Consider the following 57,000-nt stretch of genomic DNA (forward strand, 5'->3'; position numbering starts at 1 on the left):
GGCCTTGAACTCCTGCACCTGGCCGCCGGACTCCTGGAACGAGGCGTACTCGTTGTGCGGGGCGAAGAAGCCGATGGTGTTGTAGCCCCAGTAGTTCGACAGGCCCTTGTCGGTGAGGCCACCCTCCTGGACGAACTGGTGCACCGGCATCAGCTCGACGGCCGTCACCCCGAGCTTCTTCAGGTACTCGATCATCACCGGGTGCGCGAGGCCGGAGTACGTGCCCCGGACGTCCTCGGGAATGCGCGGGTGGTTGATCGTCATGCCCTTGACGTGGGCCTCGTAGATGACCGTCTGGTGGAACGGGATCCGCAGCGGCGTGTCGTTGGCCCAGTCGAAGTGCGGGCTGATGACGACCGACCGGGCGGTGTACGGCGCCGAGTCGGCGTCGTTGTACGAGTCCGGGTCGTCGAACCGGTGCGAGAACAGCGCCTCGTTCCACTCGAACCGGCCGTCGATGGCCTTGGCGTACGGGTCGAGGAGAAGCTTGTTCGGGTTGCAGCGCAGCCCCGCCGCCGGGTCGTACGGCCCGTGCACCCGGTACCCGTAGCGCTGGCCGGGCCCGATCCGCGGCAGGTAGCCGTGCCACACGAGCGCCTCGCGCTCGGGCAGGTCGATCCTGGTCTCCGTACCCGCCGCGTCGAACAGGCACAGCTCCACCCGCTCGGCGACCTCCGAGAACAGCGCGAAGTTCGTGCCGCCCCCGTCGTACGTCGCACCCAGCGGATACGCCGACCCCGGCCACACCCTCACAGCAGACCCCCTGATGCCTTCGTTCGCGGTGACTCCGGCTTCCGTCGCTTCCCGATCTCCAGCGGCGCCAAACACGCGGGTGATTTTGCCCTCTCGACACCCTTCCCGTGGGTGAACCTGCCGCTACTACCCGTCCGGTTGCCGGCGGCCCGGCTCACGGTTGACGGTGGCGCCGCGGGGTAGCGGGCGGGGCCGCTGCCATGACGGGGGAAGGGGCGTGTCCGGCGATGGGAGCCGATTACATGGGCGTGGTGGAGACCGCGGGGCTGCTGCGGCAGGTGACGGCCGGCATCGTCACCAGCACCCGAGCTGACCCGCGAACGGCGCTGGCCGTGGTGGTGCCGGCTCGCCGTCAGCGGCAGGCGCCCGAGGTGCTGCGCGAGGCCGCGGACGCCGTCGGTTCGGACCTGTCCGTGGTCGCCGCGAAGCTCGTGTCCACGGTGGCCGCCCGCGCGAACCGGCCCCGTTGAGGCCGGAGTGAGGTGTGAGAATGGCGGATCGGGGTAGCACGCGCGCATGCGGACGGGTGTACTCGACATCGGCTCGAACGCGGCGAACCTGCGCGTCGTCGACGCGGGCACCGGGGCGGCGCCGGTGCCCGTCTTCCGCCAGAAGGCGCCCACCGGGCTCGCCGACGCGATCGGCGCCGACGGTACGGTCAGCGCGTCCGGGATCCGGCGGCTCGTCGGCGCCGTCGAGGCGACCGTCGCCGCGGCGCGCGCCCAGCGCGTCGACGAACTGATCCCGTACGTGACCTCGGCCGTGCGCGACGCCACGAACCGCGACGAGATCCTGGGGGTGCTGCGCGCCCGGACCGGCCTCGAGGTCGGCTTCCTCAGCGGCGAGGAGGAGGCCCGGCTGACCTACTTCGCCGTGCACCGGTGGTACGGCTGGTCGACCGGTCCGCTGTCGCTGCTCGACATCGGCGGCGGGTCGATGGAGATCGCGCGGGGCCGCGACGAGGACCCGACGCTCGCGGTGTCGCTGCCCCTGGGCGCCGGCCGGCTGACCCGGAGCCACCTGCCCGAGCACCCCGCCCGCCGGCGCCACGTCAAGCGCCTGCGCGCACACGTGCGCGCCGTGCTCGCCCCGATGCGGCGGACGGCCTCCCCCGGCACCGTGGTGGCGACGTCGAAGACGTTCAAGCAGCTGTCCCGCTTCGCGGGCCGCCCGGGTACCACGCCGGGCACCCGGCTGCTGCACCGCCACGACCTGCACGCCTGGATCCCCCGCCTGGCGGCGATGACCCCCGACGAGCGGGCCAAGCTTCCGGGCGTGCGCGCGGCCCGGGCCAGGCACCTGCTCGCGGGCGCCGTGGTCGCGGAGACCGCGATGAAGACGTTCCGGGTCGACGTGGTCGAGGTCTGCCCGTGGGCCCTGCGCGAAGGCATCCTCCTGCGCCGGCTGGAGCCGCTACCGCTACCGGACACGCTGCGCACCATGCGGCTCGACGGCCCGCCGGCGGCCGGCGTCAGCGACCTCGACGACTACCGGAGGCGGTCGCGCACGTACCGGTGAGGTCGCGCACGCACAGGTGAGGTCGCGCACGCCCACTCGACAGCGACCGACGCGCCCGTCGAGGCCCACCTGGCGGGCCGCTGCGTCGAGGAGCGCGGATGACCAGACTCCACATCGACTGGACCGCCTGCGACGGCCGCGGCCTGTGCACCGAACTGCGGCCCGAGCTCCTCACCGAGGACGACCTCGGCTACCCGCTGGCCGCCGGACCACGGCCGGAGGTCGCGCCGCTCGCGGTCGCGCCGTGGTCGAGGTCTGCGCCGATCTTGCACTTGTGGCCGCCTCTATTTGCCGAAATGTCATGCTTTGAGGGAGGCCACAACTGCAAGATCGGCGGCGATGGGCGACGTCGTGAGCGCCGTGGAGGCACGTTCGGACGCTCTGTCTCGCGGGGGGTCCGGGTGTCTGTTGATCGCGACCCGGGACACTAGGGCGCGACGCGGACCTGGTCGCGGCCGGAGCGCTTCGCCTCGTACAGGGCGCCGTCGGCGCGCGCGACCAGTTCGTCCACTGTGGACGGAGGGGCCGGTACCGTCGACGCGGCGCCGACGCTGACCGTGACGTGCCCAGCTCCGCTCTCCACGTGCGGGATGCCCAACGTCGACACCGCGGCGCGGAACCGTTCGCCGACCCGGTGCAGCACCTCCACGCCGGCGCCGGGCAGGATCACCGCGAACTCCTCGCCGCCGTACCGGCACACCAGGTCGGTGCCGCGCACGCAGTCGGCCAGGGCGGCGGCCACCCGGCGCAGGCAGTCGTCGCCGGCGACGTGTCCGTAGTGGTCGTTGTAGCGCTTGAACGAGTCGACGTCGAGCAGCAGCACCCCGAGCGGGCCTCCCCGGGACAGGGCCCGCTCCCACTCCGACGCGAGCACCTGGTCGAAGCGGCGCCGGTTGGCGAGCTGGGTCAGCTCGTCGGTGCGGCTCATCTGTTCCAGCTGCCGGTTCGCCGCGGCCAGCGCGACGGTCCGCTCGTTGACCCGCGCCTCCAGCGACGCGTACAGCAGCGCGTTGGTCAGCGACACGGCCAGCTGGCCGGCGATCAGCTGTACCGCGTCCATCCGCTGGCTGGTGAACATGTGCCGGCTGCGGTCGTTGACCAGCATGAGCACCGCCCGCATGGTCCCCTGGTGCCTGATCGCGACCGCGAGCAGCGAGCAGTGCCCTCGTGCGGCGACGTACGGGTCGGCGGCGAACCGGTCGTCGTGGGCGGCGTCGGGGCTGACGAGCGTGGTGCCGGTGCGCGACACGAACCTGAACGCGGTCACCGGCACCTCGCCGCGCGCCCCGGCCTCCTCGACCGGGATGCGGTCGCCGCTGTCGGAGGTGAGCACGAACCAGCCGTCGCGGTCGTCGTCGTGCAGCACGAGGAGCACGTCGGTGGCGCCGGTCAGCGCGGTCAGCTGGTCGACGATCGTGGCGCGTAGGCGGCTGAGGCTGGTCTGCGAGCTCAGCGCCTGCGAGGCGCGCAGGATCGCGAGCGTGTCGATGCGGTCGGCGTCCTCCCGCGCGGTCTCCGCGCGGCGCGTCTGCGTCACGGGACGCCCGACCGGCCGACCGAGCCCGGTGGCGCCCCACGACGCGTAGGTGTGCGCGGCGTCGGCGGCGGCGAGCCGGGCCGACCGGTGCCAGCCACGCGCGGTGTAGAACGCCGCCGCCCGGTCGGCGACGAGGGCCCGGTGCCAGGGCCGGTCGCGCAGGTCCGCCTCGTCGCGGGCGGCGTCGAACGCGGCGGCCGCGGCACCGACGTCGCCGGCCGCGGCGGCACGTTCGGCGTCGATGAGCAGCAGCAGGTGCCGCAGGTTCACCGGCGTGTCCGCCACCCGGGCGGCGATCCAGGTGCGCAGGCTCTCGCAGTCGGCCGAGCCGGCGAGGGCCAGGGCCCGCAGCACCCGCGCGACCGCCGTCGGGTATCCGGGCAGGAACGCGACCAGCTCCATCGCGCGGGCGGTGTGCCGGTCGAGCAGGTCCCGGTCGTCGAACACGGCCGCGGCCACCGACCGCAGCACGTGGTAGGTCGCCGCGGCGATCGGGCTCGCGGCCACGGCCTCCAGGTACCGCTCCTCGGAGAAGGAGTCGTCGTCGAAGCTTCCCGGCGCGGCCGTCTCCCCGCGCAGGCACCGGGCCAGCTGGCGGTGGCCGAGCGCCACCTCGACGCTGTGCTCGTTCGCGGTGCGTTCGGCGAACGCCAGCACCGTGGCGATCTCGTCGACGTAGGTCTCCAGCGACTGTCCACAGTCGAGCTGCGCCGCCAGCCGCACCAGGCCGGTGTGCGCGGCCATCTGGAGGTCGCCGGCCTGGGTCAGCCCGGTGTGCGCGAGCCGCGCGTGGCTGATCGCGTTCTCCAGCGGCTCCGCCCACGGCATCAGGTGCAGCGAGAACCGGTGCCGCAGCACCGACGTCTCCGGCTCCCACCCGCGGTCCTCCGCGACCGCGAGCACGTGCCGCCCGATGAGGTAGCCGATCCGGTGGTCGCCGGTGACCCCGGCGACCACGAGCCCGGCGCAGCCGAGGTTCGCGGCGAGGTCGGGCGCCGGGCCGTACCGCACCCACAGCCGCCGGCTCTCCAGCACCACCCAGGCGAGGAGCCAGCGCGAGCCGACCATGAACGCCGCGGCGAGCATCCGGTCGAACAGCCGCCCGGTGGCGCGGCACCACGGGTCGGTCACCTCGGGCCGGGCGAGGTCGGCGGCCAGGTCGAGGTCGGCGGCCCACAGGGACAGCTCCGGCAGCCGGCCGGGCACCTCGGCGGCGAACTCCGGTCCGGGCACGTCGTGGCCGAGGCGGGTCAGCAGGTCGACCGCGAGGTCCACGGCGTCGCCGTGGCGGTTGCGCTGGCCGAGGCTGCTGATCTGCACGCACGCCGCGTCGACGAGGTGCAGCGGGTCGGCCGCGCGGCCGGCGAGGTCGGCGAACACGTCGTCGGCCGCCTCGAGCCGGCCGAGGCCGTACAGCGTGCGGTGCAGGTCCACCGACAGTGCCCGCCAGTCGGCGTCGGCGCCGGCGCAGGTGCCGTGCGTCGGCGTCCGCCACAGCTGCGCCGCCGCGGTCAGGAACCGTTCGGCCGCGGCGAGGTTGCCGCGCCGCCGGGCGGCGACGGCCGCCGTGATGTGGACCGCGACCACGGGTCGCCATTCGTCGTCACCGAGGGGGTGACCGGCGGCGGCGAGGTACTGGCACGCGGCCGCCTCGGTGAGCCCGCCGGCGTCCGCGTCGGTCGCGGCCGCGCGCGGGTCACGCGCCGTCCCGTCGGTCGGGGCGTCGGTGACGGCCGTCCGCAGGCGCCGGGCGGCGCGCAGGTGCAGCGGCGGTCTCCGGGACGCGGAAACGCCCTCCACGAGCGCCAGCCGCACCCGTTCGTCCGGGAAGCGCACGGTCTCGGGCCGTCCGGCCGGGTCCGGTTCGAGGGTGACGAGCCCGTCCTCGATGGCCGGCCACAGCCGGTCGCGCACGGTGGCCGCCGGCAGGGCCGCGGCGATGGCGAGCGCGTCGAGGCGGCACTCCACGTTGATCATCGCGGCGATCCGCAGGAGCCGTCGGCACCGCCATGAAACCGCGGCCAGCCGCGACGCCACCTGCGCGGTGTCGTGGGTGCGGGCCGTCCGGCGGATGAACGCCTCGTCCCACCGCCAGCCGGACCCGCCGAGCACCAGCCCGCCCTCCCGCCGCAACGCGTTGACGAGGTCGACGGTGGCCTGCGGGTTGCCGTCGGTGCGGGCGGCGACGGTGCGCGCGAACGGCTCCACGACGTCACCCGGCAGCCGCAGCATCTCGGCGAGCATCGCGGTGAGGTCGGCCGCGGGCAGCACGCCCACCGGAACCGAGGGCGCGGTCACCCCGGAGCGCTCCCACCGGGCCAGTGCCGCCTCCAGCTCGGTCGGCACCTCGGCCGGCCGGTACGCGCCGACCACGAGCAGGCCACGCGGACCGGGGTCCGACAGCAGCGCGTCGAGCGCGCCGAGCGTCACCGGACCGGCCCGGTGCAGGTCGTCGAGCACCACCACGATCGGCCGCTCCGGGGTGACGGCGGCGCTCAGCGCGTCACGCACCGCCCGGCACAGCCGCACCGGGTCGGCGCCGCCGGTCGGTTCCGGTCCGGCGCCGGCCGGCTCGTCGAGCAGCACCGCGAAGTCGGGGACGGCGGCGGCCAGCAGCAGCGCGTTGGCGCCGAGTGCCCGCCTGATCCGGTCGCGGGCGGCCAGCAGCACCGGTTCCGGCTCGGCCAGCAGGTGCCGCGCCACGTCGGAGAGGGCGACGACGACCGCCGGTGCCGTGCTCCCGGCGCCGGCGCACGACGCGCTGACGTACCAGCCGTGCCGTTCGGCGACGTCGGGCCGCAGCTCGTCGGTCAACGCCGTCTTGCCGGCGCCGGCGGCACCGACCACGAACACGCCGTGGAACGTCCCCTCGACCGCCGCGGTCACGGCGGCCCGCAGCGCGGCCAGCTCGCCGGTGCGGCCGACCGGGCGAGACGGCGCCCGCAGCCGCTGCGGGAAGTCCCACTCCCCCAGCCGCAGCGGCCGGTCCGGTGCCGCGAGCACCGCGGCGAGGTCGCGCACGAGCCCGTCGGCGCTCTGGTAGCGGCGGGCCGGCTCCTTCTCCAGCAGCCGGGCGACGATGTCCGACAGCCCCACCGGCACCGTCGGGCACACCTCCACCAGCGGCGTCGGCACGGTGACGATGACGTCGTGCAACCGGGTCAGCTCGTCGCCCGTGTCGACCGGTGGGCGTCCGCTGACGAGCTGGTACAGCACGGCGCCCAGCGCGTACAGGTCCACCCGCTCGTCGACCGGCAGCCCGGTGCGCCCGGTCTGCTCCGGCGCGAGGTAGAACGGCGTGCCGACCACGTCGTCGGGGCCGGCGGGCCCGGCCGCCGGGCGGCCCTCGGTGATCGGCACGGCCTGGTCGAAGTCGATGAGCACCGGCGTGCGGACCCCGTCGGCCGCCGCGAGCAGGATGTTGGCCGGGCTGAGGTCGCGGTGCACGACGCTTCGGTGGTGAACGCCGGCCAGCGTGGTGGCCAGGGCCAGGCCGATGCGGGTCACCTCGACGGGGTCGAACGGTTCGGAGAGCATGGCCTCGTCGAGCCGCACGCCGTCGACGTCACGCAGCACGACGGCGCCGGGCATGGTGACCCCGGCGAGCTCGGCGACCCCGGGAACCCCCGCCAGCCGCTCCAGCACCGCGCGTTCGGCGTGCGCCCGCACCGACGCGCCCGGCCCGAGCGGCTCCTTGCAGATCACGCTGACGTCGGAGCCGGCCGGCCAGATCCGCCGGACCCGGGTGCGGTCGCTGCTGTAGAGCAGCTGGGCCCGGGGCACCGCCGGGAGCTCCACGGCGCCCTCTACCAGCATGCCGGCGATCCCTACGCTCCGGTGACGTTCCTCACCCGACCAGTCGACCGTCCCGCCGCGCTCCTGAGGAGATCTGTCGGATCGGCGACGCGGGGCGCCGAACGGCCCGTCCCCGGGGCTCCAGACCCACAGCGGACCGACCTCTGGAGCACCCGATGAGCCAACAGCCACCTCCCTGGCCCGAACCCTGGGCCGTGCACGCCTCGGTCGAGGCCGACCGGATCGGGCACCGCCTCGACGCGGCCGCGCCCGAGCCGTCGTCCTCCGCCGACCGGGCGGCCCGCGCCGCGGTCGAGTACCACCTCGACCGGGCCCGCGAGGCGTCCCGGTGCACGCGCAGGCCGAAGCGGCGCTCGTGGCGCGACAAGTGGCGGGGCACGTCGGTCGAGGCCGCGTTCATGCACCTCCACGCCGCCAAGGTGTTCCTCGTCGATCTGCTGCCGGCCGCCGAGGTGGAGGCGCTGCTGCCCGACGTCACCGCCCGCGTCGCCGCGACGCTCGACCGCAACGACCCGCGCCGGGTGGAGGCCGAGGCGCTGCTGCGCACGGCGCGGGGCCAGGCCCGGCGCGCGGTCGTCAAGCAGCTCATGGAGACCTCCTACGACGCGGCCGACGAGGAGTACGTGCGCCTGCGCGACTTCCGCAACATCATCCTGGTGACGGCGGCGGCCATCGCGGTGTTCACCGCCGTCCTCGTCGGCACGGTGTTCCTCTGGCCGGACGCCATCCCGTTCTGCTTCGAGCCCGGCGTCACCACCGCCGCGACCGACCTGCGGCCGGTGCAGCAGGTGCACACCGTGTGCCCGAGCGGCGGCGGGCAGCGGCCCTCGTCCGGCGACATCCTCATCATCGCCGGCCTCGGCGCGGTCGGCGGCGTGCTCGGCGCGCTCGTGGCGGTCCGCCGGCTGCGCGGCTCGTCCACGCCCTACTGCGTCGCGAAGTCGTTGGCCGTGCTGAAGGTTCCGTCGGGCGCGCTGAGCGCGGTCATCGGGATGCTGCTGCTGTCGGGCGGGTTCGTCCCGGGCCTGTCCGAACTGGACAACCAGCCGCAGATCCTGGCCTACGCGCTCCTGTTCGGCATCGCGCAGCACCTGGTGACCCGGGCCGCCGACGACCGCGCCCAGCAACTGCTCAACCACCTGCCCAGCAAGGATCCCCGGTCGGAGACGGCCCAGCCGTCGGTGACCCCGCTGGCCACGACGGACCGTGCTGAACGGGTCCGGTGGCGGCGGCGGGGCTGGAAGCTGGTCGGCTAGCTGCCGGCCGGCTCGACGATCCACTGTGGACAGTCCGGCGCGGTCAGGCCACCGCGGCGGTCAGCCTCACCGGGAGCGACTCGTACCCGCGCAGGATGCGCGTTCCCCGCCGGCGCGGCTCGCCGGCCGGGGCCAGGTCCGGGTAGCGGGTGAAGAGCGCCCGCAGCGCGACCTCGCCCTCCAGCCGGGCCAGGGCCGCGCCCAGGCAGTAGTGCACGCCGCCGGAGAACGCCAGGTGCTCGCGCGCGTTGGCGCGGGTCACGTCGAAGCGGTCCGGGTCGTCGAAGACTGCCGGGTCGCGGTTGGCGCCGCCGATCAGCACCGACATCACCTGGTACGGCCGGATGCGCCGGCCGGCGATCTCGGTCTCCGTGCGGCAGATCCGGCCGGTGTTCTGCACCGGCGAGTCGTACCGCAGCACCTCCTCGACCGCGTTGCGCCACCGGGCCGGATCGTCATCGAGGGACGCGCGTTGGTCCGGGTGCGCCATCAGCAGCGCGCTCCCGGTCCCGATGAGGTTGACCGTGGTCTCGAACCCGGCGGCGAGCAACAGTCCGGCGGTGGCGACCAGCTCGTCGTCGGTGAGCCGGGCCTGCCCGTCCTCGACGTGCACCAGGCGGCTCAGGAGGTCGTCGCCCGGCGACGCGCGCAGCCGCCGCAGGTGCCCGCGCATCCACTCGTTGCCGCGCCGGATGGCGACCTCGGTGGCCGCGTACCGGCGCAACGGCAGGCCGATGTCGAGGGTGGGCGCGGCGGCGGCGCCCCAGCGCAGGAACTGCTCGCGCATCGCGACCGGCACACCGAGGATCTCGGCGATCACCGTGACCGGCACCAGGCCCGCGTATCCGGCGACGAGGTCCACGTCGGCGCTGCCCGCCATGCGGTCCAGCAGGTCGTCGCACACCTCGGCGACGCGCGGCCGCAGCGCCTCGATGGCCCGCGGCGTGAAGACCTTCGACACCAGGCGGCGGTAGCGGGTGTGCTCCGGCGGGTCGACGACGAGCATCGACGGCGGGTCGACCGGTCCGATCGGCCGGCGCCACTGCCCGATCCGGCGCAGCACGGACACCGGCGCGGGAACCGGCCGGGAGTGCAGGCCCACGCCGAACGCGTCGCTGCGCAGCACCGCGGTCGCGACGTCGTGCCGCGCGGTGCTGAGCGCGAAGCCGCCGGTCACGATCGCGCCGCGGTCGCGGACGCTCCGGTAGTAGGCGTAGTGGTCGGCCCGGCGCGCGGGGTCGAGCAGGTAGGCGGCCTGCTCGTCACCGCGCCGGGCCGCCGCCCGGATCCCGATCCGCACCAGGCCGTGCCTGTTCAACCACCGCACCGTCGTGCCGGGTCCGATCATCGGTCGCGCTCCGTCCCGGTACCGCTTAGTACCACCGGGACCAGTCTCGCCGGGCCGGTCACGCCGGTCAATCGCCGGCCTTGACATCCGGGGGCTAACGGTTAGAGGCTATGGCTAACGGTTAGGGAGGACCCCATGCGGCAGGAAGTGCTGCTGGCGATGCTGGCCAAGGAGCCGACGCACGGCTACCAGCTGCGGGCGCGGCTGCGCGACGCGCTGGGCCCGCTGGGCGACGCGATGAACGACGGGCAGGTGTACGTCACGCTGACGCGGCTGGAGAAGGCCGGCCTGCTGGCGGCCGAGAAGACCGCCGAGAGCAAGGTCTACACGCTCACGGCCGCCGGCCACCAGCGGGTCGCCGCGTGGGTCGCCGAGGTGGAGTGGCCCCGGCCCGACCTGGCCGAGTTCCACCTCAAGCTCGTCGCGGCCGCGGCGGCCGGCCTGGCCGACCCGCTGACGATCGTCGACACCCAGCGCCGCGAGCTGCTGCGCCGGCTGCGTGACGCGCAGCGCGCCGCCCTGGCCGAGCCACCCCGGTCGGCGGCGGCGCTGCTGCTCGAGGGCATCGTGCTGCGGCTGCAGGCCGACCTGCGCTGGCTGGAGGCCTGCGAGCGCACCTGGAGCAGCCGGTGACCGCCGTTGTCCGGACCCGCGGGCTGCGCAGGACCCACGGCTCTGGCGACAGCCTGGTCCGCGCGGTCGACGACGTCGACCTCGAGGTCGCCGCCGGCGAGACGGTCGCCGTGATGGGACCGAGCGGTTGCGGCAAGTCCACGCTGCTGCACCTGCTCGGTGGGCTCGACCGCCCCACCGACGGCGAGGTGTGGCTCGGCGGCCGGCGCGTCGACACCCTCTCCGAGCGGGCGCTGGCCCGGATGCGCCGCACCGAGGTCGGCTTCGTGTTCCAGTCCTTCCACCTCATGGAGGAGCTGACCGCCGTGGAGAACGTCGAGCTGTCGGCGCTGCTGGCCGGTCGCTCGCCGCGCGCCGCGCGCCGTCGCGCCGAGGAGCTGCTGGACCGGGTGGGGCTGGCCGACCGCGCGCGGTTCCTGCCGTCGGCGCTGTCGGGTGGTCAACGGCAGCGGGTCGCGGTCGCCCGGGCGCTGAGCAACGAGCCCGCCGTCGTGCTCGCCGACGAGCCGACCGGCAACCTCGACAGCGCCGCGACCCTCGACGTCCTGCGGCTCTTCGAGGAGCTGCACCGGCAGGGGCAGACGCTGGTGATCGTCACCCACGACGCGCGGATCGCCGCCACCGCCGACCGGCTCGTCTCGATGCGCGACGGCGCGTTCGTCGACGAGACCCGGCTGACCGGCGGCACCACGGGACAGCTCGGCGCCCTCGTCGGCTGGGACGACTGATGGGCCGGCTCCTGCTCGTCGGCCGGCTCGCGGTGCGCGACCTCGGCCGGCGGCGCACCGAGACCGTGCTCCTGCTGCTCGCGATCCTCGCGGCCACCACGACGCTCACGCTCGGGCTCGTGCTGCGTGACGCGGCCAGCGACCCCTACGAGAGCACCCGCGTGGCGACCGACGGTCCCGACGTGGTCGCCACCGGACGCCAGCCCGACGACCTCGCGGCCCTGGCCGACGAGCCCGGCGTGACCGACCACAGTGGACCGTTCCCGGTGGCCGCGGTGGAGCTGGCCGCCGGTGGACGCACCTCCGACGCGCAGGCCGTGGGCCGCGACGCCACCGCGTCGGTCGACCGGCCCCGCGTCGTCGACGGCACCTGGGTCGGCGACGGCGGCGTCGTGCTCGAGGCGGCGTTCGCGGCCGCGTTCGACGTGGGCGTTGGCGGCACGGTGACCCTAGACGGCCGCCCCTTCACGGTGGTCGGCACCGCCGTCACCGCCGCGATGCCGCCGTACCCGAAGTCGTCGTGCGTCTTCCCGTGCGTGAACGGCGAGCCCGGCGCCGGCGTGCCCGCCGGTGTGCTGGAGAACCCCGGCCTGGTCTGGCTCACCCGCGGCGACGCGCTCGACCTCGCCGGCGACCGGCCCGCCTACGTGCTGAACCTCAGGCTGGCCGACCCCTCGGCCGCACCGGCGTTCGCCGCCGCGCACGGCCCCCTGACGCAGCCCTGGCAGGCGATCCGCGACGACGCCACCGACCTGGCCCGCGACTCCCAGATCCTGCTGCTGATCGGTGCCTGGCTCCTCGGTCTGCTCGCGGTCGCGAGCCTCTCGGTGCTCGTCGGCGGCCGGATGGCCGACAGGACCCGCCGCGTCGGGCTGCTGAAGGCGGTGGGCGCCACACCCGGCCTGGTGGCGGTCGTGCTGCTGACCGGGTACGTCCTGGTGGCCCTCGTCGCGGCCGCGGGTGGCCTGGTTCTGGGCGCCCTGACCGCTCCCCTGCTCACCGGTCCCACCGCGGGGCTCGTCGGCAGCGCCGGCACCCCGTCGCTCACCGCGTCGACGGTCGGGCCGGTGACCGCCGTCGCCGTGGGGGTGGCGGTGCTCGCGGCGGCCGTTCCGGCGCTGCGCGCGGCCCGCTCCAGCACCGTCGCCGCCCTGGCCGACGCGGCCCGTCCACCCCGCCGCGCCGGCTGGCTGATCGCGGTGTCGCGCCGGCTGCCGGTCCCGCTGCTGTTGGCGCTGCGGGTCGCCGCGCGCCGTCCCCGCCGGACGGTCCTGGCCGTGCTCAGCGTCGCGGTGACCGTGAGCGGCGTCGTCGTGGTGCTGGCGCTGAACGCGTTCCTCGACGGCACCGGCGCCTACGGCACCGACCAGGTGGCCGCGCTGCGCCGGGTGCTCGCCGTCTGGATGGCTGTGCTGCTGTGCCTGGCCGCCGTCAACGCCGTCGTCATCGCCTGGGCCACGGTCCTCGACAACCGCCACCCCTCGGCGCTGGCCCGTGCCCTGGGCGCCACCCCCCGCGACGTCACCACCGCGCTGGCTACCGCCCAGATCCTGCCGGCCCTCGTCGGCGCGCTGCTGGGCGTCTTCCCCGGCGGGGTCGCCCTGTACGCCGCGATCAACACCATCACCGGCGCCGACAGCGGCCGCGCCCCGCTCCCACCGCCGTGGCAGCTGCTCGCCGTGGTCCTCGCCACGGTGGTGACGGTGGCGGCGCTGACCGCGGTCCCCGCCCGCCTCGGCAGCCGCCAGCCGGTGACCCGCTCCCTCTGACGCCCTCAGGCGTCCCGCCTCGTGAGCAGCACGGCGGCGAGCACCAGGGCGCCCACCGCCCACAGGCACAGGACCCCCAGCCCCTTCCAGGGGCCGATGGGTAGCTCGTCGAGCCCGCGCGTCGCCTGCACCGCCAGGCCGGCGTTCATCGGGCCCAGCTGCTTGAGGTGCTTCTCCAGGTCCGCGTCCCGGACGGCGGTCGCGAGGATCGGCACCACGTAGAGCAGCGCCAGCACCGCGCCGATCGCGGTCGCCGAGTTCCGGGTGACGGTCGCCAGGCCCAGGCTCAGCAGCGCGACCAGCACCAGGTACAGCACCGAGCCCACGGCCGCGCGCAGCACCGCGCCCGAGCCCAGGTCGGGTGGGTCGTCCAGGTAGGCGCGGCCGGCCCACAACGACAACAGCGTCGAGGGGACCGCGGCAGCGCCCACGATCGCCGCCAGCACCACGGCCTTGGCGGCGAGCACGTGCGTACGGCGGGGTACGGCGGCGAGGGTCAGCCGCATCGTCCCGCTGCTGTACTCGGTGCCGACCGCGAGCACGCCGAGGACCGCGACGACCGCCTGCCCCACCGCCACCCCGGTGAGGCTGACCTTCGCCGGGTCGAACGCGCACGTGCCGTCCGCGCAACGGGTCGCCACCGCGGCGAGCAGGCTGACGCCCGCCGTCGTCACCACCACCGCGAGGGCCAGCCAGACCGTGCCGGGAGACGTGCGCAGCTTGGTCCACTCGCAGTTGACCGCGTTCACGCGTCGGCCCCGCGCAGGCGCGACCACGCCAGCCCCAGCGTGAGCGCCGCCCAGCCGGCCAGAACCGCGAAGCCGCCCCACGGCGGCAGCGGGAAGTAGCCGCTCGCCACGACGTAGAGGTTGTCGACCTGGGCGTACTCGTGGGCGCTCTGCTGCACCGCGAACGCGGCCGCCGGGGTCACCCGCAGCAGCCAGTCGGCGGCCGCGTCGGGCAGGACGGTCACCGCGAGCAGGTACGGCAGCACGACGGTCACCACGGCCGCGGTCACCGCGACGGCGCCGCGCCGCACGAGCGCGCCGAGCCCCACCCCGAGGACGGCGGCGACCGCGAGCAGCGCGCCGGTGCCGAACACCAGCCGCAGCACCGTGCCGGTCGGCGTCGCGTTCACGTACGCGCCGTTGCCCTCCAGCACCGTCCGACCGGCGGTGACCACGACCGCGGCGGCCAGCACCCCCACGACGAACGACACCGCGCCGACCACCGTCGCCTTCGCGGCCAGGATCCGCCCGCGCGACGGGTTCGCCGCGAGCGTCGTTCGGATCAGGCCGGCCCGGTACTCGGCGGTCACCGACATCGTCGCGACCACGAGCACGAAGACGAGCCCGAGGAACGTGCCGACGAGCGTCTGGGTCAGGCTGGTGCCGAGGCCGGAGGCGCCGGCCACGGCGGGGGCGATGTCACCGGACCCCGTGAGCGTCACCGCGTCGCCGGCGCGCTCGACGGTCGGCGGTGGCGGTGCGGCGGGACCCCCGTCACGCGACCCGATGCCCTCGCCCGTCCACCCGGTGCCGGTCCAGGCGCCGTCGGTGGTGATGCTGTCGAACGTGGCGGTGGCCTCGCTCGGGCTGCCCGAGGCGCCGGCGGGTCCGATGCCGTCACGGGTGGTCTCCGAGAACTGCGGCGAGGCGACGAACAGCCCGGCCTCCACTGTGGACGGTAGGTCCGGCAGCCGCACGGTGGCGACCGTCGTCCACCGGACGCCGTCGGCCGACGCGGCTCCGGTGACGGTGTCACCGGCGCGGGTCAGCCGCAGCCAGCGGGTGTCCGCCGGTCCGGCCGTGTCGTGGATGAAGTCGTGCTGCACGCGGACCCCGTGCGCGCCGGTCAGCAGCACCGCCGCGTACGTCGAGCCCTGCCGGGTGCCGTCCTTGACGATCAGGCCGGCCTTGGCCCAGCCGACCAGCTCCCGGCGGGGCTCACCCTCGGGCGTCGGGATCTGACCGGTGAACGACGCGACCCGCGCCGTGATCGAGCCGTCGCCGGCCAGCGGGCGGTGGGCGAACGTGAACCGGTCGGTGACCTCGCCGCCGTCCGGTCCGGTCGGCAGGGCGCAACTGTCGTCGCAGGTCCCGCCCGGGCCGGACGCCAGGCCGAGGCCCACCACCGCGACGAACGCCAGTGCCAGTGCGACGACCCAGCCGCGCACGGTGCGCAGCTTCGTCCACTCCGAACGCAGAAGCCTCGTCACCGCGGTACCCCCTGGTACTCGACGGCGTCCCGCGTCAGCTCGAGGTAGGCCTCCTCGAGGGTGGCCCGGTGCGCCGACACCTCCGAGAACGGCACGCCCGCCCGGTTGAGCGCGTTCACCACCCTCTCGGCGGGAAGGCCGGCCACCAGCAGCGTGTCGTTTCCGGTCACCGTGACGTGCGCACCCGCGTCCCGCAGCGCCGGCGCGGCCTCCGCCACGGCCCTGCCCTCGGCGGTGCGGACCGTCACGCGACCACCCGCCACCGACGCCAGGAGGTCGGCCACCGCCGCGTCGGCGATCACCCGGCCCCGCCCGACGACCACGACGTGGTCGGCGATGCCCTGCAGCTCACCCATGAGGTGGCTGGAGACCAGCACCGCCCGCCCGGAGGCGGCCAGCGACCGCAGGAACCCGCGCATCCAGATGATGCCCTCGGGGTCCATGCCGTTGAACGGCTCGTCGAGCATCACGACGGACGGGTCGCCCAGCATCGCGGCGGCGATGCCCAGCCGCTGGCGCATGCCCAGCGAGAACCCGCCCGCCCGCGTGCGGGCCACCGACGCGAGGCCGACGAGGTCGAGCACCTCGTCGGTGCGCCGGGCCGGCAGCCCCTGCGAGTGGGCCAGCCACAGCAGGTGGTTGCGCGCCGTGCGCGACGGCTGGAGCGCGCCGGCGTCGAGCAGCGAGCCGACCGTACACAGTGGACGGTCCAGCGTCCGGTAGGGCCGGTTCCCGATCAGCGCGGTGCCGGCGTCGGCCCGGTCGAGCCCGAGGACCACCCGCATGGTGGTCGACTTGCCGGCCCCGTTCGGGCCCACGAACCCGGTGACCCGCCCGGGCGGCACCGTGAACGACATCCCGTCCAGGGCGAGGGTCGACCCGAACCGCTTGCGCAGCCCGTCGACGATGATGCTGTCAGTCATGACCGACGGTCTACGCGCCGGCCGGTGTCGGGCCCGTGTCGCCGGCCGACACCCCGTTGGCACCTTCCGTTTGGCATGGTGGACCCTGTGCGCGTACTGATCGTCGAGGACTTCGGGATCCTGGCCCGGACCATCGCCACCGGGCTGCGGCGCGAGGGCATGGCCGTCGACGTCGTCGGCGACGGCGCCGACGCCCTGGAACGGCTCGCGGTCAACCGGTACGACGTGGTGGTGCTCGACCGCGACCTGCCCGGCGTGCACGGCGACGACGTGTGCCGGCGCATCGTCACCGACCACCCGGCCTCGCGGGTGCTGATGCTCACCGCGGCCGGCACGGTGGCCGACCGCGTCGGCGGGCTCGACCTCGGCGCCGACGACTACCTGCCCAAGCCGTTCGACTTCGCCGAGCTCGTGGCCCGCATCCGGGCGCTGGCGCGGCGCCCGACCACGTCGCTGCCGCCGGTACTCACCCGCGGCGACCTGACCCTCGACCCGGCGCACCGGGTGGCGACCCGGGCCGGCCGGCGGCTCGACCTCAGCCCGAAGGAGTTCGCCGTGCTCGAATGCCTGCTCGCCGCCGGTGGCCGGCCGGTGTCGGCGGAGGACCTGCTGGAGAAGGTGTGGGACGAGGCGGCCGACCCGTTCACCACCGCCGTGAAGACCACCGTCCGGCGGCTGCGGACCAAGCTCGGTGACCCGCCGGTGGTGCACACCGTGCGCGAGGCGGGATACCGGGTCCCATGACGCTGCGGACCCGGCTGACGCTGCTGTACGCGGTGCCGTTCCTGGCCTCCGGTGCGGTGCTGGTGGCGATCCCGTTGCTCCAGACCAGCTCCACGCGGCCGGTCGGCACGGGCGGACCGCCGGAGGGAACCGTCGACGGTCCCGTGCTGGACCGCATGGTGGGCGCCGCCGTCATCGGGCTGGCCGCGATGGTGGTCGTGTCGGTGGTCGCCGGTTGGCTCGTGGCCGGCCGCTTCCTCCGTCCACTATGGACCATCACCGCGACGGCCCGCGACATCTCGGCGAGCAACCTGCACCGGCGCCTCGGACTGGAACGAGCCGGCCGCAGGGACGAGTTCACCCTCCTCGCCGCCACCCTCGACGACCTGTTCGCCCGGCTGGAGGCCGCGTTCGAGTCGCAGCGGCGGTTCGTCGCCAACGCCGCACACGAGCTGCGGACCCCGCTCACCGCCGAACGGACGCTGCTGCAGGTCGCGCTCGCCGACCCCGACGCCACCGTCGACTCGCTGCGCGCGGCCTGCGGCGAGGTACTGACGCTCGGCCGCGCCCAGGAGCGCCTGATCGACGCGCTGCTGACGCTGGCGACCAGCGAACGCGGCCTGGAGCACCGGGAGCCGGTGGACCTGGCGGCGATCGCCGGCGAGGTCGCGCGCTCCCGCGCCGCCACCGCCCTCGGGCCGGCCGATACCACCGGCGACCCCCGGCTGGTGGAGATCCTGGTGTCCAACCTCGTCGACAACGCGGTGCGGTACAACGTTCCCGGTGGTCGCGTCGACGTGACGACCTCGGCCGCCGACGGGCAGGCGCTGCTGCGCGTGTCGAACACCGGGCCGGTCGTGCCGCCCGGGGAGGTGGAGCGGCTGTTCGAACCGTTCCAGCGGCTGGGCGGGGAGCGGCTGGCCGGCGGGCACGGCCTGGGGCTGGCGATCGTCCGGGCGGTCGCGACCGCGCACGGGGCGACCGTCACCGCCGACCCCCGCCCGGACGGCGGCCTCACCGTCGAGGTGCGCTTCCCGCGCTGACCTATCCTGTGGTGGTGTCCGGCCCGGGAGTGCCCGCCCAGAGCAACCAGGCGTCGGCGGGCGGGTCCGTCTACGCCGTCCAGGGCGGGGACCTGTATGTCGGCGTCGCGCCGCCGGCACCGCAGAGGCCGTGGATGGCACCGCCGCTCGACCGGGAGGCCGTCGACCGTCCGGCGCTCATCGAGCGGCTGGTCGCGGCGTTGGGTACCGGTGACACCGTCGTCGGGCTGGTCGGCACCGGCGGCTTCGGCAAGACCACGCTCGCCAAGCAGGTCTGCGGCCATCCCGGCACCGCCGCGTCGTTCACCGGCGGGCTGCTCTGGACCACCGTCGGCGAGGCCGCCACCGGTCCCGACGTCGCCACGCGGCTGAACGACCTGTGCGCGCAGCTGACCGGCGTGCGGCCCGGCCTGTCCGACCCGGAGCAGGCCGGGTTCCGCTTCGCCCGGGTGCTCGACGCGCACCCCGGCCCGGTGCTGCTCGTCGTCGACGACGTGTGGACCGAGGAGCAGCTGTCGCCGTTCCTGCTGGGCGGCTCGCGCTGCCGGCGACTCGTCACCACCCGGAACCAGGGTCTGATCCCGGCAGCGGCGACCACCGTGCGGGTCGACCGCATGCGGCCCGACGAGGCGCGGGCGCTGCTGACCCGCGGCGTCGCCGACCTCGGCACCGCCACGGTCGACGAGCTGCTCCGGCGCACCGGCGGTTGGCCCGTCCTCCTGGACCTCACCAACCGGGCCCTGCACCGCGCCGCGCGCAACGCCGCCCGGGCCGGACGGACCGCCGACGACGCCGGCCGGCGCATCGCCGGTCAGCTCGCCGTGGCCGGACCCGGCGCGCTCGACCCGACCGACGCGCGCCAGCGCCGGCGGGCCGTGGCCGCCACCGTCGAGGTGAGCCTCGACCTGCTGCCGGCCACCGCCCGCGACCGGTACGTCGAGCTGGCCGTGTTCGCCGAGGACACCGACATCCCGGTGGCGACGCTCGGTCTGCTCTGGGAGCCGACCGGCGGCCTCGACGACATCGCGGTCGAGCGGCTGTGCGAGGAGCTGTTCGACCTGTCGCTCGTGCTCGGCTACCGCGACGAGCCGCCCGCGGTGCGCCTGCACGACGTGCTCCGGGACTACCTGCGCCACCTCGCGGGGTCCGAGAGGCTCGCCGCCCTCACCGGCGCGCTGCTCGATCGCGCCGGCGCGCTGCTCACCGGTCCCGGCTCCTGGTGGACGCTGCCCCCGACGCAGGGCTACCTGCGCGACCACCTCGCGTTCCACCTCGCCGAGGCCGGCCGTGACGGGGAGCTGGCCGCGCTGGTGACCGACCTGCGGTGGATCGTCGCGCGGCTGGCCACGGGCGGCCCGGCCGGGATCGAGGCGGACCTCGCGCGGGTCGACACGCCGGCCGCGGCGGCGCTGGGCCGCGGCATCGCCCGCGCCGCGCACCTGCTCGCGCCGCTCGACCCGCCGGAGGCGCTCGGCGCCGTCCTGGTGAGCCGGCTGGAGGACGCGCCGTTGGACCGCTCGCATCTGGGCAGGCCCTACCTGGCCAACCGGTGGCCGCTGCCCGACCAGCCGCACCCGGCGCTGCGGCGCGCCGTCGGCGGCCACACCGCGGCGGTGACGGCGGTCGCGGTGGCGCCGGACGGGTCGTGGGTGGTGACGTGCGCCGACGACGGCAGCGTGCGGATGTTCGACCCGGTCAGCGGCCTGCCGCGGGGCCAGCTCGTCGGGCACACCGACCGGGTGTCGGCGGTCGCGGTCGGCGCCGACCGGCTCGCCACCGGGAGCGACGACGGCACGGTCCGCGTGTGGTCGCCGTCGTCGGGCCGCGTCCGCGCCGTCCTGACCGGACACACCGACGCGGTGACCGGCGTGGCGCTGGCACCGGACGGGGCCTGGCTCGCCAGCGTCGCCCGCGACCGCACCGGCCGGGTCTGGGACACCGCGACCGGCGCGGCGGTGCGGGTGATCGAGCTGGTGAACACCGCCGACGCGGTGGCGGTCGACCCGGCGGGCCGGTTCGTGGTGACCGCCGGGATCGACCGCGCGGTGCGGCTCTGGGACGTGGCGACCGGCGCCATCGCGCGGATCCTGTCCGGGCACGACGCGACCGTGAACGCGGTGGCCGTCTCGCGGGACGGCGCGTCGGTCGCGTCCGCGAGCGACGACGGCACCGCCCGGGTCTGGGACGCGGCGACCGGCGAACCGCGGGCCGTGCTGCGCGGCCACGGCAGCGGTGTCGACGCGGTCGCGTTCACCGTCGACGGCCGGGTCGTCACCGGCAGCGGCGACCGGACCGTGCGGATCTGGGACCTCGACGGCGGGCACCGGACCCTGTCCGGTCACACCAGTGCGGTGACGGCGGTGGCGGCCGGCCCGGACGGCACGTGGCTGGTGACCGGCAGCGCCGACCGCACGGTGCGGATCTGGGACACCGGCGCCGCGGCGGCGACGAGCACACCGGCGGGCGCGCAGGCCGTGGCGGTCGGGCCCGACGGCTCGTGGGTGGCGTTGGGCTTCGGCCAGCGCGTGGTCCTGTGGGACGCCACCACCCGCGAGACGCTGCGGACGCTCGCCGGGCACTCGCTCGGCGTCAGCGCGATCGCGGTCGCGCCCGACGGCGCATGGCTCGCCACCGCGAGCGGCGACCGCACGGCCCGCCTCTGGGACGTCCACAGTGGACGGATCCGGGCGGTGCTGGAGGGCCATACGGACTGGGTCTCGGCGGTCGTCGTCGCGCCGTCCTGGATCGCCACGGGCAGCGACGACGCGACGGTGCGGCGGTGGGCCACCGACGGCCGGCCGCTGGAGGTCCTCGGTGGACATTCGAGCGCGGTGACCGGCCTGGCGGCCGGACCCGGCGGGGCGTGGCTCGCGTCGTCCAGCCGGGACGGAACCGTGCGGATCTGGGACCTCGACGGCGGCCACCGGGTCCTCGCCGGCCACACCGACTTCGTCTGGACCGTGACCGCCTCACCCGACGGAACCTGGCTGGCCAGTGGCGGCGCCACCCGCGACCGGACGGTGCGCATCTGGGACACCGCGACCGGCGAACCACGCGCGGTCCTCACCGGCCACGCCTCCGGCGTGACCCACGTGGCGGCGTCCCCCGACGGCCGCTGGCTGGCCAGCACCGGCGACGACGGCACGGTGCGCATCTGGGACCCGGCCTCCGGCCGCCCGGCCACCGCCATGCGCGTGGACGGCGCGGTCCACCGCTGCGCCTGGCTCCCGACGGGCGACGGCGTGTGCGCGATCGGCGCCGGTGGCACGTACCTGTTCGGTCTCACCCGAGAGGAGTGGCCAGGTCAACCGACGATGGTCACCTCGGTACGGCGGTAGGCCGTGCCACAGGCCATGACGAGGCGCCCGGGTCCGGGCAGCAGCCTGCACACACGTCCGATCGGGCCCACCCCGGCGGGTATCCCTAGCCGCCGGGTGCCGACAGCGCCGGTGGCGAGGTCGACGGCGGCCAGGTCGGCCTCGCGGGCGCCGAGACCGGGCTGCACCAGAACGTAGGCGGTCCGGCCCACGACCAGGTGCGCCAGGACGTACGCGTCCCGACGGTCGCTGAGGGGGGCCGTGGCCCAGCGCACCTCCCCCGTCGGCTGGTCGACCCCGATCACCCGGGCGCTGCCGATGTTCGGCGGCCAGGCCTGCGCCGACACGCCGTCACCGACCATCGGCGGCGTGCACCCGACGACCGGATCGGTGTACCGGAGGCGTGGCGCGCCGGAGACCGCGTCCAGGACGGCCGTCTCGCAGGTCGCCGCTCCCTTGACGAACCTGTGCAGGTGGACGTCGCGACCGGTGACCCGCACGGACACCATGGTCGATCCGTCCGGCCCCCGCTCCGTCCACCGGGCCTTTCCGCCGTCGGCGGAAAGGCCCACGACCTGCCAGCCCGACGTGCGGTCGGGTTGCTCGCAGCGGTACGCCACCACGACGGTGTCCGCCGCGGTGGTGGAGTCCTCGTACCGGCATCCCGCCGCCGGTGGGTCGGGGACCTGCCAGCGGACGTCGCCCGTCCGGGCGTCGATCGCGAAACCGCTCCCGGACGTGCCGGGGTCGCCGTTGAACAGCACGATCACCGGGCCGACGGCCGCGGCGCGCAGCGGAAGGGACGAGACGTCGACCGGTCTGTCGCTCGGCAGGACGCGCGACCACCGCCGGACACCCGTGGCCACGTCGAACGCGACCGCCGTCGGGCGGTCGGAGGTCGGCCGGACGACCACGACCGAGCGGCGGTCGCCGCTGACCAGGACGTGCGAGAACCTCTTGTCGGGGTCGCGGAAGTGCCACCGCGGCCGTCCGGTCGACGCGTCGCGGACCTCCACCCCGCCGGCGATGTCGACGACCAGGTAGCGGCCGGCGTCGTACACCGGACCGGCCGCGGTGAACGAGGCGGGCGGCCGGTCGAGGTCGCCGGGCGGCCCGGCGGCGGGGCCGTCGAGCGGGCGGGCGGTCGTGCGGTCGGCGGTGGTCGACGCCACCGCGAGAGCCGCCAGCGTCACGACGACCGTGGCGACCGCGATGCCCACGCCGGTCCGATCGTGGCTCCGTGCGGGCATCGCCGGCGGCGCCGCCGGTTCGGTGTCCGGACCGTCCTCCACGGTCGCCACCAACGCCCATCCGTACGCCAGCGCGACGCCGACGACGACCATCAGCACCGCCGCGCCGGTCACCGAGTCGGCGGCCACCGGCAGTCCGGCGGCCTGCGTCACCACGGCGGCGGCCAGGACCCCCACGGCGGTGGCACCCGCTCCGACGGCGGCAGCGACCCAGCGGATCCTCCGGCGGGGATGCAGGTGCACGGCCTGTCTCCAGAGCAGGGCGGCGACGGCCACCACGAACACGGTCGTCACCATCACCGGCCGGCTCCAGCGGCGTCCGCCCCATTCGACCGCCGGCGGCCACAGCACCGCCAGCACCGTCACCGCGAGGAGAACCCGTCCGGTCCAGCGCACGACACCGACCGGCACCTGCCGGGGCCAGGTGATGGTCATCGGAGGCATCCGTTCGGCTGGTTGACCCCGAACGGCGCCAGGAACACCTCGGTGCGCGCGACGTCGGCACCGGCCGGCACCGAGCGGATCCGGTCGGGCTCCACGCTGAACCGGCCCTGCCCGGGCGCGACGTCCAGACACCGGGTCGCGTCGGTCGCGGCGGCGCCGCCGACGATCCGGCCCGCGCCGTCGCGCCACAGCACGGCGACGCCCACCGGAATGCGCTCCTCGAAGCCGGAGGACGCGTTGAACGACACGGAGAACCGGCTTCCGGCGATCGCCCGCACCTCGCCTGCGGCCAGCGGGCCGAGCCGGATCACGCGTAGCCGACCCGGATCCCGTTGCAGGGGCTGGTCGACCGGCACCCAGGTCGGCGGCTCGACAGTCACCGTGAGCGCGGCGACGCCGCGACCGTCGAGCCATTCCTCGACGCCGATTCCGAACCGCTGGCCGGGGAAGACCGCGTACACGGTGTGCCGGGCGACGTCCTCCCTGCCGAACCGTTGCCGTACCGTGCCGCCGGCCGCGTCGACGGCCCGGACGGTCACCGCCACTGCGTACGCGATCCGTTCCCGGCTGGTGTTCTCCAGCAGCAGGCCGTAGGTGACGTGGTCGACGCGCGGGTCGGGGTCCAGCGTGAAGCCCTGCTCGACGACCCGGAGCACACCGCCGTCGGGCGCCTGCGCCGCCGTGACGGGAGCCACGCCCGACCACGACGGCACCGGTGCGCCCGTCGCGCCCGGCACCGGTCCGCTGTCGGGCACGGTGGCCGCCACGACGGCTGTCGCCCCGACGACGAGGACGGCCAGCCCCACGCCCGTCACCGCGACCGCATCGTCGACGGCACGGCGCACGAAAGTCCAGATCACAGCCACGGCCCCCCGATTCCGTTCCCGCCATCCTATTCACGCCGGTCGAGCCCTGAGGCGCCGCCGCGATGGGACCGCTGGCCGTACGGCCGGGAGCAGCTACTCCTGTGGTGACGGAGGCCGGTCGGTGACGTGCAGGTCGCCGCCCTGGACGGCGAAGACCGTGCCGTGGTCGCGGGCGACGTTGGTCTGCACCCACTGCCGCTGCCCCGCCGGCAGCTGCCCGGTCACGTCGGCGACCAGCGCCCGCAGCTCGTCGGCGAGTTCCGGGTGCTCCTCGACCAGGTCGGCCAGCCGCGTCTGCCAGACCGCCGAGTGGCGCTGCCGCACCGCGTCGCGCTCGTCGGGGGCGGCCTCGACGATCTCGGCCTCGACCACGTCGAGGCGCCGCTCGGCCAGCTCCTGGCGCCCGGTCTCGCCGCGGCCGAACAGCCGGGCGAAGCCGGCGCGGGCGCTCTGCCAGGCATCGGTGGCCGCCGCACCGACGAGCGCCGCGGCGCCGGTCGCGGCCAGGGTCGCCAACCACTCCACGGCGACCATGCTAGCCGCGCCGGCATGCGGAACAACGGGCGATGTCAGGCGGGCCGCGCGTCGAGGGTGCGGCGCACGACGTCGAACTCCTCGAACTGGCCGGTCACCGCCAGGGCCCGGAGCACGCAGGAGTCCAGGCGCGACAACGCGTCCAGCGGGCTGGTCAGCTCGTGCGGCGCCGTTCCGCGCAGCGTCGCGGCCACCGTGACCGTCGTACCGAGCCAGACGCTGACGTCCAGGTCCTCCAGCGACGCCGCCAGACGCCGGGCGATCTCGGCGTCCAGCGACGCCCGCGCCGCCTCCGGGTACAGCGCGCCACCGGCGACGTACCCGATGGAGACGGAGACGCGGTACCGCATGGCACCCAGTGTGCTACGCGCGGAGGTGCCGGTCGAGGAAGCGCAGCCCGCTCGTCACCTCGGCGACCGGCACCTCCCCGTGCCCGCCGACGTTGGCGTGCAGGGTCTTGTCCGTCGACCCGAGGGCGTCGAACAGGGCCAGGCTCTCCTCGCGGGGCACGAGCTCGTCGTGCCACTGCACGAGGAACCGCACCGGCACCGTGACGCCGGCGGCGGCCCCGCCACCGGAGTGCAGCGGTGCCAGTCCCAGCACGGCCGCACGCACGCGCGGCTCGGCGGCGACGAACGGCACGCCGAGCCCGCAGCCCATCGACACACCCCAGTACCCCACCGGCACCGGTCCGAGGTGGGCGTGCAGCGCGTCGAGCACCGCGCGCCACTCGGGGACGGACCGCCGCGACGCGAGCCCGTGCAGCTCGGCGACCAGTGCCGACCGCGACTCCCCCGCCGCGACGCGGGCCGGGATCGACTCCGCGAGCCGGCTGAGCTCCGGGTCCTTCGGGCGGTCGCCGTGGTTCGGCGCGTCGACGACGGCCACCGCGAACCCGGCTTCGGTGAACCGCCGCACGCGGGCGGCCATGCCCGGCGCGGTCCGGTGCTGACCGCCGCCGTGGCCCACGAGCACCAGCGGCCCGGTGCCGCCAGCCGGGGTCCACAGAGCACCGGGGACGTCGTCGACGGTGAAGAGCACGCCGTTGTCCGGCAATGAAGAGGTGATGCGCATGTCCTGCCTCCGGATGATGTCCGGGGCCCCTCGGACCGCGCTCTCAGGTCGTACGCGGGAGGGAGCCCCCACTGCTGTCAGCGTTGATCGGACTCACCTCCCTCGGTCGCGCGGCCACCCTAACAGATCGTCAGCGGAACGCGGCCTGACCCGTCACCGTCTGGCCGATGATCAGCTGGTGCACCTCCGACGTGCCCTCGTACGTCAGCACCGACTCCAGGTTCGAGGCGTGCCGCAGCACCGGGTAGTCGAGCGTGATGCCGGCCGCGCCGAGGATGGTGCGGCACTCGCGGGCGATCGCGATCGCCTCCCGGGTGCTGTTGAGCTTGCCCAGGCTGATCTGGCGGTGGTCGAGCGTGCCGGCGTCCTTCAGCTGCGCGATGCGCAGCGCGAGCAGCATCCCCTTGCCCAGTTCGAGGGTCATGTCGGCGAGCTTGAGCTGGGTGGCCTGGTACGCCGACAGCGGCTTGTCGAAGATCAGCCGGCTGTTGGCGTAGTCGATCGTGGTCGTCAGGCAGTCGTAGGCGGCGCCGAGCGCCCCGAAGACGATGCCGAAGCGCGCCTCGTTCAGGCACGACAGCGGCCCGGAGAGACCCTTCGCGCGGGGCAGCATCGCGTCCGCCGGAAGGCGGACGCCGTCGAGGACCAGCTCCGAGGTGACGGACGCGCGCAGCGACAGCTTGCGCGGGATCTCCGGCGCGGTGAAGCCGGGGGTGCCGGCCGGCACCACGAAGCCGCGCACGCCCTCGTCGGTCTGCGCCCACACGACCGCGACGTCGGCAATCGAGCCGTTGGTGATCCACATCTTGGTGCCGTCGAGGATCCAGTCGTCGCCGTCGCGGCGGGCGCGGGTGCGCATGCCGCCCGGGTCGGAGCCGAAGTCGGGCTCGGTGAGGCCGAAGCAGCCGATCGTGGCGCCCGCGGCCATGCCGGGCAGCCACTGCTGCTTCTGCTCGTCCGACCCCCACTTCCAGATCGCGTACATGGCCAGCGACCCCTGCACCGACACCAGCGACCGCAGCCCGGAGTCGCCGGCCTCCAGCTCGAAGCAGGCCAGCCCGTACGCCAGCGCCGACGTGCCGGCGCAGCCGTAGCCCTCGAGGTGCATGCCGAGCACCCCCAGCTCGCCGAGCTCGCGGGCGAGCTCCCGGGCCGGCAGCCGGCCCTCCTCGTACCAGAGCGCCACGTGCGGGCGCACCCGCTTGTCGACGAACGTCCGCACGGCGTCGCGCAGGGCGAGGGAGTCCTCGTCGACCAGCGCGTCGACGCCGAAGTACTCAAGGGGGGACAGGGTCACGACCGGAATCCTTTCAGATGCTCGATCACGCCGGTGGCGACGGCGACGGCCATCGCGTCGAGCGCGTCGTGGGTCATCGCCGCCATGTGCGGCGTCGCGAGGACCCGGGGATGGTGCAGGAGCGGGTCGTCGGCCGGCGGCGGCTCGGGCGCGAACACGTCGACCGCGTAGCCGCGCAGCCGTCCGGTGTCGAGCGCGTCGAGTACGGCGGCCGCGTCGACCACCCCGGCCCGCGCGGTGTTCACCAGCAGGGCGCCGGGCCGCATGCGGGCCAGGGCGGCGGGACCGATGAGGCCGGTGGTCGCCGGCGTCTGCGGCACGTGCAGGCTCACCACGTCAGAATCCCGCAAGACCTCGTCGAGGGAAACCTGGCGGACGTGAGAAGGCGGTGTCACGGCGGCGACGTCGTACGCGAGCACGGTCATGCCCAGCGCGACCGCGCGCCGCGCGACCCCTCGTCCGATCGCGCCGAGCCCGACGAGGCCCAGCGTGCGCCCCGCGAGCATGGTGCCGGTGAGCCCGGCGCCGACCACCGACGACGGCAGCGACCGGCCGGGTGGGAACGCGCCGCCCGACAGCGCGGCCAGCGCCGGCGGCAGGCTCCGCGCGAGGGACAGCGCCGCGAGGACCACGAACTCGGCCACCGACTCGGCGTTGGCGCCCGGCGTGCTGACCACCGGGATGCCCAGACGCTCGGCGGCGGCCAGGTCGATGCCGTCGAGGCCGGCGCCGTGCCGGCCGACCACGCGCAGCCGGGGAGCCGCCGCCAGCATGGCGGCGGTCACGGGTGAGGAGCGCACCACGAGCGCGTCGGCGTCCGTCAGCGGCCCGGCCGCGAGCGCCGCGGGGTCGGTCGCGTTGGCGACCCGCACGTCGCCGGCCGCGCGCAGCAGCGCCATCCCCGCCTCGGCGATGGGCTCGGTGAGGAGGATCCGCATTACCAGCCCGTGTAACAGGTGACCAGCACCGTGTAGAAGTCGCGGGCGTAGCCGCCCTGCTCCCGGGGGCCGTGGTTGGACTCGCCGGTGCCGCCGAACGGCAGGTGCAGCTCGGTGCCGGCGGTCGGCAGGTTCACCGAGACGATGCCCGCGCGGGCGTCGCGCTTGAACCGCTCCGCGGCCGACAGCGACGTCGTCACGATCCCGGCCGACAGCCCGTACCTCGTGTCGTTGGCGACCGCCAGCGCCTCGTCGTAGTCGTCGACCTCGATGACCGCCGACACCGGCCCGAAGATCTCCTCCCGCGCGATCCGCATGTCGTTGCGGGCACCGGTGAACAGCGCCGGGCGCATGAACTGTCCACTGTGGTCGCCGCCGGTCACCAGCGACGCGCCCTCGGCCTTCCCCACCGCCACGTACCCGAGGTTCTGGTCGAGCTGGGCCGCGCTCACCACCGGTCCCAGCTGCGAGGCCGGGTCGAGCGGATCGCCGACGCGCAACGCGGCCGCACGCTGCGCGAGCGCCGCGACGAACCGGTCGTGGATGCCGCGCTGCACGACGAGCCGGCTCGACGCCGTGCACCGCTGGCCGGTGCTGAAGAAGCTGCCGTCGAGCGCGCACCGCACCGCGACGTCGAGGTCGGCGTCGTCGAGCACGACGAGCGGGTTCTTGCCGCCCATCTCCAGCTGGAACCGCTTGTTGCCGTGGGCGATGCACCGCTGCGCCACGTGCATGCCGGTGCCGGTGCCACCGGTGAACGACACACCGTCCACATCGGACGACGTGAGCAGCTCCTCGCCGACCACGCGCCCCGAGCCGATCACGAGGTTGAAGACCCCGGGCGGGAAGCCGGCGTCGGCGATGATCCGGGCGAGCTCGCCGGCCGACGCGGTCACCAGCTCGGCGGGCTTGAGCACCACGGTGTTGCCGTACGCGAGCGCCGGCGCGACCTTCCATGCGGGGATCGCGAGCGGGTAGTTCCACGGCGTGATGACGCCGACCACGCCGAGCGGCCGCCGGCGCACCTCGGCGTGCACGTCCGGGCGCGTCGACGCGTACACCTCGCCCTGCGGCTGCAGCAGCTGGTGCGCGTAGTAACGGAACGTCTGCCCGGCGCGGGTCACCTCGCCGCGCGCCTCCGCCAGCAGCTTGCCCTCCTCGCGGGCGAGCAGCTCGGCCAGTTCGTCCACTCTGGACAGGATCGTCGTGCCGACCCGGTCGAGCAGCTCCATGCGGGCGGCCACGGGGTGACGCGCCCAGCCCGGCTGTGCGGCCCGGGCCGCCGCTACAGCGGCCTTCGCGGTGGACGCGTCGGCGGTGGCGTACTCCGAGACGACGTCGTCGGGCCGGGCGGGATTGAGGTTCTGACGGCGCTCCCCGTCGACCCACTCACCGCCGACGAGGTTGAGGTGCAGCACTAGTTCTTCTCTCCCACCGCTATGGGCGCGTTCTCCGGGAAGTGGCACGCCACCCGGTGCCCGGTGTCCGTTGTGGACAGTGTTGCGTTCGATAGGGGCGGTGCCGTCGTCGCGCACACGTCCTGCGCCTTCCAGCACCGGGTGCGGAAGCGGCAGCCGCTCGGCGGGTCGAGCGGGCTCGGCACGTCGCCGGTGAGGATGATGCGCTGGCGGTCGGTCTCGACGAGCGGGTCGGGGATCGGCACGGCCGACAGCAGCGCCTTGGTGTACGGGTGCTGCGGCCGCAGGTAGATCTCCTCGGACCCGCCGACCTCGACCACCGTGCCGAGGTACATCACCGCGATGCGGTCGCACAGGTGCCGCACCACGGCGAGGTCGTGCGCGATGAACATCATCGTGAGGCCCAGCTCCTCCTGGAGCTGTTCGAGCAGGTTGACGATCTGCGCCTGCACCGACACGTCCAGCGCCGACACCGGTTCGTCGGCGACGACGAAGTCGGGGCCGCTCACCAGTGCCCGCGCGATGCCGACGCGCTGGCGCTGGCCGCCGGAGAACTCGTGCGGGTAGCGGTCGTGCCACTGCTCGCTGAGCCCGACGAGCTGCATCGTCTCGTACGCCTTGCGCCGGCGGCCGGACGCGTCGAGGTCGGAGTGCACGAGCAGCGGCTCCTCGATGAGCTCGCCGATCGTCATGCGGGGGTTCAGCGACGCGAACGGGTCCTGGAAGACCATCTGCATGCGGCGGCGCATCGCGCGCATCCTCCGCTTGGGCAGCGTCGTCAGCTCCGTGCCGTCGAAGGTCACGCTGCCATGGGACGGGCGCAGCAGCTGCAGGATGGCCCGCCCGGTGGTGGACTTGCCGCAGCCGGACTCCCCCACGACGCCGAGGATCTCGCCCCGCCGGATGTCGAGGTCCACATTGGACACCGCGCGCAGCCGGGCCGGCAGCAGCGAGCCCTGCCGGGGCACCTTGAAGTCGACCGCGAGGTCGCGCACCTCCAGGAGGTTCATGCCGGCACCGCCTGGTCCTTGAACCGGTCCTCCGTGGACAGCCAGCCGCCGCCTTGCATGCCCCAGCACCGCGTCCGCTGGTCGCGGTCGGGCCGCTCGTGGGTGAGCACCAGCTCCGGCACCTCCTCCCGGCAGGTGTCCCGCGCGTGGACACACCGCGGCTCGAACCGGCAGCCGGGCGGCATCGCCGACAGCTCCGGCGGCCGGCCGGCGATCGGGCGCAGCTTGCCGCCCTTGACGAGGTCGAGCCGCGGCACCGAGCCGAGCAGCCCCCACGTGTACGGCATCTGCGGGCGGTGGAACAGGTCGACGGTGCCCGCCTTTTCGACGATCTGGCCCGCGTACATCACGTTGACCCGCTCGGCCATGCCCGCCACGACCCCGAGGTCGTGGGTGATGAAGAGCACCGCGGTGCCGGTCTCCCGCGCGAGGTCGCGCAGCAGGTCGAGGATCTGCGCCTGGATGGTGACGTCGAGCGCGGTGGTGATCTCGTCGGCGAGGATCAGCTTCGGCTCGCACGACAGCGCCATCGCGATCATCACGCGTTGGCGCATGCCGCCGGAGAGCTGGTGCGGGTAGGACCCGAGCCGGGTCGCCGCCGCCGGGATGCGCACCAGCTCCAGCAGCTCGACCGCCCGCCTGCGGGCGGCCCGCCGGCCGATCCCCAGGTGCAGCTCCAGGGCCTCGGTGATCTGACGCCCGACGGTGAGCACCGGGTTCAGCGAGGTCATCGGGTCCTGGAAGATCATCGCGATGCCCTTGCCGCGCACGGCCCGCATCTCCCGCTTGTTCAGCGTGACCAGGTCGCGGCCCTCGAAGAGGACCTGCCCACCGGTCACCTGCCCGGCCGGCGGCACGATCAGGCCCATGATCGACTGTGCGGTCGCGGATTTGCCGCAGCCGGACTCTCCGACCAGCGCCACCATCTCCCCCGCGTCGACCGTGAAGGAGACCCCGTCCACGGCCGTCACCGGACCGCGCGCGGTACGGAACTCGGTGCGCAGATCACGCACCTCCAACAACGCCATCCGAAACTCCCCATTTCGCCAGCCGTGAGCGTCGGCTTTCGTAAGGAGGGAGTGTTGCACAGCCGATGTTCGTCGTCTAGGCTCCCGCAAGCGACGAATTACGTCGATATCGAGTTGGAGACTTGATGACATCCAAGAGCTCGATCGCGAAGGACCGCAGCATCATCCGTGAGCTGGTCCAGGACCCCAGGCAGAGCAACGTCGCTCTCGCCGCGAAGGTCGGCCTTTCCGAGGGATCCGTCCGCCGCCGGATCGACCGCCTCCTCACCGAGGGCAAACTGCAGTTCTCCGCGATCCCCAGCGCCGCCTTCATGGGCCGCCCGGTGCACACGATCTTCGAGATCCAGAGCGCACCCGGCGCCACCGAGCAGCTCATCGACAAGCTGGCCGGCATGCCCGAAGTGGCCTACGTCTACCACGTGACGGGCCAGTTCGACATCTTCGCGGTCGGCTACTTCTCCAGCACCAACACCATGCGCCGCTTCTGGACCGAGCGCCTCGGCCACCTCGAAGGGGTCATGGAGAGCCGGTCGGTCATGGTGCTGCGGGTCGCGAAGCGGGCCCACGAGTGGTCCCGCGACCTCGCCGACGACGACGGGGAAGCGGCCTGGGACGCCGACCCCGAGTTATCCGGCTCAGCGAACTGACCCGAAAGAAGCACAACCATGCTGCGCATCACGCTGGTCCGTCTGTTGACGGTCATTCCCGTCCTGCTCGGGATCTCGGTGATCTCGTTCCTGGTCATCCGCATGATCCCCGGCGACGTGATCAGCTCGATCATGGGACAGGACTTCGGCGATCCCGTCATCGAAGCGGAGATGCGTCGCTACTTCGGGCTCGACATGCCCGTCTGGGAGCAGTTCCTGCGCTGGTTCGGCGACCTCCTGCGCGGCGACCTGGGCACCTCGATGCGCACCGGCCAACCGGTGCTCGACGAGATCATGCAGCGGCTGCCGTCGACGCTGCTGCTCGCGGTCTCCGCGCTGCTGGTCGCCGTGCTGCTCTCGATTCCCCTCGGCGTTCTCAGCGCCACCAGGCGGAACGGCCCGCTCGATGCCGTCGCGCGGGTCGTCTCGCTGATCGGCCTGTCGGTGCCCAACTTCTGGCTGGGCATCCTGCTCGTCTACATCTTCTCGGTCTCCCTCGGCTGGCTGCCCTCACAGGGCGCCAGCGAGGACGGCAGCCTGCTCGGCAACTGGAAGTACCTGATCCTGCCGGCCATCACGCTCGGCGCCAGCCTCGCCGCGATCAACATGCGCATGACCCGGTCGAGCATGCTCGAGGTGCTCAACCAGGACTACATCCGCACCGCCCGCGCCAAGGGCCTCGGCGAGCGACTGGTGCTGGGCCGGCACGCGATGCGCAACTCGATGATCCCGGTAGTCACCGTGCTCGGCATCGAACTCGGCGCGCTGCTCGGCGGCACCGTCATCATCGAGCAGGTCTTCGCCTGGCCGGGCCTCGGCACGATGGTGATCCGCGGGATCAGCCAGCGCGACTACCCGGTCGTCCAGGGCACCCTGCTCTTCCTGGCGTTCTTCTACGTCCTGGTCAACTTCCTCGTCGACCTGCTCTACACCTACCTGGATCCGAGGCTGCGCAGTGTCCACTAACGTCGAAATGGTCACCAGGGCCGAGACCCGGCGGATGAGCCGGCTGCGCATGGTCGGCGTCCGCGGTGGCACGCTGCTGCGGCTGCTGCTGCGCGACAAGGTCGGTGCCGTGGGCCTGGTGATCGTGGTCCTCATGGTGCTGTCGGCCGCGCTCGCGCCGCTCATCGCGCCGTACGACCCCACCGCGATGTCGAACCAGCGCCTCGCCACCCCGGGCGGCACGTTCCCGCTCGGTGCCGACGAGGCCGGCCGCGACCTGCTGAGCCGCGCCCTCTACGGCGCGCGGACCTCGCTGACCGTCAGCCTCGTCGTGGTGACCTGCGCGGCGGCCATCGGCATCCTGCTGGGCCTGCTCGCCGGCTTCTACCGCGGCTGGATCGACGCCGTCATCTCGCCGGTCACCGACATCCTGTTCGCGTTCCCGACCCTGCTGCTGGCCCTGGCCGTCGTCGCGGCCCGCGGCCCGGGCACCGAGAACCTCGTGCTGGCGCTGGTGATCGTGTTCATCCCGAGCTTCGCCCGCATCGTCCGCGGCACCGCGATGTCGGTCCGCCGCGAGCCGTACGTCGAGTCGGGGCAGGCGGTCGGGCTGAGCAACGCCCGGCTGATCCTGAAGTACATCCTGCCGAACTCGATCGCGCCGATCGCGGTGCAGTTCACCACCAGCATCGCCTACGCGATCCTGGTCGAGGCGTCACTGGGCTACCTCGGCCTGGGCGTGCAGCCGCCGCAGCCGTCGTGGGGTTCGATGCTGAGCAACGGCAAGGCCTTCATGGAGCTGTCGATCTGGCCGTCGCTGGTACCCGGCCTGTGCATCATGATCGCGGTGCTCGGCTTCAACCTCCTCGGCGACACCCTCCGCGACGTCCTCGACCCGCGGTTGCGCGGCCGCAGCGCCCGCTAACCCGGTCCGCGGCGCCCCCAGCCCAGTCGGCCCCCGGCGGATCTTGGACACTCGTACATCCATCCGATGCACAAGCGTCCAAGATCGCCGACATGAGGGTCCCGACCTGGCTGCAGCAGGAAGGTTTGTTCATGGAGTCTGTTGATGAGCGTCTGGTGCGGCGGCTCGGCGGGTCGCTGCCGGAGCCGGCTTCCGCCGACGCGGACGTCGATCCTGAGCTGCTGCTGCGGTATCTCGACGCGCAGCTCCAGGCCCGCCACCTCGACCTCGCGCTGCGGTGGCTGCAGTCGCGGAAGGAGGGGTTCTACACCATCGGGTCGAGCGGGCACGAGTCGAACGCCGCCGTGGCGTTGGCGTTGCGGCCCACCGACCCGGCGCTGCTGCACTACCGGTCGGGCGGGTTCTACGCCGCGCGCGCCGGGCAGGTGCCGGGGTCCACGCCGATCAGCGACGTGCTGCACTCCGCGGCGGCGTCCACATTGGACCCGATCTCCGGCGGGCGCCACAAGGTGTTCGGGAACAGGGCGTTGAACATCGTTCCGCAGACCTCGACGATCGCGTCGCATCTGCCCCGCGCGATGGGCATGGCGTTCGCGTTCGGGCGGGGGGCCGGCACCACCTATCCGGCGGACGCCGTCGTGGTCAGCAGCTTCGGTGACGCGTCGTTGAACCACTCCACCGCCGCGGGCGCGCTCAACGCCGTCGGCTACAGCGTGCACCAGGGGCTGCCGATGCCGCTGCTGCTCGTCTGCGAGGACAACGGCATCGGCATCAGCACCCGCTCCCCGCGCGGCTGGGTGCGGCAGGTGCTGTCGTCGCTGCCGGGCATCCGGTACGCGCACGCCGACGGCACCGACCCCGTCCGTCTCCTCGCGGTGGCCGCCGGGGCGGCCCGCCTGGTCCGCGAGACCCGCACGCCGGCCGTGCTGCACCTGGGCACCGTGCGGTTCATGGGCCACGCCGGCTCCGACGCCGAACTGGCGTACCGCAGCCGCTCCGAGATCGTCGCCGACTACGACCGCGACCCGATCCTCGCGACCGCCGCGGCCCTCGCCCACCGCGGCATCCTCGGCCCCGCCGAGACGCTCGAACGCTACGAGGCCGCCCGCACGCTCGTCATGGACGAGGCCCGCCTGCTCGTCGGCCGCGTCGCGCGCCTCGACAGCGCCGCCGCGGTCACCGCGCCGTTGACCGCGCGGCGCCGCGCGGAGGTGAGTGCGGCCGCCGTGCGGGCGGCCGCGTCGGGACGCGAGGCCGTCTTCGGCGGAAAACCCGGGGAGACGCGCGGCCCACTCACTCTCGCCCAGGCCATCAACGCGGCCCTGCACGACGCGCTGCTCGCGTTCCCGAACGCCCAGGTGTTCGGCGAGGATGTGGCGCGCAAGGGCGGCGTGTACGGCGTCACGCGGGGGCTGCGCAAGGCGTTCGGCGCCGGCCGGGTCTTCGACACGCTGCTCGACGAGCAGTCGATCCTCGGGCTGGCCCTGGGTGGCGCGCTCGCCGGCACGTTGCCGATCCCGGAGATCCAGTACCTGGCGTACCTGCACAACGCCGAGGACCAGCTGCGCGGCGAGGCCGGGTCCCTGACGTTCTTCTCCGACGGGCAGTACGCGAACGGCATGGTCGTACGCATCGCCGGGCTGGCGTACCAGAAGGGGTTCGGCGGCCACTTCCACAACGACAACTCGGTGGCGGTGCTGCGCGACATCCCCGGGCTGGCGTTCGCGGTCGCGTCGCACCCCGCCACGGCGCCGGCCCTGCTGCGCCAGTGCCTCGCGCTGGCGCAGGCCGAGGGACGCGTGTGCGTGTTTCTCGAACCCATCGCGCTCTACCACACGCGCGACCTGCACACCGACGGCGACAGCGGCTGGCTCGCGCCCTATGAGGCGCCCGACGCGTGGACCGAACGTCCGTGGGGAGAGGTGAGGACCCTCGGCGACGGTGCTTCTCTGGCGCTCGTCACCTTCGGAAATGGCGTGCCGATGAGCCTGCGCGTGGCCGCGGACCTCGCCCACGACGGCGCCGACGCCCGGGTGGTCGACCTGCAGTGGCTGGCGCCGCTGCCGACGGCGAGCCTGCTGGCGGCGCTGGAGGGCGTGTCGCGGGTGCTGGTCGTCGACGAGACCCGCCACTCCGGTGGCGTGTCGGAGGCGGTGGTGGCGGCGCTGGTCGACGGCGGATTCGCGGGGCGGATCGCGCGAGTGACCAGTGTGGACAGTTACGTGCCGCTGGGCCCGGCCGCCGACCGGGTGCTGCTCGGCGAGGCCGACATCCTGCGCGCGGCGCGCGAACTCCTGGGCTGACCGCGGCCGGGCGGGTCCGGATGCGGCGTCCGCGCGGCCGGCTGGTTGGCACCGGGCCGCGTACGCGTTGTGCGGCAACCCGCACCGGGCCGACGACATCGTGCAGGCCACGGTCACCGGCCTGTACCGGCACTGGTCGCCCGCACCTGAGCCCGACCCGCCGGAGGACCGGCACGCCCTGCGGGTCGCGCTCGCGGCGCTCCCCCGGCCGCACCGCACGGTGATCGTCCTGCGGTACATCTGCGACCTCTCGGTCGAGGACACGGCCGCCGCCCTGCGGTACGCGCCGAACACCGTCAAGAGCCACACCGTGCGGCGACTGGCGGCGCTGCGCCGCATCCTCGGCGACGCCGCGAGGCTGCGATGAAGGAGGAGCCGATGGACGACCACGTGCTGGGGACGCGCCTCAAGGTCCTGCTCGACCCGCCACCACCGGGTATCGACGCGGTCCGGGCGACGGCGCACGACCGCACCGACCCGGCGCCTCCCGCGGACTACGACCGGTGCGCGGTCCGGCCGGGTACGCGGGTGCGGACGCCACCGCCGTCAACGCCGGGGGGACGTCGCCGGCACCGCGTTCCGGCGGAAGGACGGCGCCCTCGGGCCATCTCATCGGACGGCGTCCTCGTGCTGAACGACGAGGAGAAGGGCGGCGTGGTCGTGGTCGACGCGGCGGGCGGGTACGCCGGCTGCCCACGCCGTCGGGCAGGGCGACCGCCATCAGCGACGACGGGCGCACCATCGTCGGCTCGGCCGTGTGGACCTGCTGACCCCCGTGGGGGTCGGGCTCCCGTCGGGCGGCCGCTTCGCATCAGATCAGCCCGTACGTCGCTCCGACCGTCTGGCGGCCGAGTTCGCGGGCCCGCGTGTGCAGGGCGGTCGTCGACCGTTTCATCGACACCCAGACCAGGACGTAGCCCGTGGGCCCGCTGTACAGCGTGTTCACGTTGAACAGGGTGCTGTTCTGCTTCTCCAGGCACTGCACCGCCAGCGTGACCCCCGACGGCGGCGACGCCAGCGGCTCGGTGCACTTGACGTACTCGGCGGCCCTGCGCCTGACGTCGTCGGGGGTGCGGTCGACGCGCCGGTCGATGCGGTAGAACGTCACGTCCATGTTCACCTCGGGCACCGAGCCGGCGGCGGGAGTCTCGAAGTAGCAGTGGCGCGGGCCGGCCTGGGCCCGGTCCTTGTCGCGGGATGCGGCCTTGTCGTCGTCGAACGTCCACGTCAGGCGGGTGGCGGCGTTGACGCTGGCGAGCGTGTCTGCGCAGGTGGCGCCGGCGGGGTCGCTGGCCGCCGGGCTCGGCGACGACCGTCCGGTGGGGTCGGTGCGGGTGTCGGCGGCGCCCGACGACGACCGGCCCGACTTCGACTTGCGCTTGGTGCAGCCGGCGGCGCCCACCATCGACACCGCCATCAGGGCGGCGAGCACCGCCACCGACATCCGTCTCACTGGTTTCCCCCGTTCACCCCATGCACGATAGCGAATGACCGCAGGGTGGACCGACCCGGTCTATACCACAAGACATCGACGACTGTAAGATCTGGCGATGCGCCGCTCCCGCATTCTCCTCTCGTCCGTGGTCACCGCGATCCTCGCGGTCGGCCTGAGCCTCCATGTCATGAGCCCCGCGTCCGCCGCGACCGCCAGCGCCACCTTCACGAAGGTGTCCGACTGGGGGTCGGGCTACACCGGGGAGTACACGATCACCAACACCGGTGCCTCGGCGATGACGTCGTGGACCGTCGTGTTCGACCTGCCCGCCGGCACGAGCATCGGCTCGTCCTGGAACGCGGTCCGCAGCAGCGCCGGCCAGCGCTACACGTTCCGGAACGAGTCCTGGAACGGCACCGTCGCGCCGGGCCGTTCGGTGTCGTTCGGCTTCACCGGTTCCGGCTCCGGTTCCCCCACCGGATGCACCCTCGACGGCGCGTCGTGCGCCGGCGGCACCAACCCCTCGACACCGCCCTCGTCGAGCGGACCGTCGCCGTCGACGAGCAGCCCGACGGGCACCACCCCCGTCGCCCGCAACGGGCTGCTGCGGGTCTGCGGCCGGCAACTGTGCAACGCGCGGGGCAAGGCCGTGCAGCTGCGCGGCATGAGCTCGCACGGCCTGCAGTGGTACTCCAACTGCCTCGCCGACTCCTCGCTGAACGTGCTCGCCAACGAGTGGAACGCCGACGTCCTGCGGATCTCGATGTACATCCAGGAGGGTGGCTACGAGACCGACCCCGTGGGCTTCACCAACCGGGTGCACGCCCTCATCGAGGAGGCGACCGAGCGCGGCCTGTACGCGATCGTCGACTGGCACATGCTCGAGCCCGGCGACCCGAACCACAACCTGGCCCGCGCCCGCACGTTCTTCACCGAGATCGCCTCGCGGCACCGCGCCAAGAACAACGTCATCTACGAGGTCGCCAACGAGCCCAGCGGCGTGCACTGGAACACGATCAAGTCGTATGCCGACCAGATCATCCCCGTGATCCGAGCCCAGGACCCGGACGGCGTCGTGCTGGTGGGCACCGAGGACTGGTCGTCGCTGGGCGCCTCCGGCGACGGGCAGGGCGTGCAGCGCATCCTGGCCAACCCGGTCAGCGCCGGCAACGTCATGTACACGTTCCACTTCTACGCCGCGTCCCACGACGACTGGCACCTGAACACGGTGCGCGACGCCATCGCCCAACTGCCGGTCTTCGTCACCGAGTTCGGCACCCAGGAGTACACCGGCGACGGGCCGAACAACTTCGCCCGCGCGCAGCAGTACCTGGACCTGTTCGCGCAGAACAAGGTCAGCTGGGTCAACTGGAACTACTCCGACGACGAGCGCACCGGCGCGGTGTTCACCCAGGGCACCTGCGCCGCCGGCCAGTTCGGGGGCACCAACCGCCTGAAGGAGGCCGGCGTCTGGGTCCGCGAGCGGATCCGCACCCCGGACGACTTCTGATCCACCGCCATGACGGCCGGCCGGCGTCAGGGGCGCCGGCCGGCCCGCCGTGCCGCATAGGATCTGGTCCATGCCGGTTCGGAAGTGGTTCTCCGGGGGCGACCGGAAGCTGAGGCGCGCGGCCGAGACCCTCGAGGAGGCGTTCGGTCCGGCGCCGCGGACCGGGCAAGCGACCGGGCCCGCGACCGGGCCCGCGACCGGGCAAGCGCTCGAACGCGGGGTCCGCGCGTACCGCGAGGCCGTCGAGCTCACCCTGCCACGGGACCCGCGGCAGGCGGCCGAACTCGTCGCCGCCTACGACGCGCGCCTGCCGGACGGGCGGTACCCGTTCCGGGCCGGCGACCGCCAGTGGCTGGCGCCCTACGCCGCCGGCGCCGACCCCGACGCGCTGGCGGTCGTGTTCACCGTCGCGTCGCGGGTGCCGCTCCCGGACCTTCAGGTCGCCTCCCGCGACCGGCTGGTGCATCAGGTGTCCCGGTCGGGGCGGGCCGACCTCCTCGTGCGGCAGCTGTTGCGGTTCCGCGAGGCCGGGGTGCTCGACGGGGCCACGGTGACGGCCGCGCTGGCCGGTCACCTCGAGCGCGGCCGTCTCGACGACGACGCGCCATTGTGGCGAGGCTTTCTCGACGACCTGCCCGAGGAGGCGCGGCCGGACCTCTTCGAGGTGCGCCGGTTCCTCGGTGACGGCGCCGGAGCCGTGCGCCTGGCCACCACCCCCGCCCAACGCGTGCGCGCCGTCGAGCTCTGTAGCGCGTCACACAAACGGCGCGACCACGAGGCGGGCCTGCGCCTTGCCACGGACCCCGCGCACGACGTGGACCGGCCCGACCTCCTCAGCGTGCTGCACGAGAAGCTCGGGCAGTTCCCGGAGGCGCTGCGGCACTGCCCGGCCGGCGAGCCCGACCGCGTCGCGAACCTCGTCGGCCGCTGCCTGCCGGGCGTCGACGCGCTGGTCGGGGCCGGCGATCTGGAAGCCGCCGCCCGCCTCGTCGCGACCCTGCTCACGCACCTCGACGCCGCGCACCCGCGCACCGACGCCGTGACGGCGATGGGAGACGAGGTGACGGCCACCGGATCGGCGGTGTCGGCGGCGGGCCGGCGGCACTTCGGGCGGCTGGTCACCGAGAACGGCGGCGACGAGGTGCACCGGCGGTGGAGCGCGTTCGCCGAGGAGTGCGGCGACCGGGAGGAGGCCGCCCGCCAGGCCGAGGCCTACGGCGACGTGTACCGGGCGCACCGGCTGTACCGGGCGGCGGGGCGGTTCGGCGACGCCGACCGCGTGCTCCGCGACGACCGCAGCGACGCCGGCGTCTCCGCCCGGGCCGCGGCCCGCGAAGCCGGCGGTGACCTCGTCGGCGCCGCCCGGGTGCACGAACAGGCGGGCCGCACGCGCGACGCGGCCGCCCTGTACGCCCGGGCCGGCGAGTACGCCCGGGCGGCCCGGTGCCTCGTGGCCCTGGACGGCGACGACGCCGTCGACGACCCCCGGCTGGCCGACTGGCTGCGCCGGGCCGGCGCCGTCGACGACCTCGCGCGGCGCTGCCTCGACCGGGCGGCCGGCGGCGTCGAAGCGGGCCCGGCCATCGAGGAGCTGCGCCGCCTGCGCACCGAACAGTCCCTGCCCGCCGAGCTGCGGGCGCGGGTCACGGCGGCGGTCGACCGGATCGACGGGCACCGCCGGTCGGCGTTCGACGGCCGCGTGCAGGCGTGGGTCGCACAGGCCCGGATCGAGGTCGACACCCGGTACGCCCGCATCTGGGCGCTGGACCTCGGCACCACCACCTGCTCGGCCGCCATCTTCGACACGACGACCGGCCGCGCGGTGCTGTGTCCGTGGAAGGGCCGCGAACAGTTCGCCTCGACGGTCAGCTTCGACCGCGAGGGCAACGAGGTGATCGGCCTCGCCGGCGAGGAGCTGCTGGCGTCGTGGGTCGTGGGACAGATCCGGGCGGCCAAGCGCAGCATGGGATCGGGCCGGCGGTACCGGTTCCGCGACCGCACCTACCGGCCCGAGCAGATCGCGGCGCTGTTCGTCGCGCACGGGCGGCGGCTGGTCGAGAACTTCCTCGCCGAGCGGGTACGCGAACGGGTCGGCGAGCTCGCACGGCGCGAGTTGGGCGACGTCCGCGAGGAGTGGCTGACCGATGCCGAGCGGAACGACGACCTGCGGCTGGAACGGCCGCGGGCGCTGCTCACCATCCCCGCCTACTTCCTCAACAACCAGAAGCACGCCACCCGCGACGCCTGCCGCGTGGCCGGCGTCGACCTCGTGCGGCTGATCCACGAGCCGACCGCCGCGTGCATGTCGGCGGCCCGCGACCGCGACCTGTCGGGACGCGTCGTCGTGGTCGACCTCGGCGCGGGGACTCTCGACGTCAGCCTCCTCGACGTCTCCGACGGCGTGTACGACGTCGAACAGGTGCTCGGCGACAACCACTACGGCGGCCGCGACTTCGACGAGGTCGTCGGCGCCGCCCTGCGCGCCCGGCTGACCCGCGACGGCATCGAGGTGCCCGACTCCGCCCGGCGCCGGCTCGACGTCGCCGCCGAGTATCTGAAGGTCGCCCTGTCGGCCCAGAGCGAGGCGGAGTACCTGCTGCGCAACCTCGTCGACGGCCGCGACGTGACGCTGCGGCTCACCCGCGCCGAGCTGGCCGAGATCCTCCGCGAGCCGCTGGAGACGCTGCGCCGCACTTGTGCGCGGTTCGCGTCCGAGCTGCGGCAGAAGCCCCGCCACCTTGTGCTGGTCGGCGGACCGATGCTGTCTCCGCTCGTGCAGGACGTCGTGCAGCAGGTGTTCGGGCTGACCCGGACCGCCCTGCCCGACCCGCGCACCGCGGTGGCCATCGGGGCGGCCCTCCAGGCGGCGGTGCTCGACGGGAAGCTCAGCGAGGTGCTGCTGCTCGACGTCGTGCCGCTGCCGCTGGGCGTGCGGGTCCTCGACCCCGAACGCGACACCGACCAGTTCTCCGAGGTGATCGCCCGCAACACGCGCATACCGACCCAGCAGCAGAAGGTCTACAGCACGACGAAGGACAACCAGAGCGCGGTCGACATCGAGATCTACAACGGCAGCCTCGACGAGGCCGCCCGCGTCGGGCAGTTCCGGCTCGGCGACCTGCCACCGGCTCCGGCCGGCGTGCCGCAGATCGAGGTGCGGTTCACGATCGACGCCTCGTGCGTGCTCGAGGTGACCGCGCAGGACCTGGGCAGCGGCAACTCCCGCTCGATCCGCGTCACCGACACGACGCTGCTGTCACCGGCCGAGATCAGCGACATGGCCCGGCGCCGGGAACGGCAGGCCGCGCTCGAGGAGGTGCGCCGGGAGCTTGCCGACCTGCTCGACGACGAGGTGCCCGCCGGGGCCGAGGCGACGCTGCGGCAGTTCCGCCTCCGGCTGGCCGGGCACCGCTCGGCTCCGGCGCCGTCCGACCCCGACGCCCGGCGGCAGCTCGCGGAGATCGTCGCCGGTGCCGACGACGCCGACCGCGAGGTGACGCAGGCGGTGGCGCCGCTGCGCGATCTGATGCTCAACGCGCGGGCGTTCCTCGGCCGCGACGCCGGCAGCAACGCCGAACAGGCCCTGGCACAGGGCCGGCACCTGGTCCGGGAGCTGCATGACGCCCTGGACCGGGTACAGACGCGCCTGGCCCGCGTCGACCGCTGGAACGCGACGCTGACCCGGCTCGCGATGGCCGGCTCCGACCCGCTGGCGCGGTTCCGCCAGCGCCACGACACGGGAGAGTACGCGGCCGCGCTGCGGTCGCTGGCCGAGGTGACGGGACCCCTCACCGACGCCGACGACCGGCGGCGGCACCTCCGCTGCCTCGCCGAGACCGGTGACGCCGACGGCTACCGGACGGCCCTCGCCGCGTACGGGCACGCCGAGCCGACGGACCTCCGCACGTACGCCGCCGGGCTGACGGTGCCGGTCGTCGCGGTGCGGCCCGACGGCACGCGCCTGGAGGGCGTCGGGTTCCCCGTGAGCGAGCGGCTCGTCGCGACGAACCGGCACTGGGTGGTGGGCGGGGTCCCGGTCGGCGGGGTCTCGGTCGGCGCGGGCACAGCGGTCGACGACGTGCGCCTGCCGGACAACGCGCGGGTCGACCTCGCGCTGCTGCGCACCCGTGACCCCGTCGGGCGCGTCGTGCCGCGGCTCGGGTTCGCGCGGTTGCTGCACGTCGGCGACCGCGTCGCCGGTCCCTCGGGGGAAGGGCTGGTGGACGGGTTCGAGGCGTTCCCCGACGAGGGGCTGCGCCTGGTTCGCACCGGGATGTCGGTGCCACCGGCCGGCAGCGGCGGGCCGCTGGTCAACGACCTCGGCGAGGTGGTCGGGGTGCTGGCGGTCGGCGCGTCCGACACCGGCGGCGCGTTCGCGATCACCGTGGAGACGCTGGCCGAGCTGGTCGCGGGCTACAGCTCGTCGTAGGGGCGTGACCGGTCGGTGACGCCCAGGTACGCCAGGTTGATCCAGACGCCCTGGCCGGTCCACTGGGACACCGAGTCGCGCAGGAGGCGCCACTGCTCGGCCGACAGGTGACGCTGGTCGAACAGCGGCTTGCGCATCGGGCTCGAGCGCAGCGACGCGTACAGCATGCGGGTGGCGTCCTGGGTGCCGGTGTCGAGTTCCATCGCCTCGATCTCGTCCCACGGCAGCTGGCATACCGGCATCCAGTTCGTGCGCCCGGAGCGGCGACGGACCACCAGCCCGGTCTCGTGCGCGGTGATCCAGACCTGTTGGCTCCGGATCGTGACGTCGTCGGGCCGCTCGACCGGCGGCCTGCGTCGCCGGATCCGTCTCCACCACGTTCTCAGCCACCCCCGCATGGCAGGGATCCTACGACGACCGCCTATGCCTCGGCTGTCTGCTGGTTGTCGCGTGGATGCGGTTCGGACGACGGTGTGCCGATAGGAGGTCGCCGTGGAGACGCCGATCGACGCCGCTGACCGCGGGTACTGCGGTCGAGCCGGCCCGTGTCGGCGCACGGGCCGGAGCGCTGATCCCGGTCGTCACGGCCCACCCGGGAGGGTCGGGTGGGCCGCCCGGCTCAGTACCCCAGGTCGGGTTGCCGCTTCAGGCCCAGCAGCTCCTCGCCCGCCAGGAAGCGGTCGAGGTTGGCGCTGAAGTCCGCGCCCAGCCGCTGCAGGTTTCCCGACCCGCGGAACGACGTGTGCGGGGTGATGACCGTGTTCGGCAGGTCCCACAACGGGCTTTCCGGTGGCAGCGGCTCCTCCTCGAACACGTCGAGGAACGCTCCCCCGATCTGCCCGCCCCGCATCGCGTCCAGCAGAGCCTCTTCGGCGATGAGCGCACCGCGGCCGACGTTGACCAGGACGGCGCTGTCCTTCATGGCCGCGAACTGCTCCGCGCCGAAGAAGTACCGGTTCTCCGTGGTGAGCGGCATCGCGAGCACCACCGAGTCGGCCCCCGGCAACAACTCGGCGTAATGCGCGAAGCTGGTGGTCTGCTCGAAGCCTTGCGCGGGCGTCCCATTGCGGTTGACGCCGACCACGGCGGCGCCCAACGCCCGCGCGCGGACCGCGACCTCACGACCGATGCCGCCCGTGCCGAACACGAGCATCGTGCTGCCGATGACGTCCCGCGCGACGAGCCGGACCCACTCGTGCCGCTCCTGCGCCGCCCGCAACGCCGCGAACTGCTTGCCGTGCAACAGAACCGCGGCGACGACGTACTCGGCGATCGGGATGTTGTAGGAGTTCGGCGAGCGGGTGTAGATGAGCCCCTCGTCGAGGCGGCGCTGCCAGACCTCGCCGCCCACCCAGTCGAACCCGGCCGCGGTGATCTGCACCCAGCGCAGGCCGTCGCACTTGCTCAGCAGCTCCTCGAACGTCTCCTCGTTCATCGCGCTGCGGAGCATCACCTCGGCGTCGAGCCACTCCTCGCGAACCGTGCCGTCGTCGGGGATCGCGGTGAACCGGCAGTTCGGGTAGCGCTCGCGCAGCCCCTCCACGAGCGGTTCGAGGTTCGGGGTGAGAAGGACGTGCGTCACTGCGCTTCTTTCTTGCGCTGGTTGTAGGTCTTGCCGCCCTTGGCCCAGTTGTCGTAGGAGACCTCGTACAGGAGAACGTGGGTGTTCTTGCGCGGCGAGCCGTACTTGACGAGCACGTCGGTCAGCTCGGCGATGATCTTCTCTTTGGTCTCCTGGTCGCGGTGACCGATCTCGGCCCGGATGATCGCCATGCTCAGTTCTCCTTCGTGGTGCCCGCCGCCGCGCCGGCGGCGGCGAAATCGGGGTTGTTCTCGTACTCCGACACGACGGCGAGGTACGCGAACGCGTGCGTCACGTTGGTCTTCAGGACGCCGTCGAAGACCTCGCGGGCCTTCGCCGTGTCGCCGTTGTAGTAGTGCCAGTTGCCCAGGCCGTAGCCCTGGGTGACGGTCTTCAGGTCGTTGCCGTCGCACATCGCCCACAGCTCGTGCGGGGTGATCTCGCCGGTGTAGAGCCGCATCCGGCCCTCGTATCCGACCAGATGTGGCTCGTCGACGAGGGCGATTCGGCGGAACCGGTCGAGCACCTCCCCGGCCTCCTTCTCCCGGCCCAGGCGGCGCAGCGCCATGTACTGCCAGTCCTGCGAGGCGACGGTGCCCTCCTGGTGCCTCGAGCTGTCCTCCGCGTTGCGGAAGGCCTCCAGGCAGCCGTCGAGGTCGCCGTCGAGGTACCGCGCGACGCCGAGGTGGTACCAGATCGACGTGTGCAGCGTGGTGTTGTACCGCTTCAGCGTCTGCGCGTCAGCGTCCTTTTCGGACAGATGCTGCGGGCGCACGTCTTCCGGCCGGCCGAGGATCAGGCTGATGACGTCCTTCTCCACCTCGGGCTGGTACATCTCGTGCTCGTCCGGGGTGTCCGGGATCTTCGCGGCGGCTTCGCGGAGGTCCTCGATCGCGCCCTTGTAGTCGCGCACCGAGATGCGGCGGTGTCCGCGGAACCGCAGCAGGCGGGCGTCGCCCGGTTCCTTCTCCAGTGCCTCGGTGAGCAGCGCGACGGACTCGGCGTGCTTGTCGAGGTAGCCCTTGAGCCGGGCGGCCATGATGTATCTGTGGCTCAGGGGGACGGTCATTTGTCGTGCCTTTCGTCGGGGATGGGGCGCCCTCGTGAGAGGGCGCCCCGTTCCGCTTACTTGTCGAGCCAGAGGTTCCGGTAGAACCGGTACGTCGGCGTCGGGTCGCCCTTGTAGCCCATGACGTTCTTCTGCACGACGTCGAAGTCGGCGTTGAGGAACGTCATCGCCACCGGGCCGCGCTCGGCCAGGATCCTCTCGGCCTTCTGGTAGATCTCGGCGCGCTTGTTCCGGTCGAGCTCCGAACGGGCCTGGACGATCAGCTCCTCGTACTCGGGGTCGGTCCAGTTGCCGTAGTTGAGGCCGCCGCCCTTGAGGAAGCTGGCGCTGAACCGCTCGTCCGGGTCGTAGGTCAGGCCGAAGCCCGACTGGTACATGTCGAAGTCGGCCGCCTTGGTCTTCGTGTCGGCGATCGTCGACTCCACCGACTCGATCGTCACCTTGATGCCGATCTTCGCGAGCTGCTGCTGCTCGACCTCGGCCGAGCGCACCTGGAACGCCGACGTGGCGATCACCATCAGCTTGGCCTCGAAGCCGTTCGGGAAGCCGGCCTCGGTGAGCAACTGCTTGGCCTTGTCGAGATCGGGCTTGCCGTAGACGTCGTTCGCCTTGATGGCGCCGTACCGGTCCGGCGGCAGGTAGCCCGCGTTGAGGGCGGTGCCGTAGCCCGAGTTGGCGACGTTGAGGATCTCCTGGCGGTCGAGCGCGTAGTAGATCGCCTGGCGCACCTTGACGTCGTTGTACGGCGCCTTGGAGGTGTTCAGCCGCAGGTGCAGCGACAGCGAACCGGAGCCGCCGTACCACTTGAGCTTCTCGTCGCGCTTGAGCGCGTCGATGAACTCGGGCGCTGGACGCCACAGGAAGTCGACGGTGCCGCTGCGCACGGCCGCGGCGCGGGCGTTGTCGTCGGGGTTGAACGTGAAGTCCAGCCCGTCGAGGTAGGGCACGTTCGGCACGTAGTACTGCGTGTGCTTGTCGAGCTTGATGGTCTGGCCGGCGACCCGGGAGACCATCTTGAACGGTCCGCTGCCGCCGTCGACGGCGGTGTTCAGGCCGTTGTTCCTCTGGACCACGTCACCGTCCACGATGGACGATGCCGCCGTGGACAGCAGCGTGAGGATCGCCGCGTTCGGCTTGCTCAGCTTGAGGATCGCCGTGCGCGGGTCGGGCGTCTCCACCGCGGTGATGCCCTCGTAGCTACGGGCCCGCGGTGCCCGGGTGGCCGGGTTCTTGATCCGCTCGATGGAGTACTTGACGTCGGCCGACGTCACCTTCTTGCCGCTGTGGAAGAACGCGTTGTCGCGGAGCTTGAATGTGAGCGTGAGCCCGTCGGCGCTCTGCTCCCACGACTCGGCGATCGCCGGCTTGATCTCGCCGCGGTAGGACTCCACCAGCGACTCGTAGATCTGCTCGTTGATGACGAAGGCCGAGGTCTCCGACATCTTGTGCGGGTCGAGCTCGTTGGCGTCGAGCCGGATCATGATGCGCAGCCGGCCGCCCGACTTCGGGTTACCGGCCGGCTGGGTCTCGTCCTCCAGCTTGGAGTTGGCCGCGGCGCCGTCGTTGCCGCCGTTGTCGGTCTCGGAGTTGGGTGGTTCGCCGCCGGAGCAGGCCGCCAGCGCCGCGACCAAACCGGCCGCCAGCGCGCTGGTCACGAATCGCTTCTTCATGGTTCTCCTCATTACTTCCATGCCTGGCCGAAGACCCGCAGCCAGTTACCGCCGAGGATCTTGGTGATGTCCTCGGGAGAGAACCCTCCGGCCAGGAGGGCCTCGGTGAAGTTGGGGAAGTCGCCGGCGTCGTCCATGCCGATCGCCCGCCGCTCGTCCCACTTCCAGTTGCCGAGCAGCTTTCCCCAGTCGGGACCCTTGAGCGCCTCGGTGAGCGTCTCGTCGTAGTCGGTGGCGATCGCGACGTGGTCGATCCCGGCCACCTCCACGACGCGGCTGAGGTGCTCGACGAAGCGCTTGAGGTCGGGACGCTTGCCGCGGTCCTCCGGGTAGTACAGGAACCCGGACAGGGTGGTGATGCCCATGACGCCGCCCTGCTGCCCGAGGACGCGCAGGAAGTCGTCGTTCTTCGCCCGGATGTGCGGCGAGATCGCGTCACAGAAGGAGTGCGTGACGACGACCGGGGTGGCCGACACCTCCATGGCGTCGAGGCCGGTGCGCTGGCCGCAGTGCGAGACGTCGACCAGGATGCCGAGCTCGTTCATGGCCTCGACGAAGGTCCGGCCCTTCTCGGTGAGGCCGGGGTCGACCTTCTCCCCGCAGCCGGCGCCCAGCAGGTTCTGCCGCTGGTAGGTCAGCTGGAGGATGCGGACGCCGAGGTCGTGGAAGGTGCCGAGGAGGTCGAGGTCGATGCCGATCATCTCGGTGTCCTGCGGACCGAGGATCACGGCCTCCCGGCCCTCCGCCTTGGCCCGCTGGATGTCGGCGACGGTCGTCGCGAGCAGCACCCGGTCGGCGTGCGCGTCGATCCACCGCCGGCACCTGTTCACCTCCCGCAGCGCCTCGACGGTGCCGGCGTACGGGCGCGTCACGGTGTGGTTGACGGCGGTGACGCCGCCCCGCCGGATGCGGTCGAGGTGTGCCTCGGAGAGCTCGATGACCGTGCTGCCGTCGACGACGGTGGCCGCTGCGTGCAGTTCGGCCGCCGACAGGGCGGGACTTTCAGGGGCGGCTGTACTCAATGGGATCTCCAGGCCGTGCGTCTTCGCGTCATCCGGCGAGCGAAGGTTGCACGGACTCTACGAGCGGCGCCACTTCCTGTCCATAGATCTTACAAACTCGTCATCTAGAACCCTCGTAGCGACGAATCTCGTCATTTCGACGCACATCTTTGCGTGCGCGATCGAGCTGGACCGGCCTCGCTACCGACAGTGATATGGGCAGCGTGCAGGTGCTTTAGATTCGGGAGAACGCGGTCGCGCCGGCACACGATGCGTGCACGGACTGACTGGCTCCGGAACCCCGCGGTGGCGTGGTTGATCGCGCTCTTGCGCGGCTCACGCGGAGCCGGCGTCGGGTGACACGTGGGTGAGCAGCGCGTCGAGGGGGCGGGCCAGGGTGCCGCGCTCGACGGACAGCTCGACGAGCAGGCGCGCGTAGCGCAGCTTCCGGCGCGACCCGCCGCTGAGGAAACGGCGCATCTGCGCGTCGGCCGGGCGGTCGCGCCAGGCGGGCTGGTTGCGCATCGACCGGAATGCGCCCAGATCGCCCTGCGTGGCGAAGAGGGACTCGACCTCCGCGGTGCCGACCGCCCGGATGAGCTCGTCCTCCAGGTCGTTCACGCACGCGAAGAAGCCGAGGCGCTCCAGGTCGGCGTCCGGCGCGCCGAGCCCGCGGCGGATCACCGCCTCCTCGCGCACGTCGTACAGGCCGGCGAGGCGCACCCCGGGATCGAACCTCGTCAGGAACCGGGAGATCGCGTGCGCTCCCCCGATCGGCACCACCACGACCCGCTCGGCGGTGAGGTCGCGGCCCCGGCCGGCGGCGGCGGTCTCCACCGCGATCTGGTCGCTGATGCCCTCGACGAGCAGCACCGCCAGCGCGTCGCCGGTCTTCTCCAGCGCGAGCGCGGTCGCCTCGATGGCGGCCGCCGGGCCGTTCACGTACCCGGCGAGCGCCCGCCGGGCCAGCTCGCGGCGGTCGACGGGGGCCATGCCGTCATCGCCGCCCTATCACGCTCTTCAGGCCGACCGGCAGCGGATGCGCGTCGTCGGCGAAGGAGGTGCCGATGGTCGCCGTCACGCCGTGTTCGCGCAGCAGCGCGGGCACCGCGGAGGTGTCGACGAGCACGTTGCGGTGCCGTTCCTCGTCGCGGCGGTAGGAGCCGTCGGGCCGGCGCACGAACGTGGTGATGTCGCGGTCGAAGCGGTCGGGCGTCGGCTGGCTGAACCGGGTGACGATGGCCCAGTCGTCGCCGACCCGGCCCTGGGGCACCGCGTCGGTGCGGGCCGTCCCCCACTCCAGGTCGCACAGGTCCAGGGCGAAAAGGCCGCCGGGACGCAGGGAGCGCGCGAGCCCGACCAGCGCGCGCCGCACGGCGTCGGCGTCGGGCAGGTAGTTCACCGCGTGCCCGACGCCGACGACGGCGTCGGCCGCCGGGACGGGGTCGTCGGGCAGCACCAGCGTCTCGATCCGCTCGGCACCCGGCACGGCCGCCCGCGTCAGGTCGAGCATCGCCGGTGACGCGTCGGTGGCGACCACGCGGTGACCGGCCTCCACGAGGTACCTGGTCAGCAGGCCCGACCCGCAGCCGACCTCCAGCACGAGCCCGCCCGCCCGACGGACCGGTTCCAGCAGCGCCAGCAGACCGGGTGCACACCGGTCGGCGTGGAACCCGAACCCCCGGTCGTGGACGTAGGCGAGGTCGTCGCGGTAATACGGCTCATCCACGCGGCCATCATCTATGTTGGGCCGATGGCTGTCATCGGGTTTGACCACGTGGTGCTGGTGGCCGCCGACCTGGACGTCACGCTCGACTGGTACCGGCGGGTCCTCGGCGCGCAGGTGCGCGACCTCGACGGGTTCCGGGCCGGCCGGGCCGAGTACCCGGTGCTGCACTTCGGCGCCTGGAAGATCAACGTGCACCCGGCGGGCAGCGACCTGCGTCCGCGCGCCACCACGGCCCTACCGGGCACGCTGGACATCTGCCTGGCCTGGGACACCGACGTCGACGCGGCGAAGCGGCACCTCGAGGAGCACGGCCAGGTCGTCGAGTTCGGGCCGGTCGCGCAGGAGGGCGCCCGCGGCGTCGGGCGGAGCGTCTACACCCGCGACCCGGACGGCAACCTCGTCGAGCTGATCTGCTACCCCTAGTCCGGACACCGATCGGAACCAGGGTCCGGGCCGCGCGGGCAGCTGATGATCGAAAGTGCTGGCGACTTTCCGCTGTTTCGGGCGGGCCAGAACAGCAGAAGGTCGCCAACACTTTCGATCTTGGTCCGGTTCCGGGATCGCGTCCGCGTCACGCCGAGCGGCCGACGCCATCTCACCCGGATCGGGCGGTGCGGGTGGCGGTGTACGTGGCCGCCGTCAGGGCGGTCACTCCGGCAGCGCGGTCCAGGTGTCGTACCGGTGCACCGCCACGCCCTCGAACGCGGCGAACCGCTGCCCCGCCGCGTCCACCTCGCGCAGGGCCGCCTCCATCACGGTGCGCTGGCTGAAGCTGCAGTACGCGCAGTCGGCGAGCGGCTGCGTCTCCACCGCCAGCCGCACCGGCACCGCCGCCGCGCCGGCCCGGTCGAGCACGTCGGAGGCCACGTCGAGGATGCCGGTCGCGGTGTCGCGGTAGCTCATCACCGTGAGGGCGTCGACGCGCGCGATCACCTCGTCGGCCAGGGTTCCGGTGCCGACCGGCACGGTGTGGTACCAGAACGGGACGTCCGCCTCCAGCGGCAGGTTCCCGCCCCGCAGCGCATCGAGCAGGTCCAGGAAACCGGTGACGGCGCGCGGCGACGGCCACTCCGGCAGCAGGTACGGCTCCACGTCGAGGTGCAGCCCGCGGAACAGGCCCAGGTCTACCACCGTGTCGCGCCAGGCGAACGCGTATGTGTGGTCGAGCGCCCAGCCGGGCTCGCCACCGAGCGCGTCGAGCCGGATGCCGGCCTCGTCGCACAGCGCACGCAACCGCAGGAGCCGGGCCGCGTCGCCGTTCGTCCGCGCGTCCCGGTCCACATGAACGAACAACGTGCGGACGCCCTGCGTCCGCGACCAGGCCACCATGCGCTCCGGCTCGGCCCACGACCAGACCCACGCCGCGCGCGTTCCCGGCGGCGCGACCGGCGACTCCGGCGCGAACGGCGGGAACCGGTACGGCGCCGCCGCCACCAGCAGGCCGGCGAGCAGGCCGAAGAGCAGTACGACGGTCAGCACCGGCTGCAGGCGCTTCACCGTGGACCCATCGGCGCCCGGCGGCCCGACTCAAGCGTCCGGCGCCGGCCAGTTCAGGAAGTCGACCGCCGCGGCCCGGCGGGCGCCCGCACGGAACCGGGCCTCCGCCGCGACCGCCAGGTCGAGCCACCCGACGAGCGTCGAGGGACGCAGCCGCACGAGCGTCGTGGAGCCCGGCGACGGCGTGACGGCGAGCGCCCGCCGCCCCGACGCGCGCAGCGCGGCCAGCCGCGCCCGCAACCGCCCGGACGGCTCGTCGAGCACGAGCACCGGCTGCCGGCCGGGCGGCGGGTCACCGTCGTGGACGACGGCCACCGACAGGCGGTCCGGAACGTCGTTGGCGAGCAGGCAGACGAACACGTCCCGGTCCGGGCACACGACGTGCGCGGTCGCCGGGCGGTCCACCGGCGAGGTCGGCCGGTCGACGTCGTCGACGAGCCCGGCCGGGAGCGAGCCGTACACCTCCGGCCAGCGCGAGCGGATCAGGTCGTGGAAGCCCGGCGGCAGGCCGCCCCGCCGCGAGACGGCGGCCGCCAGCTGCCCGAGCGTGTACCGGTAGCGGTCGTGCCCGCGCAGCCACTCCGCGGCCCGCGTCACCCGCACGTCGCTGATCCGCGACGCGTGGTCGTGCGGCTCGAACACGAACCCGCGCCCGCATCGGCCGCACCGGTGGTCGGACCGGTCGCGGCGGCGCAGCCGGGCCGCGCAGTGTGGACAGATCACCCGCTCACCGGCCAGGTGAGGAACCCGGTGCGCGCGGTGCCGGCGTGCGTGGCGGCGAACCGCAGCACCGTGGACACGAGGTCGGCCGGAGGGGACGCGGGCGTCGCGCGGCCCAGGTCGAGGACCGGCAGGCCGCGGGGCAGGTCGTCCGACGAACTGACCACCAGCGCGCCGAGGTGGTCGGTCATGTCGTTCGCCCAGAGGCAGGCCGCGACGGCCGGGTCGGGGCACAGCACCCCGAACCGCACCGGGTCGGGCGTCGGCGGCGGCGCCGCGCCGTGCTCGTCGACCGGGTCGGCCCCGACGGCGCGGGCGCGCGCGATGACAGCCGACCGCGTGAGCACCACCCGGTTCCGGTCCGGAACGAGCCGGCGGACCAGCCGCGCCAGCAGCGCGACGACGCGGAAGGGCAGGCACAGCAGCGTGCCGGCCCACACGAGGGCCCGCCCACCGGTGAAGATCACCACCAGCAGCGACGCGCCGAGGACCCAGGCGACCGGCAGCCCGTCCATGCGCGTGAACACGAGGTAGCCACCGGCGCCGACCGCCGCCATCCCCGCCATTCCCGCCGCGAACGGCGGGTCGTCGGGGTCCCAGCGGCGCCACACGGGTGGCGGCGGCAGGTACGGCCGCTGCCCCTCCAGGTCGCGCTGGACCTGCAGCGCCGTGACCCGGTACGCGCCGTCCCCGCTCAGCTCCGCGATCCGCCGCCGCAGGAACCCGTCGGAGAACGTCGAGCACACGGTCGGGCGGTCGACGACGAACAACCGGCGGCACTCCCCGCACTGCCCACCGTCGGATCCGGGGCGGTACCGGTCGCGGTCCGCCCGGCAGTGCGGGCACCTCATCCGAAGTCGTCCGGCACGTCGTCGTCGGCACGCGTCCAGTCGTCGGGCTCCGCGCGGTCCTTCTCCTCGCGCCCGTCGCGGCGGCGCCGCGCCTGCTCGGGCGGCGAGAGCCACGGCGGTGGCGGCGGCACGACGCCGAGCAGCGCCGACGCACCGACCCGCAGGAGCAGCGCCACCAGGCCGGCCGGCGCGTCGGTGCGGTTGAGGGTGCGCCTGCCGTCGGTCCAGATGGTCCAGCCGAAGCCGACGTCGCGGCCGTACAGCACGCGGCCATCGAGGTGGGTGCGCTTGACGACGCCGCCCCGCAACGGTTCGTCGGTGCCGTGCTCCCGCCGGTTGTCGCGCCACCAGACGGTGCCCTCGGGGTCGCGCCAGCGCCACTCCTCCCGCCCGTCGGAGTACCGCCGGCAGACGCCGCCACCGGCCATCACCTCGTCGGCGTACGTGGTCTCGCCCTGTCGGGACATCGACCTTCCCCTGTCGGCCGGCATGCCTCCGCCCATCGTCGCCCGTGTGTCAAGCGCGTCGACGGGCGTAGATTCGTCCCATGAGGACGGTCATCGTCGGTGGCGGCGTGATGGGTGTCGCGTTGGCGTACCGGCTCGTCACCGAGGGCGTGGAGGTCGAGCTGTTCGAGGCGGGCCGGCTCGGCGGCGGCACGTCGGGCGTCGGCATCGGCTGGCTCAACTCGCGCGGCAAACAGCCGTTCGCCTACCACCTCCTGAATGTCAGCGGCATGGCCGAGCACGCCACGCTGGCGCGCGAGCTCGGTGCCGCGCCGTGGTACCACCAGGACGGTGCCCTGCAGTGGACCGCGCCCGACCGCACCGACGACCTCGTCGCCCGCGTCGAACGGCTGCGCTCGTGGGGCTACCCGGCCGAGCTGCTGTCGGTGCGCCGGGTCGGCGAGCTGGAGCCGTTCCTGCGGATCCCGGCCGGCGTCACCCGGGTCGCCCACTACCCCTGGGAGTCGCTGGCCGACCTCCCCCAGCTCATCGGCGTGCTCGCCCACGCCGCGGCGGGGCGCGGCGCGGCCGTCCGCCCGTTCACACCGGTCGGGTCGCTCACCGTCGAGGGCGGGCGCGTCACCGGGGTCGAGCTTCCCGATGGGACGCGCGTGAGCGCCGACGTCGTGGCGGTCTGCGCGGGTCGCTGGTCCCATACGCTCATGGCCACGGCGGGCCTGGACCTCGCGATGGCGCCCACGCCGGGATTCAACGTCTACACGGGACCCGCACCGGTGACGCTGCGCGCCATGGTGCACGCGCCCGACGTGAACCTGCGGCCCGAGGGCGCGGGCCGGATCCTCGTGCGCTCCGAGGAGTTCGACGACGCGGTCGCGCTCGACGACCCGCTCGACCCGGTTCCCGAGGTGGGCAAGGAGCTGCTGGCCCGCGCGGTGAGGTACCTGCCGGGGCTTTCGGGCGCCGCGATCGAGGGCGCGCGGGTGGCGGTGCGGTCGGTGCCCGGCGACGGGCTGCCCGCCGTCGGACCGGTTCCGGGCCGCGCCGGGCTGTACCTCGTCGTGTCGCACAGCGGCGGCACCATGGGACCGCTGCTGGGCCGGCTGGCCGCGCTGGAGATCGCCCACGGGGAGACCGATCCCCGGCTGGAGCCGTTCCGTCCCGGGCGGCTCCTCAGCTGACGCGCTCCGGAGCCGGGCCCCGGAGGTACCGCTCGACGGTCGCGCGTTGCCGGCGGGTGTGCCAGACGACCAACCAGGCCCCGACCGGCCACCCCACGACCGCCAGCCACCACCACGGCGACTCGCTCACCGCGAGCCACGCGCTCAGCGCCGTCATCGCGCCGAACACCACGTACACGATCCACCACCGCTGCGCCGGGGCGGCGAACCGTTCGGCGAACCGGCGCGCGGCCACCCGGACGTGGTCGTCGGTCGGGTGCTCCCCGTCGAACACGGCACGCAGAACCGCCGCCCGCTCGGGTCCCGTCAGCTCCCGACCGTCGACGGTGAAGTTCCGTCGCCGCTGTTTCCGGGTGAGGAACGCCATGAACGTGCCGAGCACCGCGCCACCGACGAGCACCACCATCGCGGTACGGACGTCGCGCACGGTCGGCAGGACCAGCATGCTCAGCGCCCAGATCGCACCGGACGCCACCCCCACCACCCAGACCGGTGCCTTCACCAACGCATAGCCCATGGTCGTTGGTGTCCCACCCGCCGCGCCGCCCAAACGTCGGGACGGCATGAACGCCGGCGGGAAGAGCGCCGCCGGGCGGTCCGTTAGGGTCGGGCGCCATGCTGGAAGCCGACTGGGTGGCCGACACCCGCGCGTCCTACGACACCGTGGCCGGGACCTACGCCGACATGTTCCGCGACGAGCTGCGCGGGCAGCCGGTGATCCGGCACCTGCTGGCCATGTTCGCGGAACTGGTGCGCGACGCCGGCGGCGGTCCCGTGGTCGACGTCGGCTGCGGCACCGGACGGGTCACCGCGCACCTGCGTGGCCTCGGCGCCGACGCGTTCGGCGTCGACCTGTCGCCCGGCATGGTCGCGATGGCGCGCCGCGACCATCCGGGCATCCGCTTCGACGTGGGCTACGGCGGGCACCCGATGAGGGTGAACGTCCACTGGCGTCCGCTGGAGCGGGTCGCGGGGTGGCTCGACGGGGCGGGGCTGCGCACCGAGCTGCGCGTCGAGCACGACATCGGCGACGAGCGGGTGTCCGGAGGCATGCTGGTCGCCCGCGGCTGACCCGGAGCCAATAGGACAATCCGGTCATGAAACGCCGTTGGCTGTTCGCCGACCAGCTCGGACCGCATTTCCTCGACGACCCGGAGCAGCCCGTGCTGCTCGTCATCTCCCGGGCGGTGTTCCGGCGCCGGCGCTATCACCGGCAGAAGGCGCACCTCGTGGTCTCGGCCATGCGGCATCTCGCGGCCGGGCTCGGCGACCGCGCCGAGCTGGTCGAGGTGGAGCGGTACCGCGACGCGGTCGCCGGCAGGGAGCTCGAGGTCTGCCACCCGACCAGCCGGGAGGCGCGGGACCTCGTGCGGTCGCTGCCCGGGGTCACGATGCTGCCGCCGCGCGGCTTCGTCACCGCGCCGGCCGACTTCGTGGCCTGGGCGGAGAGCCGCAACCAGCTGCGCATGGAGGACTTCTACCGCGCCGCGCGCACCCTGCACGGTGTGCTCATGGACGGGCCCGAACCGGCCGGCGGGCGGTGGAACCTCGACGCCGACAACCGGGAGCCGCCGCCGCGCGGGGCGGACGCGCTGCCGGTC

General features: G+C 73.7%; 50 protein-coding genes and 1 pseudogene (1 of these 51 only partly in view). 21 read left to right on the forward strand and 30 right to left on the reverse strand.

Annotated elements, in window-relative coordinates:
* A pseudogene (locus Voc01_RS07635) lies at nt 1-753 on the reverse strand (glycogen debranching enzyme); the annotation flags it as partial.
* 227 nt (nt 754-980) lie between these two features.
* On the opposite strand from Voc01_RS07635, the gene Voc01_RS07640 reads away from it, so the two are divergent.
* From Voc01_RS07640 to Voc01_RS54595, 3 genes are all read left to right on the forward strand, one after another.
* Nucleotides 981-1,223, forward strand: a complete 243-nt coding sequence (locus Voc01_RS07640; protein ID WP_203926579.1) for a hypothetical protein — start codon at nt 981-983, stop codon at nt 1,221-1,223.
* A 46-nt stretch (nt 1,224-1,269) separates the two neighbouring features.
* The gene (locus tag Voc01_RS07645) at nt 1,270-2,271 is read left to right on the forward strand and encodes a Ppx/GppA phosphatase family protein (RefSeq protein ID WP_203926580.1); all 1,002 of its coding nucleotides are present in this window, start codon (nt 1,270-1,272) and stop codon (nt 2,269-2,271) included.
* A 98-nt stretch (nt 2,272-2,369) separates the two neighbouring features.
* A complete protein-coding gene (locus Voc01_RS54595; protein ID WP_373873798.1) occupies nt 2,370-2,702 on the forward strand; it encodes a ferredoxin in 333 nt (110 codons plus the stop codon).
* Here Voc01_RS54595 and Voc01_RS07650 read toward each other — a convergent pair.
* On the reverse strand, nt 2,699-7,624 hold the full coding sequence (locus Voc01_RS07650; RefSeq protein WP_203926581.1) for a diguanylate cyclase domain-containing protein: 4,926 nt from the start codon (nt 7,622-7,624) through the stop codon (nt 2,699-2,701). The two genes, Voc01_RS54595 and Voc01_RS07650, sit on opposite strands and share 4 nt — an antisense overlap.
* A 155-nt stretch (nt 7,625-7,779) precedes the next feature.
* On the opposite strand from Voc01_RS07650, the gene Voc01_RS07655 reads away from it, so the two are divergent.
* Entirely contained in the window at nt 7,780-8,880 is a 1,101-nt protein-coding gene (locus tag Voc01_RS07655) for a hypothetical protein (RefSeq protein ID WP_203926582.1), read from the forward strand.
* A 43-nt stretch (nt 8,881-8,923) separates the two neighbouring features.
* On the opposite strand, the gene Voc01_RS07660 is transcribed toward Voc01_RS07655, so the two are convergent.
* Nucleotides 8,924-10,228 carry a cytochrome P450 gene (locus Voc01_RS07660; RefSeq protein WP_203926583.1) on the reverse strand — a complete coding sequence of 435 codons (1,305 nt, stop codon included), beginning with the start codon at nt 10,226-10,228 and terminating at the stop codon, nt 8,924-8,926.
* 135 nt (nt 10,229-10,363) lie between these two features.
* Here Voc01_RS07660 and Voc01_RS07665 point away from each other — a divergent pair, with 135 nt between their 5' ends.
* The 3 genes from Voc01_RS07665 to Voc01_RS07675 are packed head-to-tail and all read left to right on the forward strand — an operon-like array spanning nt 10,364 to nt 13,358.
* Nucleotides 10,364-10,861, forward strand: coding sequence for a PadR family transcriptional regulator (locus tag Voc01_RS07665; RefSeq protein ID WP_203926584.1), 498 nt, complete (start codon nt 10,364-10,366; stop codon nt 10,859-10,861).
* Nucleotides 10,858-11,589, forward strand: coding sequence for an ABC transporter ATP-binding protein (locus Voc01_RS07670; RefSeq protein WP_203926585.1), 732 nt, complete (start codon nt 10,858-10,860; stop codon nt 11,587-11,589). The genes Voc01_RS07665 and Voc01_RS07670 overlap by 4 nt, the downstream gene beginning before the upstream one ends.
* Nucleotides 11,589-13,358: an FtsX-like permease family protein gene (locus Voc01_RS07675; protein ID WP_203926586.1), complete on the forward strand. Its 1,770-nt coding sequence runs from the start codon at nt 11,589-11,591 to the stop codon at nt 13,356-13,358. The genes Voc01_RS07670 and Voc01_RS07675 overlap by 1 nt, the downstream gene beginning before the upstream one ends.
* Before the next feature lie 5 nt (nt 13,359-13,363).
* On the opposite strand, the gene Voc01_RS07680 is transcribed toward Voc01_RS07675, so the two are convergent.
* Genes Voc01_RS07680 through Voc01_RS07690 form a run of 3 tightly spaced genes read right to left on the reverse strand, consistent with a single transcriptional unit; the run spans nt 13,364 to nt 16,499 of the window.
* The gene (locus tag Voc01_RS07680; protein ID WP_203926587.1) at nt 13,364-14,107 is read right to left on the reverse strand and encodes an ABC transporter permease subunit; all 744 of its coding nucleotides are present in this window, start codon (nt 14,105-14,107) and stop codon (nt 13,364-13,366) included.
* On the reverse strand, nt 14,104-15,576 hold the full coding sequence (locus Voc01_RS07685; protein ID WP_239160029.1) for a DUF1349 domain-containing protein: 1,473 nt from the start codon (nt 15,574-15,576) through the stop codon (nt 14,104-14,106). Before Voc01_RS07685 ends, Voc01_RS07680 begins: the two co-directional genes overlap by 4 nt.
* Nucleotides 15,573-16,499, reverse strand: a complete 927-nt coding sequence (locus Voc01_RS07690) for an ATP-binding cassette domain-containing protein (protein ID WP_203926588.1) — start codon at nt 16,497-16,499, stop codon at nt 15,573-15,575. Before Voc01_RS07690 ends, Voc01_RS07685 begins: the two co-directional genes overlap by 4 nt.
* Nucleotides 16,500-16,586: 87 nt before the next feature.
* Between Voc01_RS07690 and Voc01_RS07695 the strand changes: the two genes are divergently transcribed.
* Genes Voc01_RS07695 through Voc01_RS07705 form a run of 3 tightly spaced genes read left to right on the forward strand, consistent with a single transcriptional unit; the run spans nt 16,587 to nt 21,603 of the window.
* Complete coding sequence (locus Voc01_RS07695) at nt 16,587-17,243, forward strand: response regulator transcription factor (RefSeq protein WP_203926589.1); 657 nt, start codon at nt 16,587-16,589, stop codon at nt 17,241-17,243.
* The gene (locus Voc01_RS07700) at nt 17,240-18,265 is read left to right on the forward strand and encodes a sensor histidine kinase (RefSeq protein WP_203926590.1); all 1,026 of its coding nucleotides are present in this window, start codon (nt 17,240-17,242) and stop codon (nt 18,263-18,265) included. Before Voc01_RS07695 ends, Voc01_RS07700 begins: the two co-directional genes overlap by 4 nt.
* 14 nt (nt 18,266-18,279) lie before the next feature.
* On the forward strand, nt 18,280-21,603 hold the full coding sequence (locus Voc01_RS07705; RefSeq protein ID WP_203926591.1) for an NB-ARC domain-containing protein: 3,324 nt from the start codon (nt 18,280-18,282) through the stop codon (nt 21,601-21,603).
* On the opposite strand, the gene Voc01_RS07710 is transcribed toward Voc01_RS07705, so the two are convergent.
* The 10 genes from Voc01_RS07710 to Voc01_RS07755 form a co-directional block, all read right to left on the reverse strand.
* A complete protein-coding gene (locus Voc01_RS07710) occupies nt 21,570-23,267 on the reverse strand; it encodes an outer membrane protein assembly factor BamB family protein (RefSeq protein ID WP_203926592.1) in 1,698 nt (565 codons plus the stop codon). The genes Voc01_RS07705 and Voc01_RS07710 overlap by 34 nt on opposite strands.
* Nucleotides 23,264-24,142: a hypothetical protein gene (locus Voc01_RS07715; protein ID WP_203926593.1), complete on the reverse strand. Its 879-nt coding sequence runs from the start codon at nt 24,140-24,142 to the stop codon at nt 23,264-23,266. The genes Voc01_RS07710 and Voc01_RS07715 overlap by 4 nt, the downstream gene beginning before the upstream one ends.
* A 93-nt stretch (nt 24,143-24,235) precedes the next feature.
* On the reverse strand, nt 24,236-24,667 hold the full coding sequence (locus Voc01_RS07720; RefSeq protein ID WP_203926594.1) for a hypothetical protein: 432 nt from the start codon (nt 24,665-24,667) through the stop codon (nt 24,236-24,238).
* Between the two features lie 44 nt (nt 24,668-24,711).
* A complete protein-coding gene (locus tag Voc01_RS07725) occupies nt 24,712-25,026 on the reverse strand; it encodes a hypothetical protein (protein WP_203926595.1) in 315 nt (104 codons plus the stop codon).
* Between the two features lie 13 nt (nt 25,027-25,039).
* Complete coding sequence (locus tag Voc01_RS07730) at nt 25,040-25,750, reverse strand: dienelactone hydrolase family protein (protein ID WP_203926596.1); 711 nt, start codon at nt 25,748-25,750, stop codon at nt 25,040-25,042.
* Between the two features lie 130 nt (nt 25,751-25,880).
* On the reverse strand, nt 25,881-27,041 hold the full coding sequence (locus tag Voc01_RS07735) for an acyl-CoA dehydrogenase family protein (protein WP_203926761.1): 1,161 nt from the start codon (nt 27,039-27,041) through the stop codon (nt 25,881-25,883).
* Nucleotides 27,042-27,043: 2 nt separating this feature from the next.
* Entirely contained in the window at nt 27,044-27,985 is a 942-nt protein-coding gene (locus Voc01_RS07740) for a hydroxyacid dehydrogenase (protein ID WP_203926597.1), read from the reverse strand.
* Nucleotides 27,985-29,403, reverse strand: coding sequence for an aldehyde dehydrogenase family protein (locus Voc01_RS07745; protein ID WP_203926598.1), 1,419 nt, complete (start codon nt 29,401-29,403; stop codon nt 27,985-27,987). The genes Voc01_RS07740 and Voc01_RS07745 overlap by 1 nt, the downstream gene beginning before the upstream one ends.
* Complete coding sequence (locus Voc01_RS07750; protein ID WP_203926599.1) at nt 29,403-30,413, reverse strand: ABC transporter ATP-binding protein; 1,011 nt, start codon at nt 30,411-30,413, stop codon at nt 29,403-29,405. The genes Voc01_RS07745 and Voc01_RS07750 overlap by 1 nt, the downstream gene beginning before the upstream one ends.
* Nucleotides 30,410-31,432 (reverse strand): ABC transporter ATP-binding protein, encoded by a 1,023-nt coding sequence (locus Voc01_RS07755; protein WP_203926762.1) that lies wholly within the window; start codon nt 31,430-31,432, stop codon nt 30,410-30,412. The genes Voc01_RS07750 and Voc01_RS07755 overlap by 4 nt, the downstream gene beginning before the upstream one ends.
* Nucleotides 31,433-31,566: 134 nt before the next feature.
* Here Voc01_RS07755 and Voc01_RS07760 point away from each other — a divergent pair, with 134 nt between their 5' ends.
* The 5 genes from Voc01_RS07760 to Voc01_RS52925 all read left to right on the forward strand — a co-directional run bounded on the left by Voc01_RS07760 (nt 31,567) and on the right by Voc01_RS52925 (nt 36,628).
* Nucleotides 31,567-32,088 (forward strand): Lrp/AsnC family transcriptional regulator, encoded by a 522-nt coding sequence (locus tag Voc01_RS07760; protein ID WP_203926600.1) that lies wholly within the window; start codon nt 31,567-31,569, stop codon nt 32,086-32,088.
* 18 nt (nt 32,089-32,106) lie between these two features.
* A complete protein-coding gene (gene nikB, locus Voc01_RS07765; protein ID WP_239160031.1) occupies nt 32,107-33,054 on the forward strand; it encodes a nickel ABC transporter permease in 948 nt (315 codons plus the stop codon).
* Nucleotides 33,055-33,061: 7 nt separating this feature from the next.
* Nucleotides 33,062-33,958 carry an ABC transporter permease gene (locus tag Voc01_RS07770; protein ID WP_239160032.1) on the forward strand — a complete coding sequence of 299 codons (897 nt, stop codon included), beginning with the start codon at nt 33,062-33,064 and terminating at the stop codon, nt 33,956-33,958.
* A 131-nt stretch (nt 33,959-34,089) separates the two neighbouring features.
* Nucleotides 34,090-36,261, forward strand: coding sequence for a thiamine pyrophosphate-dependent enzyme (locus Voc01_RS07775; RefSeq protein ID WP_203926601.1), 2,172 nt, complete (start codon nt 34,090-34,092; stop codon nt 36,259-36,261).
* Between the two features lie 67 nt (nt 36,262-36,328).
* Nucleotides 36,329-36,628: a sigma factor-like helix-turn-helix DNA-binding protein gene (locus Voc01_RS52925; RefSeq protein ID WP_239160033.1), complete on the forward strand. Its 300-nt coding sequence runs from the start codon at nt 36,329-36,331 to the stop codon at nt 36,626-36,628.
* Between the two features lie 444 nt (nt 36,629-37,072).
* Here the strand turns inward: Voc01_RS52925 and Voc01_RS07785 are convergent, their stop codons facing one another.
* A complete protein-coding gene (locus Voc01_RS07785; protein ID WP_203926603.1) occupies nt 37,073-37,714 on the reverse strand; it encodes a hypothetical protein in 642 nt (213 codons plus the stop codon).
* Between the two features lie 97 nt (nt 37,715-37,811).
* On the opposite strand from Voc01_RS07785, the gene Voc01_RS07790 reads away from it, so the two are divergent.
* Together Voc01_RS07790 and Voc01_RS07795 are read left to right on the forward strand one after the other, a co-directional pair.
* Nucleotides 37,812-39,206, forward strand: a complete 1,395-nt coding sequence (locus Voc01_RS07790) for a cellulase family glycosylhydrolase (protein WP_203926604.1) — start codon at nt 37,812-37,814, stop codon at nt 39,204-39,206.
* 70 nt (nt 39,207-39,276) lie between these two features.
* A complete protein-coding gene (locus tag Voc01_RS07795; RefSeq protein WP_203926605.1) occupies nt 39,277-43,635 on the forward strand; it encodes an Hsp70 family protein in 4,359 nt (1,452 codons plus the stop codon).
* Here the strand turns inward: Voc01_RS07795 and Voc01_RS07800 are convergent.
* The 8 genes from Voc01_RS07800 to Voc01_RS07835 form a co-directional block, all read right to left on the reverse strand.
* Nucleotides 43,620-44,033, reverse strand: a complete 414-nt coding sequence (locus Voc01_RS07800; RefSeq protein ID WP_203926606.1) for a hypothetical protein — start codon at nt 44,031-44,033, stop codon at nt 43,620-43,622. The two genes, Voc01_RS07795 and Voc01_RS07800, sit on opposite strands and share 16 nt — an antisense overlap.
* Before the next feature lie 221 nt (nt 44,034-44,254).
* Nucleotides 44,255-45,217: a D-2-hydroxyacid dehydrogenase gene (locus tag Voc01_RS07805; RefSeq protein WP_203926607.1), complete on the reverse strand. Its 963-nt coding sequence runs from the start codon at nt 45,215-45,217 to the stop codon at nt 44,255-44,257.
* Nucleotides 45,214-45,408, reverse strand: coding sequence for a tautomerase family protein (locus tag Voc01_RS07810; protein ID WP_203926608.1), 195 nt, complete (start codon nt 45,406-45,408; stop codon nt 45,214-45,216). Before Voc01_RS07810 ends, Voc01_RS07805 begins: the two co-directional genes overlap by 4 nt.
* A gap of 2 nt (nt 45,409-45,410) precedes the next feature.
* On the reverse strand, nt 45,411-46,286 hold the full coding sequence (locus Voc01_RS07815; RefSeq protein WP_203926609.1) for a tetratricopeptide repeat protein: 876 nt from the start codon (nt 46,284-46,286) through the stop codon (nt 45,411-45,413).
* A gap of 56 nt (nt 46,287-46,342) precedes the next feature.
* Nucleotides 46,343-47,956 (reverse strand): ABC transporter substrate-binding protein, encoded by a 1,614-nt coding sequence (locus Voc01_RS07820; protein WP_203926610.1) that lies wholly within the window; start codon nt 47,954-47,956, stop codon nt 46,343-46,345.
* Nucleotides 47,957-47,967: 11 nt separating this feature from the next.
* Entirely contained in the window at nt 47,968-48,978 is a 1,011-nt protein-coding gene (locus Voc01_RS07825; protein WP_203926611.1) for a dipeptidase, read from the reverse strand.
* Nucleotides 48,979-49,293: 315 nt separating this feature from the next.
* Nucleotides 49,294-49,950: a TOPRIM nucleotidyl transferase/hydrolase domain-containing protein gene (locus tag Voc01_RS07830; protein ID WP_239160034.1), complete on the reverse strand. Its 657-nt coding sequence runs from the start codon at nt 49,948-49,950 to the stop codon at nt 49,294-49,296.
* A 4-nt stretch (nt 49,951-49,954) separates the two neighbouring features.
* Nucleotides 49,955-50,686, reverse strand: coding sequence for a class I SAM-dependent methyltransferase (locus Voc01_RS07835; protein WP_203926612.1), 732 nt, complete (start codon nt 50,684-50,686; stop codon nt 49,955-49,957).
* Between the two features lie 24 nt (nt 50,687-50,710).
* Here Voc01_RS07835 and Voc01_RS07840 point away from each other — a divergent pair, with 24 nt between their 5' ends.
* Nucleotides 50,711-51,109, forward strand: a complete 399-nt coding sequence (locus tag Voc01_RS07840) for a VOC family protein (protein ID WP_203926613.1) — start codon at nt 50,711-50,713, stop codon at nt 51,107-51,109.
* A 225-nt stretch (nt 51,110-51,334) separates the two neighbouring features.
* Here the strand turns inward: Voc01_RS07840 and Voc01_RS07845 are convergent, their stop codons facing one another.
* Genes Voc01_RS07845 through Voc01_RS07860 form a run of 4 tightly spaced genes read right to left on the reverse strand, consistent with a single transcriptional unit; the run spans nt 51,335 to nt 54,221 of the window.
* Complete coding sequence (locus Voc01_RS07845; protein WP_203926614.1) at nt 51,335-52,183, reverse strand: hypothetical protein; 849 nt, start codon at nt 52,181-52,183, stop codon at nt 51,335-51,337.
* Nucleotides 52,184-52,213: 30 nt separating this feature from the next.
* Complete coding sequence (locus Voc01_RS07850; RefSeq protein WP_203926615.1) at nt 52,214-52,906, reverse strand: hypothetical protein; 693 nt, start codon at nt 52,904-52,906, stop codon at nt 52,214-52,216.
* The gene (locus Voc01_RS07855) at nt 52,903-53,754 is read right to left on the reverse strand and encodes a hypothetical protein (protein WP_203926616.1); all 852 of its coding nucleotides are present in this window, start codon (nt 53,752-53,754) and stop codon (nt 52,903-52,905) included. The genes Voc01_RS07850 and Voc01_RS07855 overlap by 4 nt, the downstream gene beginning before the upstream one ends.
* Nucleotides 53,751-54,221 carry a hypothetical protein gene (locus tag Voc01_RS07860; RefSeq protein ID WP_203926617.1) on the reverse strand — a complete coding sequence of 157 codons (471 nt, stop codon included), beginning with the start codon at nt 54,219-54,221 and terminating at the stop codon, nt 53,751-53,753. Before Voc01_RS07860 ends, Voc01_RS07855 begins: the two co-directional genes overlap by 4 nt.
* An 80-nt stretch (nt 54,222-54,301) precedes the next feature.
* Between Voc01_RS07860 and Voc01_RS07865 the strand changes: the two genes are divergently transcribed.
* Entirely contained in the window at nt 54,302-55,399 is a 1,098-nt protein-coding gene (locus tag Voc01_RS07865) for an NAD(P)/FAD-dependent oxidoreductase (RefSeq protein ID WP_203926618.1), read from the forward strand.
* Here the strand turns inward: Voc01_RS07865 and Voc01_RS07870 are convergent.
* On the reverse strand, nt 55,392-55,916 hold the full coding sequence (locus tag Voc01_RS07870; protein ID WP_203926619.1) for a hypothetical protein: 525 nt from the start codon (nt 55,914-55,916) through the stop codon (nt 55,392-55,394). The two genes, Voc01_RS07865 and Voc01_RS07870, sit on opposite strands and share 8 nt — an antisense overlap.
* A 98-nt stretch (nt 55,917-56,014) precedes the next feature.
* Here Voc01_RS07870 and Voc01_RS07875 point away from each other — a divergent pair, with 98 nt between their 5' ends.
* Together Voc01_RS07875 and Voc01_RS07880 are read left to right on the forward strand one after the other, a co-directional pair.
* On the forward strand, nt 56,015-56,470 hold the full coding sequence (locus tag Voc01_RS07875; RefSeq protein WP_203926620.1) for a class I SAM-dependent DNA methyltransferase: 456 nt from the start codon (nt 56,015-56,017) through the stop codon (nt 56,468-56,470).
* Between the two features lie 26 nt (nt 56,471-56,496).
* A protein-coding gene (locus Voc01_RS07880) for a cryptochrome/photolyase family protein (protein ID WP_203926621.1) crosses the window boundary here: on the forward strand, nt 56,497-57,000 show its 5' portion. It continues 957 nt past the right edge of the window; the window shows 504 of its 1,461 coding nt (coding positions 1-504); it begins with the start codon at nt 56,497-56,499; the stop codon falls past the right edge of the window.

This window comes from Virgisporangium ochraceum, assembly GCF_016863655.1.
Taxonomy (GTDB): Bacteria; Actinomycetota; Actinomycetes; order Mycobacteriales; family Micromonosporaceae; genus Virgisporangium; species Virgisporangium ochraceum.

What these genes read in the sequence shown, in the direction of transcription:
- Voc01_RS07665 (WP_203926584.1), top strand. Translation starts at nt 10,364, where the DNA reads ATGCGGCAGGAAGTGCTGCTGGCGATGCTGGCCAAGGAGCCGACGCAC.
- Voc01_RS07820 (WP_203926610.1), bottom strand. Translation starts at nt 47,956, where the DNA reads ATGAAGAAGCGATTCGTGACCAGCGCGCTGGCGGCCGGTTTGGTCGCG.
- Voc01_RS07710 (WP_203926592.1), bottom strand. Translation starts at nt 23,267, where the DNA reads ATGACCATCACCTGGCCCCGGCAGGTGCCGGTCGGTGTCGTGCGCTGG.
- Voc01_RS07795 (WP_203926605.1), top strand. Translation starts at nt 39,277, where the DNA reads ATGCCGGTTCGGAAGTGGTTCTCCGGGGGCGACCGGAAGCTGAGGCGC.
- Voc01_RS07815 (WP_203926609.1), bottom strand. Translation starts at nt 46,286, where the DNA reads ATGACCGTCCCCCTGAGCCACAGATACATCATGGCCGCCCGGCTCAAG.
- Voc01_RS07675 (WP_203926586.1), top strand. Translation starts at nt 11,589, where the DNA reads ATGGGCCGGCTCCTGCTCGTCGGCCGGCTCGCGGTGCGCGACCTCGGC.
- Voc01_RS07655 (WP_203926582.1), top strand. Translation starts at nt 7,780, where the DNA reads ATGAGCCAACAGCCACCTCCCTGGCCCGAACCCTGGGCCGTGCACGCC.
- Voc01_RS07690 (WP_203926588.1), bottom strand. Translation starts at nt 16,499, where the DNA reads ATGACTGACAGCATCATCGTCGACGGGCTGCGCAAGCGGTTCGGGTCG.
- Voc01_RS07865 (WP_203926618.1), top strand. Translation starts at nt 54,302, where the DNA reads ATGAGGACGGTCATCGTCGGTGGCGGCGTGATGGGTGTCGCGTTGGCG.
- Voc01_RS07830 (WP_239160034.1), bottom strand. Translation starts at nt 49,950, where the DNA reads ATGGCCCCCGTCGACCGCCGCGAGCTGGCCCGGCGGGCGCTCGCCGGG.
- Voc01_RS07855 (WP_203926616.1), bottom strand. Translation starts at nt 53,754, where the DNA reads ATGAGGTGCCCGCACTGCCGGGCGGACCGCGACCGGTACCGCCCCGGA.
- Voc01_RS07770 (WP_239160032.1), top strand. Translation starts at nt 33,062, where the DNA reads ATGGTCACCAGGGCCGAGACCCGGCGGATGAGCCGGCTGCGCATGGTC.
- Voc01_RS07650 (WP_203926581.1), bottom strand. Translation starts at nt 7,624, where the DNA reads ATGCTGGTAGAGGGCGCCGTGGAGCTCCCGGCGGTGCCCCGGGCCCAG.
- Voc01_RS07730 (WP_203926596.1), bottom strand. Translation starts at nt 25,750, where the DNA reads ATGCGCATCACCTCTTCATTGCCGGACAACGGCGTGCTCTTCACCGTC.
- Voc01_RS07645 (WP_203926580.1), top strand. Translation starts at nt 1,270, where the DNA reads ATGCGGACGGGTGTACTCGACATCGGCTCGAACGCGGCGAACCTGCGC.
- Voc01_RS07740 (WP_203926597.1), bottom strand. Translation starts at nt 27,985, where the DNA reads ATGCGGATCCTCCTCACCGAGCCCATCGCCGAGGCGGGGATGGCGCTG.
- Voc01_RS07790 (WP_203926604.1), top strand. Translation starts at nt 37,812, where the DNA reads ATGCGCCGCTCCCGCATTCTCCTCTCGTCCGTGGTCACCGCGATCCTC.
- Voc01_RS54595 (WP_373873798.1), top strand. Translation starts at nt 2,370, where the DNA reads ATGACCAGACTCCACATCGACTGGACCGCCTGCGACGGCCGCGGCCTG.
- Voc01_RS07750 (WP_203926599.1), bottom strand. Translation starts at nt 30,413, where the DNA reads ATGAACCTCCTGGAGGTGCGCGACCTCGCGGTCGACTTCAAGGTGCCC.
- Voc01_RS07860 (WP_203926617.1), bottom strand. Translation starts at nt 54,221, where the DNA reads ATGTCCCGACAGGGCGAGACCACGTACGCCGACGAGGTGATGGCCGGT.
- Voc01_RS07870 (WP_203926619.1), bottom strand. Translation starts at nt 55,916, where the DNA reads ATGGGCTATGCGTTGGTGAAGGCACCGGTCTGGGTGGTGGGGGTGGCG.
- Voc01_RS07660 (WP_203926583.1), bottom strand. Translation starts at nt 10,228, where the DNA reads ATGATCGGACCCGGCACGACGGTGCGGTGGTTGAACAGGCACGGCCTG.
- Voc01_RS07725 (WP_203926595.1), bottom strand. Translation starts at nt 25,026, where the DNA reads ATGCGGTACCGCGTCTCCGTCTCCATCGGGTACGTCGCCGGTGGCGCG.
- Voc01_RS07775 (WP_203926601.1), top strand. Translation starts at nt 34,090, where the DNA reads ATGGAGTCTGTTGATGAGCGTCTGGTGCGGCGGCTCGGCGGGTCGCTG.
- Voc01_RS07640 (WP_203926579.1), top strand. Translation starts at nt 981, where the DNA reads ATGGGAGCCGATTACATGGGCGTGGTGGAGACCGCGGGGCTGCTGCGG.
- Voc01_RS07810 (WP_203926608.1), bottom strand. Translation starts at nt 45,408, where the DNA reads ATGGCGATCATCCGGGCCGAGATCGGTCACCGCGACCAGGAGACCAAA.
- Voc01_RS07700 (WP_203926590.1), top strand. Translation starts at nt 17,240, where the DNA reads ATGACGCTGCGGACCCGGCTGACGCTGCTGTACGCGGTGCCGTTCCTG.
- nikB (WP_239160031.1), top strand. Translation starts at nt 32,107, where the DNA reads ATGCTGCGCATCACGCTGGTCCGTCTGTTGACGGTCATTCCCGTCCTG.
- Voc01_RS07840 (WP_203926613.1), top strand. Translation starts at nt 50,711, where the DNA reads ATGGCTGTCATCGGGTTTGACCACGTGGTGCTGGTGGCCGCCGACCTG.
- Voc01_RS07875 (WP_203926620.1), top strand. Translation starts at nt 56,015, where the DNA reads ATGCTGGAAGCCGACTGGGTGGCCGACACCCGCGCGTCCTACGACACC.
- Voc01_RS07800 (WP_203926606.1), bottom strand. Translation starts at nt 44,033, where the DNA reads ATGCGGGGGTGGCTGAGAACGTGGTGGAGACGGATCCGGCGACGCAGG.
- Voc01_RS07760 (WP_203926600.1), top strand. Translation starts at nt 31,567, where the DNA reads ATGACATCCAAGAGCTCGATCGCGAAGGACCGCAGCATCATCCGTGAG.